This is a genomic window from Listeria rocourtiae subsp. hofi (assembly GCF_963575615.1).
Lineage (GTDB): Bacteria > Bacillota > Bacilli > Lactobacillales > Listeriaceae > Listeria_A > Listeria_A hofi.
This window is the reverse complement of record NZ_CAUYTL010000013.1, coordinates 1-57,671: the sequence shown is the minus strand read 5'-3', so window position 1 is coordinate 57,671 and position 57,671 is coordinate 1. Positions and strand designations below refer to the sequence as shown.

General features: G+C 40.5%; 55 protein-coding genes, 1 CRISPR repeat array and 1 riboswitch (1 of these 57 running past the window's edge). Of the genes, 46 read left to right on the top strand and 9 right to left on the bottom strand.

The annotated features are described in order from the left end of the window. Together R8925_RS07745 and R8925_RS07740 are read left to right on the top strand one after the other, a co-directional pair. Positions 1-688 carry the 3' portion of an iron ABC transporter ATP-binding protein gene (locus tag R8925_RS07745; RefSeq protein ID WP_430535315.1) on the top strand. 71 nt of this gene lie to the left of the window's left edge, so 688 of the gene's 759 nt are visible here — the last part of the coding sequence; its start codon lies beyond the left edge, outside the window; it ends in the stop codon at positions 686-688. A gap of 78 nt (positions 689-766) precedes the next feature. Next, on the top strand, positions 767-1,708 hold the full coding sequence (locus tag R8925_RS07740; protein ID WP_430535314.1) for a siderophore ABC transporter substrate-binding protein: 942 nt from the start codon (positions 767-769) through the stop codon (positions 1,706-1,708). 292 nt (positions 1,709-2,000) lie between these two features. On the opposite strand, the gene R8925_RS07735 is transcribed toward R8925_RS07740, so the two are convergent. After that, positions 2,001-2,555, bottom strand: coding sequence for a GNAT family N-acetyltransferase (locus R8925_RS07735; protein WP_430535313.1), 555 nt, complete (start codon positions 2,553-2,555; stop codon positions 2,001-2,003). A gap of 125 nt (positions 2,556-2,680) precedes the next feature. Here R8925_RS07735 and R8925_RS07730 point away from each other — a divergent pair, with 125 nt between their 5' ends. From R8925_RS07730 to R8925_RS07610, 25 genes are all read left to right on the top strand, one after another. Next, positions 2,681-3,484, top strand: a complete 804-nt coding sequence (locus tag R8925_RS07730; RefSeq protein ID WP_430535312.1) for a YwqG family protein — start codon at positions 2,681-2,683, stop codon at positions 3,482-3,484. Positions 3,485-3,614: 130 nt separating this feature from the next. Next, entirely contained in the window at positions 3,615-4,205 is a 591-nt protein-coding gene (locus R8925_RS07725) for a VanZ family protein (RefSeq protein WP_430535311.1), read from the top strand. Positions 4,206-4,215: 10 nt separating this feature from the next. Next, entirely contained in the window at positions 4,216-4,785 is a 570-nt protein-coding gene (locus R8925_RS07720; RefSeq protein ID WP_430535310.1) for a YdcF family protein, read from the top strand. A 76-nt stretch (positions 4,786-4,861) separates the two neighbouring features. Continuing rightward, positions 4,862-5,620, top strand: a complete 759-nt coding sequence (locus tag R8925_RS07715) for a MerR family transcriptional regulator (RefSeq protein ID WP_430535309.1) — start codon at positions 4,862-4,864, stop codon at positions 5,618-5,620. A gap of 65 nt (positions 5,621-5,685) precedes the next feature. Next, positions 5,686-6,183 carry a GNAT family N-acetyltransferase gene (locus R8925_RS07710; RefSeq protein WP_430535308.1) on the top strand — a complete coding sequence of 166 codons (498 nt, stop codon included), beginning with the start codon at positions 5,686-5,688 and terminating at the stop codon, positions 6,181-6,183. Positions 6,184-6,249: 66 nt separating this feature from the next. Continuing rightward, positions 6,250-7,230 carry an ABC transporter substrate-binding protein gene (locus R8925_RS07705; protein ID WP_430535307.1) on the top strand — a complete coding sequence of 327 codons (981 nt, stop codon included), beginning with the start codon at positions 6,250-6,252 and terminating at the stop codon, positions 7,228-7,230. Further along, entirely contained in the window at positions 7,230-8,225 is a 996-nt protein-coding gene (locus R8925_RS07700; RefSeq protein WP_430535306.1) for a FecCD family ABC transporter permease, read from the top strand. Before R8925_RS07705 ends, R8925_RS07700 begins: the two co-directional genes overlap by 1 nt. Then, positions 8,222-9,019 carry an ABC transporter ATP-binding protein gene (locus R8925_RS07695; RefSeq protein WP_430535305.1) on the top strand — a complete coding sequence of 266 codons (798 nt, stop codon included), beginning with the start codon at positions 8,222-8,224 and terminating at the stop codon, positions 9,017-9,019. The genes R8925_RS07700 and R8925_RS07695 overlap by 4 nt, the downstream gene beginning before the upstream one ends. A 173-nt stretch (positions 9,020-9,192) precedes the next feature. Continuing rightward, positions 9,193-10,350 carry an FtsW/RodA/SpoVE family cell cycle protein gene (locus tag R8925_RS07690; protein ID WP_430535304.1) on the top strand — a complete coding sequence of 386 codons (1,158 nt, stop codon included), beginning with the start codon at positions 9,193-9,195 and terminating at the stop codon, positions 10,348-10,350. Between the two features lie 77 nt (positions 10,351-10,427). Continuing rightward, entirely contained in the window at positions 10,428-11,603 is a 1,176-nt protein-coding gene (rodA, locus tag R8925_RS07685; RefSeq protein ID WP_430535303.1) for a rod shape-determining protein RodA, read from the top strand. A 177-nt stretch (positions 11,604-11,780) separates the two neighbouring features. Beyond that, positions 11,781-12,134, top strand: a complete 354-nt coding sequence (locus tag R8925_RS07680; RefSeq protein WP_430535302.1) for an arsenate reductase family protein — start codon at positions 11,781-11,783, stop codon at positions 12,132-12,134. Between the two features lie 28 nt (positions 12,135-12,162). Further along, the gene (gene gcvH / locus R8925_RS07675) at positions 12,163-12,540 is read left to right on the top strand and encodes a glycine cleavage system protein GcvH (protein ID WP_036069427.1); all 378 of its coding nucleotides are present in this window, start codon (positions 12,163-12,165) and stop codon (positions 12,538-12,540) included. Between the two features lie 67 nt (positions 12,541-12,607). Next, positions 12,608-12,913: a thioredoxin family protein gene (locus R8925_RS07670; RefSeq protein ID WP_430535301.1), complete on the top strand. Its 306-nt coding sequence runs from the start codon at positions 12,608-12,610 to the stop codon at positions 12,911-12,913. A 188-nt stretch (positions 12,914-13,101) separates the two neighbouring features. Further along, positions 13,102-13,974 (top strand): cation diffusion facilitator family transporter, encoded by an 873-nt coding sequence (locus R8925_RS07665; protein WP_430535300.1) that lies wholly within the window; start codon positions 13,102-13,104, stop codon positions 13,972-13,974. Positions 13,975-14,030: 56 nt separating this feature from the next. Beyond that, complete coding sequence (locus tag R8925_RS07660; protein ID WP_430535299.1) at positions 14,031-14,729, top strand: response regulator transcription factor; 699 nt, start codon at positions 14,031-14,033, stop codon at positions 14,727-14,729. After that, the gene (locus R8925_RS07655) at positions 14,713-15,861 is read left to right on the top strand and encodes a sensor histidine kinase (RefSeq protein WP_430539425.1); all 1,149 of its coding nucleotides are present in this window, start codon (positions 14,713-14,715) and stop codon (positions 15,859-15,861) included. The genes R8925_RS07660 and R8925_RS07655 overlap by 17 nt, the downstream gene beginning before the upstream one ends. A 139-nt stretch (positions 15,862-16,000) precedes the next feature. After that, positions 16,001-16,837 (top strand): D-alanyl-D-alanine carboxypeptidase family protein, encoded by an 837-nt coding sequence (locus tag R8925_RS07650; protein ID WP_430535298.1) that lies wholly within the window; start codon positions 16,001-16,003, stop codon positions 16,835-16,837. Between the two features lie 87 nt (positions 16,838-16,924). Continuing rightward, a riboswitch (SAM riboswitch) is annotated at positions 16,925-17,043 on the top strand. Positions 17,044-17,139: 96 nt separating this feature from the next. Then, positions 17,140-18,162 carry a methionine ABC transporter ATP-binding protein gene (locus R8925_RS07645; RefSeq protein WP_430535297.1) on the top strand — a complete coding sequence of 341 codons (1,023 nt, stop codon included), beginning with the start codon at positions 17,140-17,142 and terminating at the stop codon, positions 18,160-18,162. Then, positions 18,159-18,833, top strand: coding sequence for a methionine ABC transporter permease (locus R8925_RS07640; RefSeq protein ID WP_430535296.1), 675 nt, complete (start codon positions 18,159-18,161; stop codon positions 18,831-18,833). Before R8925_RS07645 ends, R8925_RS07640 begins: the two co-directional genes overlap by 4 nt. 17 nt (positions 18,834-18,850) lie before the next feature. After that, a complete protein-coding gene (locus tag R8925_RS07635) occupies positions 18,851-19,681 on the top strand; it encodes a MetQ/NlpA family ABC transporter substrate-binding protein (RefSeq protein ID WP_430535295.1) in 831 nt (276 codons plus the stop codon). 115 nt (positions 19,682-19,796) lie between these two features. Then, positions 19,797-20,438, top strand: coding sequence for a response regulator (locus tag R8925_RS07630; RefSeq protein ID WP_430535294.1), 642 nt, complete (start codon positions 19,797-19,799; stop codon positions 20,436-20,438). Further along, on the top strand, positions 20,435-21,550 hold the full coding sequence (locus R8925_RS07625; RefSeq protein ID WP_430535293.1) for a sensor histidine kinase: 1,116 nt from the start codon (positions 20,435-20,437) through the stop codon (positions 21,548-21,550). The genes R8925_RS07630 and R8925_RS07625 overlap by 4 nt, the downstream gene beginning before the upstream one ends. A gap of 104 nt (positions 21,551-21,654) precedes the next feature. Further along, positions 21,655-22,593, top strand: coding sequence for an ABC transporter ATP-binding protein (locus R8925_RS07620; protein WP_430535292.1), 939 nt, complete (start codon positions 21,655-21,657; stop codon positions 22,591-22,593). Between the two features lie 19 nt (positions 22,594-22,612). Then, a complete protein-coding gene (locus R8925_RS07615) occupies positions 22,613-23,719 on the top strand; it encodes an ABC transporter permease (RefSeq protein ID WP_430535291.1) in 1,107 nt (368 codons plus the stop codon). 1 nt (position 23,720) lies between these two features. Further along, entirely contained in the window at positions 23,721-24,869 is a 1,149-nt protein-coding gene (locus R8925_RS07610) for an ABC transporter permease (protein WP_430535290.1), read from the top strand. A gap of 18 nt (positions 24,870-24,887) precedes the next feature. On the opposite strand, the gene R8925_RS07605 is transcribed toward R8925_RS07610, so the two are convergent. The 4 genes from R8925_RS07605 to R8925_RS07590 form a co-directional block, all read right to left on the bottom strand. After that, on the bottom strand, positions 24,888-25,289 hold the full coding sequence (locus tag R8925_RS07605; RefSeq protein WP_430535289.1) for a type II toxin-antitoxin system death-on-curing family toxin: 402 nt from the start codon (positions 25,287-25,289) through the stop codon (positions 24,888-24,890). After that, positions 25,286-25,534 carry an AbrB/MazE/SpoVT family DNA-binding domain-containing protein gene (locus tag R8925_RS07600; protein ID WP_430535288.1) on the bottom strand — a complete coding sequence of 83 codons (249 nt, stop codon included), beginning with the start codon at positions 25,532-25,534 and terminating at the stop codon, positions 25,286-25,288. The genes R8925_RS07605 and R8925_RS07600 overlap by 4 nt, the downstream gene beginning before the upstream one ends. A gap of 82 nt (positions 25,535-25,616) precedes the next feature. Further along, positions 25,617-26,069, bottom strand: a complete 453-nt coding sequence (locus R8925_RS07595; RefSeq protein WP_430535287.1) for a threonine/serine exporter family protein — start codon at positions 26,067-26,069, stop codon at positions 25,617-25,619. A gap of 178 nt (positions 26,070-26,247) precedes the next feature. Continuing rightward, on the bottom strand, positions 26,248-27,000 hold the full coding sequence (locus tag R8925_RS07590; RefSeq protein ID WP_430535286.1) for a threonine/serine exporter family protein: 753 nt from the start codon (positions 26,998-27,000) through the stop codon (positions 26,248-26,250). 173 nt (positions 27,001-27,173) lie between these two features. Between R8925_RS07590 and R8925_RS07585 the strand changes: the two genes are divergently transcribed. Genes R8925_RS07585 through R8925_RS07575 form a run of 3 tightly spaced genes read left to right on the top strand, consistent with a single transcriptional unit; the run spans position 27,174 to position 29,010 of the window. Beyond that, positions 27,174-27,383 carry a YdbC family protein gene (locus R8925_RS07585; protein ID WP_430535285.1) on the top strand — a complete coding sequence of 70 codons (210 nt, stop codon included), beginning with the start codon at positions 27,174-27,176 and terminating at the stop codon, positions 27,381-27,383. A 14-nt stretch (positions 27,384-27,397) separates the two neighbouring features. Then, the gene (locus R8925_RS07580; RefSeq protein WP_430535284.1) at positions 27,398-28,063 is read left to right on the top strand and encodes an alpha/beta hydrolase; all 666 of its coding nucleotides are present in this window, start codon (positions 27,398-27,400) and stop codon (positions 28,061-28,063) included. Between the two features lie 20 nt (positions 28,064-28,083). Next, the gene (locus R8925_RS07575; RefSeq protein WP_430535283.1) at positions 28,084-29,010 is read left to right on the top strand and encodes an NADP-dependent oxidoreductase; all 927 of its coding nucleotides are present in this window, start codon (positions 28,084-28,086) and stop codon (positions 29,008-29,010) included. Positions 29,011-29,119: 109 nt separating this feature from the next. Here R8925_RS07575 and R8925_RS07570 read toward each other — a convergent pair whose 3' ends face one another. Next, complete coding sequence (locus R8925_RS07570; protein WP_430535282.1) at positions 29,120-30,370, bottom strand: hypothetical protein; 1,251 nt, start codon at positions 30,368-30,370, stop codon at positions 29,120-29,122. 382 nt (positions 30,371-30,752) lie between these two features. Between R8925_RS07570 and cas6 the strand changes: the two genes are divergently transcribed. The 8 genes from cas6 to cas2 are packed head-to-tail and all read left to right on the top strand — an operon-like array spanning position 30,753 to position 38,751. Further along, complete coding sequence (gene cas6 / locus R8925_RS07565; protein ID WP_430535281.1) at positions 30,753-31,406, top strand: CRISPR-associated endoribonuclease Cas6; 654 nt, start codon at positions 30,753-30,755, stop codon at positions 31,404-31,406. An 11-nt stretch (positions 31,407-31,417) separates the two neighbouring features. Continuing rightward, the gene (cas8a1, locus tag R8925_RS07560; RefSeq protein ID WP_430535280.1) at positions 31,418-33,097 is read left to right on the top strand and encodes a type I-B CRISPR-associated protein Cas8b1/Cst1; all 1,680 of its coding nucleotides are present in this window, start codon (positions 31,418-31,420) and stop codon (positions 33,095-33,097) included. Beyond that, complete coding sequence (gene cas7i, locus R8925_RS07555; RefSeq protein WP_430535279.1) at positions 33,087-33,956, top strand: type I-B CRISPR-associated protein Cas7/Cst2/DevR; 870 nt, start codon at positions 33,087-33,089, stop codon at positions 33,954-33,956. Before cas8a1 ends, cas7i begins: the two co-directional genes overlap by 11 nt. Next, complete coding sequence (gene cas5b, locus R8925_RS07550) at positions 33,934-34,716, top strand: type I-B CRISPR-associated protein Cas5b (RefSeq protein WP_430535278.1); 783 nt, start codon at positions 33,934-33,936, stop codon at positions 34,714-34,716. The genes cas7i and cas5b overlap by 23 nt, the downstream gene beginning before the upstream one ends. Positions 34,717-34,757: 41 nt before the next feature. Beyond that, positions 34,758-36,965, top strand: coding sequence for a CRISPR-associated helicase Cas3' (gene cas3, locus R8925_RS07545; RefSeq protein WP_430535277.1), 2,208 nt, complete (start codon positions 34,758-34,760; stop codon positions 36,963-36,965). Between the two features lie 10 nt (positions 36,966-36,975). Beyond that, positions 36,976-37,464, top strand: a complete 489-nt coding sequence (gene cas4 / locus R8925_RS07540) for a CRISPR-associated protein Cas4 (protein WP_430535276.1) — start codon at positions 36,976-36,978, stop codon at positions 37,462-37,464. Between the two features lie 12 nt (positions 37,465-37,476). After that, on the top strand, positions 37,477-38,466 hold the full coding sequence (gene cas1b / locus R8925_RS07535; RefSeq protein ID WP_430535275.1) for a type I-B CRISPR-associated endonuclease Cas1b: 990 nt from the start codon (positions 37,477-37,479) through the stop codon (positions 38,464-38,466). A gap of 6 nt (positions 38,467-38,472) precedes the next feature. Then, positions 38,473-38,751 carry a CRISPR-associated endonuclease Cas2 gene (cas2, locus tag R8925_RS07530; protein ID WP_430535274.1) on the top strand — a complete coding sequence of 93 codons (279 nt, stop codon included), beginning with the start codon at positions 38,473-38,475 and terminating at the stop codon, positions 38,749-38,751. A gap of 200 nt (positions 38,752-38,951) precedes the next feature. Then, positions 38,952-40,034: a CRISPR direct-repeat array (repeat unit 30 nt; unit sequence GTTTTTATCTAAGTAATGTGAAATGTAAAT). A gap of 483 nt (positions 40,035-40,517) precedes the next feature. Here the strand turns inward: cas2 and R8925_RS07525 are convergent. Together R8925_RS07525 and R8925_RS16035 are read right to left on the bottom strand one after the other, a co-directional pair. Next, positions 40,518-41,708: a class I SAM-dependent rRNA methyltransferase gene (locus tag R8925_RS07525; RefSeq protein ID WP_430535325.1), complete on the bottom strand. Its 1,191-nt coding sequence runs from the start codon at positions 41,706-41,708 to the stop codon at positions 40,518-40,520. Between the two features lie 138 nt (positions 41,709-41,846). Next, positions 41,847-43,673, bottom strand: a complete 1,827-nt coding sequence (locus R8925_RS16035) for a LysM peptidoglycan-binding domain-containing protein (RefSeq protein WP_430535273.1) — start codon at positions 43,671-43,673, stop codon at positions 41,847-41,849. Positions 43,674-44,098: 425 nt separating this feature from the next. Here R8925_RS16035 and secA2 point away from each other — a divergent pair, with 425 nt between their 5' ends. Then, complete coding sequence (gene secA2 / locus R8925_RS07510; protein WP_430535272.1) at positions 44,099-46,417, top strand: accessory Sec system translocase SecA2; 2,319 nt, start codon at positions 44,099-44,101, stop codon at positions 46,415-46,417. A gap of 71 nt (positions 46,418-46,488) precedes the next feature. Next, the gene (locus R8925_RS07505) at positions 46,489-47,655 is read left to right on the top strand and encodes an AI-2E family transporter (protein WP_430535271.1); all 1,167 of its coding nucleotides are present in this window, start codon (positions 46,489-46,491) and stop codon (positions 47,653-47,655) included. Positions 47,656-47,788: 133 nt separating this feature from the next. Here R8925_RS07505 and R8925_RS07500 read toward each other — a convergent pair whose 3' ends face one another. Further along, a complete protein-coding gene (locus tag R8925_RS07500; protein ID WP_430535270.1) occupies positions 47,789-47,956 on the bottom strand; it encodes a hypothetical protein in 168 nt (55 codons plus the stop codon). Between the two features lie 471 nt (positions 47,957-48,427). Here R8925_RS07500 and R8925_RS07495 point away from each other — a divergent pair, with 471 nt between their 5' ends. The 6 genes from R8925_RS07495 to bcaP all read left to right on the top strand — a co-directional run bounded on the left by R8925_RS07495 (position 48,428) and on the right by bcaP (position 57,564). Next, positions 48,428-53,686, top strand: a complete 5,259-nt coding sequence (locus tag R8925_RS07495; RefSeq protein WP_430535269.1) for an FN3 associated domain-containing protein — start codon at positions 48,428-48,430, stop codon at positions 53,684-53,686. 70 nt (positions 53,687-53,756) lie between these two features. Further along, positions 53,757-54,011 (top strand): hypothetical protein, encoded by a 255-nt coding sequence (locus R8925_RS07490; RefSeq protein WP_430535268.1) that lies wholly within the window; start codon positions 53,757-53,759, stop codon positions 54,009-54,011. After that, positions 54,008-54,490: a DUF2716 domain-containing protein gene (locus R8925_RS07485; protein ID WP_430535267.1), complete on the top strand. Its 483-nt coding sequence runs from the start codon at positions 54,008-54,010 to the stop codon at positions 54,488-54,490. The genes R8925_RS07490 and R8925_RS07485 overlap by 4 nt, the downstream gene beginning before the upstream one ends. A gap of 137 nt (positions 54,491-54,627) precedes the next feature. Continuing rightward, entirely contained in the window at positions 54,628-55,032 is a 405-nt protein-coding gene (locus tag R8925_RS07480; protein ID WP_430535266.1) for an SMI1/KNR4 family protein, read from the top strand. A gap of 16 nt (positions 55,033-55,048) precedes the next feature. Then, positions 55,049-56,104, top strand: a complete 1,056-nt coding sequence (locus R8925_RS07475; protein ID WP_430535265.1) for a HEAT repeat domain-containing protein — start codon at positions 55,049-55,051, stop codon at positions 56,102-56,104. Positions 56,105-56,175: 71 nt separating this feature from the next. Next, entirely contained in the window at positions 56,176-57,564 is a 1,389-nt protein-coding gene (gene bcaP, locus R8925_RS07470) for a branched-chain amino acid transporter BcaP (protein ID WP_430535264.1), read from the top strand. Positions 57,565-57,671: the final 107 nt, after the last annotated feature.

Here is a 57,671-nt window from a genome sequence, read left to right as displayed (position 1 = left end):
TACTGGAAAACAGATTGTGTCATTTATTGGAGCAAATGGCGCGGGAAAAAGTACATTGCTTTCGATTATCGCGCGGTTAATGAAAGCGGATAATGGTGAGGTTTTGGTAGATGGCATGGCGCTTGATGATTGGAAGTCTGATGATTTGGCGAAACGGTTGTCGATTTTGAAGCAGAGCAATCATATGACGATGCGTTTGACGGTGCGGGACTTGGTTGCATTTGGGCGTTTTCCGCATTCAAAAGGAAGGTTACATAAAGAGGATGAGGCGTTTATTGAAATGGCGCTTAATTATATGGAGCTGCAGGATTTGGCATCGCGTTATTTGGATGAGCTTAGTGGTGGTCAGCAACAGCGGGCTTATATTGCGATGATTATTGCGCAGGATACGGATTATATTTTGCTGGATGAGCCGCTAAATAATTTAGATATGAAGCATTCGGTACAGATGATGCGGTTGTTGCGGCGCTTAGTGGACGAGTTGGATAAGACAGTATTGTTGGTGTTGCATGATATTAATTTTGCATCGTGTTATTCGGACTCGATTGTGGCATTGAAAAATGGGGCGATTGTAGCGAATGGGCGGACGGAGGATATAATTCAGGAGGATGTGTTGTCGCGTGTTTTTGATATGCCGATTCCGATTTCGCTAATTAATAATGATCGGATTGGCGTGTACTTTAAATGAAGGAGGTGAGGTGCGAAACAGTTGGCATGACACGGAATAATAGGTTCAAAAATAGATAAATAAGGGTGGTTGAAGTAGATGAAGAAATTATTAATGGTTGCAATGTTAATGTTGTTGGCAGTATTTGCGGTTGCTTGCGGGACGGACGAAAAAACGAGTGCGGATGAAGAAAAAACAGCGAAAGAACTGACGATTAAGCATGAACTTGGGGAAACGAAAGTGAAGCAAAATCCTGATAAGGTAGTTGTTTTTGATTTTGGAACGTTAGATACGTTGCAGGCACTTGATTTGTCTAAAAATGTTGTTGGTTTGCCGAAACAATCTTTGCCGAAGTATTTAGATGCTTTTGCAGGTAATAAATATGCGGATCTTGGCGGCTTAAAAGAACCTGATTTTGAGAAAATAAACGAGGCGGCGCCGGATTTGAATATTATTTCTGGTCGCCAATCCGATTCTTATGATAAATTTTCTGATATTGCACCAACGATTTATCAAGGTGTGGATACGGCGGATTATATGAAGTCGTTTCATGCGAATGTGAACACGATAGCGAGTATTTTTGGGAAAGAGGATGAGGCTAAAAAGCAATTGGAGGCAATTGATAAGCAAGTTGCAGATGTGAAAGCAAGCGTGCCGGCGGGGAAAACAGGGCTGATAATTCTAGCCAACGATGGCAAAATGAGTGCATATGGACCTGGCTCACGTTTTGGGTTGATTCATGATGTACTAGGCGTGACACCAGCTGATCCAAAAATTGAAGCATCAACACATGGTCAGAGTATTTCATCGGAGTATATCGCAGAAAAAAATCCTGATTATCTGTATGTGATTGATCGTGGTGCAGCGATTGGTGGGGAGTCATCGGCGAAATCGGTAGTAGAAAATGACCTTGTGAAGAAGACAAATGCTTATAAGAATGGGCACGTTGTTTACTTGAACCCAGAGTATTGGTACCTTTCTGGCGGCGGATTGGAGTCTGTTTCGGAGATGGTGAAAGAAGTTGGAGATAGTTTTAATTGATAAAAAAGAGGTCTTTTTTAGGCCTCTCAGACTGTAGAAAAACTGCTTCACATGATTTCCCACTAAACTTCAGCGTGTCGACAAATGCTTAGTTTCTAGGCAAAAGGGAGTACCAGCGCGGAGCGTACTAGAGTACGTGAGCACTGGAACGGAGTTTTTAACGACGAAAATGAGCGTTTGTCGACACGCTGAGAGGTCTTTTTTAGGGCTTCATTAGACATTAGAAAAAATTCTACTATTTTTTCCAGTTTAGACAGTTTTTTCATATCACAGTCTCATATCCAGCACATGTTTATTTAGCTAGGTATTCTTCTCTTAAAATGCTGTAATAAGCATCGTCTACGAATTCATCTTTCACGTGGCGGCTTTTTCGAAGGGTGCCCTCATAGGTCATTCCTAAGCGCTCCATTACTTTTCCAGAGGCGGGGTTGCGTACGTCATGCATCGCGAAAACACGCTCTAGTTGTAGCGTTTGAAAGGCTAAATCGAGAATGGCGAGTCCTGCTTCGGTCATATAGCCGTTCCCCCAATAGTCTTTATTTAAGGCATAACCGAGACAGCCGCTACGATTCATTGAATCAATTCGAATATCGATTGTCCCGATAAATTTGCCAGTTTCGACGATTTCGATGCCATATTTTCCAATAGGGGCCGCAACGAAGAATTCAGCTATTTTTTGGCGTGTAATGTCAATTGTCGGATGTGTATCAAAAACAAAACGGGTGTTTTCATCAGCGGAGGCGTATTCAAACATATCTTTTGCATCAGCGAGTGTAATTGGTCTCAGAACTAGCCGTTTGGTTTGAATGATTTGATGTTCCACTAATAGGTAATTAAAGCTTTCCATTTTCAATCACTCCTTTTGGTATTGTTGCTTATTTTAGCACATATATGTGAAGGTTTGAACCCTTATTGAAAGTTTTTTATTATATGTTAAGATGTAGCTATCCTATAAAAAAGAGGTGCTCAAATATGTTAAGAGAAGAACTAGAGAAATTGGTAACACGGGAAATTGCAAACGGTATCTTAGCAACGGAAAAAGAACGTATATCATTGTCTTGCGAGCCAGCAGATAGTCTTGGATTGCTTGTTAGTAAGGCGGGAGGGCGTGGCTATCTTCCTAAGACAATGGCGTATCCAAAAAATAAAAATGGTAATCCTTTGACTCTTTTAGCACAAATTAATTTTTCGGAAATGCCACATTTGGAAGGGTTTCCAGAAGCAGGTTTATTAGCGTTTTATATTGATTATTTGGATGATTTAACTGGACTTGATTTTGATGATCAGACGAAGCAAAATGGTTTTCGTGTTTTGTATTTTGAAAAGTTCGATGATCCTAGTTATTCTCTTGAAGAGCAGGATGCGCTATTTGACTCTGTAGATGCAGAACTTTTTCCGGTTGTGGACGGTGAATTTTGTTTACAAGGAGTGCTTGCAAAACAGATAGTGTTGAAAGAAAGTTATGATTTTGAGAAAGCTTACGGTGCTAGTTTTTATGAGTTGCTAGATAAATGGACTGATGAAGATGAGGATAAAATAGACAGGTTATATGAATTAGATAGTAGCAGTAGTCAGTTGGGTGGCTATCCCTTCTTCACACAAGAGGACCCGCGATTAGGTGAGGAAAAAGAGTATCACGACACGTTGCTGTTTCAGTTGGATTCAGATGATAAAATTATGTGGGGCGATATGGGAGTTGGGAACTTTTTTATTAATTTGGAGGATTTGAAACGAAAAGACTTTTCAAATGTATTGTATAATTGGGATTGTTATTAATACTAAAGGAGCTGGTTTCGCGCTAGCTTCTTTTTATTTCAAAACCTTAACATTTCTTTAAAAAATTTTTAGTAAGCCTTGATTGTTAGGTGGTATGCTAGGAACTATAGAAATGTGAGGAGGAGATAGGATGAAAAAGTTAACAATATGGACGGTTCTACCGGTGCTATCCCTTTGTGCGGCAGTCGTGATGTATTATCTTTGGTTTCAAGGATGGTTGCAATTTTATTTAAGAGATGTGATGGATACAGTGGATCACATGGGTTATATAACGGTTGGAGTGACGGCGCTGATGCTTTATTTTAGCGCGGTGCAGCTAGTTAATTGGAAAATTAATAAGACGTTGCTCGTGTTGACATATATGATTTATTTTGCAATTATGATGGGGCTTCTTTTTGGGAAAGCGTCTGGTGCGCAAGGATTTTCGATGGATACATTTGGTTTTGTGGATACTTTTCTTGCTGGGAATTTACGAGTGATTACAATTGGAAATGTGCTTGCTTTTGTACCAATTGGTTTCTTGATGAAGAAATTATCACCCCTGATGACACTGTTTTCAGCGGGAATCTTGATTTTTATCGTGGAAGGATTGCAATATGCGTTACATGTAGGATATTTTGATACAGGAGATCTCTTTTTGAATGTATCTGGGATTATGTTTGGATACGTGATAATTCGAATTTTTGCAAGTTCGCATAAACAGATGATCGAACAGGAATGAGTGAGCAGGCATGCAAATATGGAAAAAAATGATTTTGGCTTTGTTGGCAGTAAGTATTGTTTACATTGCTGTCGTACTGAGTTTCATATATATTGGGGCACGGGCTATGCCAGCGTCAAACCTAGATACAATTGTGATTTTGGGATCAAAAGTCATCGATGATCCGGCGCGACCGATGCCTGTTTTGAAGGAAAGGTTAGATGCGGCGATTCCGCTTATTGAAGAACATGAGTCGGCAAAAGTGATTGTTTCTGGCGGGCAAGGTGAGGATGAAACGGCATCAGAGGCTAGCGTGATGAAGGATTATTTAGTAGCACACGGCATTGAGGTATCACGAATCGAGATTGAGGACAAGTCGATGCGTACCGAGGAGAATTTGGCGAATAGCAAAGCGATGTTTGATCTTGGAAAAACGGTCATTGTGACGAGCGATTATCATTTGTATCGCGCGTTGATGCTAGCTGATTGGAAAAATATTGATGCAACAGGGCTTCCTGCGAAAACGCGATTCGGTGCGCTTGTAAAAGGTGTACCACGCGAGGTTTTATCGATTACGTACGCTTGGCTTTTCGATTGGTAAAAATTTTTGAAAAAAGTCATTGACATTCACGTTACGTCAAGGTGTAAAGTAGAGTTATCAAGGAGGCGAGAGACGGATGGAATACACAGTTCAGAAGCTAGGGCAGCTTGCAGGAGTTAGTACGCGGACGTTGCGTTATTATGATGAGATTGGAATTTTGAAGCCGGCGCGAATTAATTCATCGGGGTACCGAATTTACGGACAGACCGAGGTCGATAAGTTGCAACAAATTCTATTTTATCGCGAAATGAATGTGAGCTTGGAGAAAATCAAGGCAATTCTAGAACAACCTGATTTTGACGAGGCAGAAGCACTTAAAAAACATCGCGTTGACCTGCTTGATAAACGAAAACAATTGGACGAACTGATTCGCAATGTTGAGAAATCGATTGCGTATTCGGAAAGGAGAATTACAATGACGGATCAAGAAAAATTTGCAGGTTTTAAGCAAAAAATGATAGATGATAACGAAGAAAAGTACGGTGAGGAAATTCGCGAAAAGTATGGCGATGAGGAAATTAATAAGTCGAATGCTAAACTTAAAGGTATGAGCGAGGCTGAGATGGAGCGGATTAATCAGCTTGCGGCAGATATTTTGACGAATTTACAGATTGCCTACGAGACTGGCGATGCTGCGGGTGAAAAGGCTCAAGCGGTTGCAGTGATGCATAAAGAATGGTTATCAGCATACTGGGATACTTACAGCAAAGAAGCGCACGCGGGACTTGCCCAGATGTACGTGGATGATGAGCGCTTTACGGCTTATTATGATAAACAGCAACCTGGTTCTGCGGCATTTTTACGCGATGCGATTGTCATTTTCACTAGTAAGTAATATAATTAAGAGGAGCTTCCGAGCATATTGATGCGGAGGCTCTTTTTGATTTTGGAGGGATTTTGATGATTGAGACTGAACGACTTATTTTTCGCGAATTAGATCAACTGGATTTTGCGGATTTGTGTGAGATATTGCAAGACGATATAACGATGATAGCTTACGAGGGTGCTTTTACGGAAGAAGAAGTGCAACGCTGGCTTACAAAGCAACTGGATAATTATGAGCGTTGGGGATTTGGACTTTGGGCAGTAATCAAGAAAGATAGCGGTGAATTTATCGGGCAAGTAGGTTTGACGATGCAATGCGTGGAGGAAGAAGAAGTGCTTGAGATTGGCTACTTGTTGAAACGGAAATTTTGGCATCAAGGTTTTGCAACAGAGGCGGCACTTGGCTGTAAGAAATATGCGAAGGAAACGCTCGGTGCAGAGCTCGTGACATGCACGATTCGAGACACGAATTTGGCTTCTCAGAAAGTTGCAGAACGTATCGGTATGACAAAGCATAAACAATACGTGAAATATTATAAAGGCGTCCAGATGCCGCATTATTTGTACTACTAAAAGAAGAGCGAGACATTACTCTCGATTTTTAGTACAATAGAAGAGAGTGCGAAGAAGGAGGAAAGCATGAAAAAAATACTATGTATGAGTCTCATTTCATTACTTCTCGTTTTAATGGCGGCATGCGGTCCTAAAGATGTTAATTCTTCTGGAGATACTAGTGAAAAAACCAGCAAACAAAAAGTATCTGGGGAAGCTGCTGTTTTAACGATTACTGATATGGCAGGAAGAACCGTCAATTTCTCGAAAAAACCAGAACGAATTATCACGCTGACTAATTCTGACATGGGGATTGTTTATGCACTTGGTGGCTCGGTTGTTGGTCGCCAAACGATGGATGCTAGCGGTGTGGAGCCAAGTGTTGCATTAAAAGCTACCGAAGTCGGTAATACACATGACTTAAACTTGGAAAAAATCGCATCCTTGACGCCCGACGTTATTGTCGCGAGTTCCGAGCAGAATTTGAAAGATGTGCCAGCACTAGAAGGCATTGGTGCAAAAGTCGTTTTGACAGGTGCTAATTCAATTGCAGATATTAAAAAACAAGAAGCAATTTTGGCCCAATTATTAGGTGAAAATGCGACCAATTTACAAAAAGAGATTGACCAAAAAGTCGCTGAAATAAAGCAAGCACAAACAGGAAAGGCAGTTCGCGCGTTGCTAATACTTGGCGCGCCGGGTAGTAATTATGCAGCATTGCCGAATTCGCTAAGCGGGGATATCCTCGAGGCAGCAGGCGGCATAAATGTAGCAAAGGATTTTAAAGGGGTCGAGAATTTCCCACAATATGCATCGCTTAATATCGAAAAAATCGTCGAATCAGATCCAGAGGTTATTTTCTTAATGATTCACGGTGGCGATGAAAAGGAAACTGAAATCGCATTCCAAAAAGAAATGAAGCAAAATGATGCGTGGAATTCCACAACAGCTGTGAAAAACAACAATATCGTCGTGCTTCCTGCTGATCTTTTTGGCACAAACCCTGGTATCCGTATTACAAAAGCGCTTGACTACATGGCAAACGAACTGAATCAGGTTAGCAAATAATGCATGATCCACGTAAAAAAAGAAGAATCATCACATTTATTATCACGATTTTGCTACTCGTTGTCGTTTTCTTTTATGGCTTGACGACTGGCTCGGTGAAGGTGAGCTACTCCGAAGTTTGGCAAACGTTGATGGGACACGGCGATGACCTTTCTACTCAGCTGGTTTGGAATCTACGCTTACCGCGGATGTTCTTAGCATTCCTTGTCGGATCTGCACTCGCGATTGCTGGCTGTTTATTACAGGGCGTGATGCGAAATCCACTTGCTGATCCAGGCGTGATTGGCGTCTCAGCCGGCGGTGGACTTGTGGCAATTGTCCTGACGATTGTATTACCAACTTTAAGCCAATTCGTCCCACTAGGCGCGTTTCTAGGAGCATTCGGTACCGCATTACTTATTTATGCTGTTGCATGGGATAAAGGAGTTGCGCCATTGCGCGTTATTTTATCAGGCGTTGCTATCAATGCTTTCATTGGCGCGATGACATCTGGAATTATGGTTCTTTACAGTAACCGCGTTCAAAGCATCATTTCTTGGATGACAGGAACGCTTTCCGGAAAAAGTTGGTACCATCTCAATCTCATTTTGCCATACATGTTTGTTGGGTTCGTGCTTAGCATCTTCGCGATTCGTTCATCAAACGTCCTGCTGCTCGGTGACGATGCGGCAAAACTACTCGGATATTCCGTCGAGAAACACCGCTTTTTCATCATCATGTTAGCAGCCTTCTTAAGTGGCGTAGCAGTGAGCGTTGCCGGTCTTATCGGTTTTGTAGGACTTGTTGTCCCGCACATTTTCCGATTAATTATTGGAAATGACTATCGTTACCTACTTCCAATGTCGGCAATCGGTGGTGCCTTGCTCGTCGGATTTGCAGACACGGCTGCCCGCAGTTGGTTTGGCTCAATTGAGTTACCAGTCGGTATTCTGCTAGCCATGATTGGCGCACCATTCTTCCTATTCCTACTACAAAGAGGGAGGGTTGCATCATGACCGCCATCACAACATTACAAAACGTCACTTTCACGCGCCGGCGTTCCTTTGGGATGACAAACCTTGAACTTGAAATTCCAGAAGGTAAAATAACTACGATTATTGGTCCAAATGGCTCCGGAAAATCAACCATTTTGCGTCTCATTATGCGCTTGCTCGCACCAAATGAAGGCAAGATAATGCTTCACGGCACAGATATCAACACTATTAGCGCCAAAAAATTAGCGCGCGAAATGACGATGCTATCGCAATCACCAGACGGCTTAATCGATGTCGTTGTTCGCGATCTCGTTAGTTATGGCCGGATGCCTTACAAATCATGGCTTAGCACGATGGAAAAAGACGACGAATTAGCTGTTGATTGGGCGATGAATGTTTGTAACTTAGAAGAGCTAGCGTATCGCCCACTACACACGCTCTCAGGCGGAGAAAAACAACGTGCTTGGCTCGCAATGGCTTTAGCGCAAAAAACACCAATCTTGCTACTCGACGAACCGACAACCTATCTTGATATTTCGCATCAACTCGAATTACTCGATCTCTTAAAACAACTCAATCAAGATTTTGGCATGTCGATTATTCTTGTATTGCACGATTTAAATCAAGCAGCAGGATACAGCGATCACGTCATTGTTTGTGAAGAAGGAACCATCCAGAAAGCAGGTACACCAGAAGAAGTGTTCACCAAACCGTTGTTACGCGATATTTTCAAAATTGAAGCAGAGATTCATCCAACCGAGCGCGGTTTGCGAGTTCTCCCGATTGCATCAACGAAATTTCACACCAAAAGGTAAAGATAATTTAAAGATTTAAAAAGCCTGGTTCTAGGAAACGAGACAGTAGCCTGTTTTGTTCTCTAGAGCCATTTTTTGATCCATTAGAATTCAATGAAAAAGCTTCCTATCTTGCTTGAAATTTTATATAATAGATGGGTTGGCATAGTATAGAATAAACGGAGGATAAGCACATGAAACAGAGTCGAGAAAATAGCACCAAGTTAGATTATTCCATCATTTTAATCGTAATGTGTCTGTGCCTTATCGGGATTGCAGCCATCTATATCGCGAGTTTGACGAATAATCAATACGCAACCGACTTCCTCATTAGGCAGCTTGTTTGGCTTGTCGTGGGAACCGTTATTATCATAATTATCGTAAAATATTTCGATTATGACAGACTGCAACAAACCGCGTACTACTTATACGGTTTCGGTCTTTTTTTATTGCTACTCGTTTTCGCACCAGTTATCGGCATTGAACGAAAAGGCGCACAAAGTTGGGTTGGGACAGAAGCAATCAACATCCAGCCCTCTGAGTTAATGAAAAGCTTCCTCATTGTCGCACTTGCCAAACTCATCTGGGACCACACGAAAAAGACACAAACGCGAACAATCAAAACCGACTTCCATCTTTTCATAAAAATCAGTCTCATGACCTTGGCTCCGATTGCACTCATTATGCTACAATCGGATTTGGGCACTTCGCTTGTCCTCATTTCTATCATGGTAGGAATGATGTTCCTATCCGGAATTACGTGGCGCTTACTGCTACCAATCTTTGGCGGTATCGTGGCAATTGGCACAACGCTAATCATACTCGTGATAAAAAGTCCGGCCACACTGACAGCGCTTGGATTTGAAAAATATCAATTCAACCGTATCACCTCTTGGCTAAAACCAGAACAAGATCCATTAGGAACAGGAATGCAACTTTTGAAGTCGATTCGTGCGATTGGTTCTGGAGAAATACATGGAAGTGGCATCGGATATGAGGCTATCGAAATTCCAGAGAATCATAACGATTTTATCTTCACAATTATTGGTGGGGACTTCGGCTTTGTTGGTGCATGTGTCCTAATTGTGTTATACTTCTTATTAGTTTACCAAATTATTCGTGTCGCCTTGGATATTGGAATTCCTTTTTATTCCTATATTTGTACAGGCGTGGTGGCGATGATTTTCTTCCATGTATTACAAAATGTTGGTATGACGATCGGTATGTTGCCGATTACGGGTATTCCACTGTTATTTATTAGCTACGGTGGCAGCGCGATGCTCGGTAGCTTAATGGCGATAGGCCTTGTGTTATCTGCACGCTACAATGCCCCAAAAGCAATGGATCTATAAATTTTTTTAAACTGTATGGAAAAGAGTAACAGAGGTTTGGAAAAATAACTTATTCCATCCAGTAAGGAGCGCTAAGAATGAATTCGCAAAACAAAATGTCTGCGAGAATTGATTACGGTCTCGTGTTGTCCCTGATGTTATTATGTGTGATTAGTATGGTTTCGATTTACAGTGCACAGTTAACAAATGAGCAATACAATGCCAATTTTGTCATGAAGCAAGCTGTTTGGTTTGTTGTCAGTGGCTTTGCAATTTTCGTTATTATGCAATTAGATTATGAACGATTGACCAAATGGGCTTACTATTTTTACGGCTTAGGTTTATTAATGTTGGTTTTCGTATTATTTTTCGGAAAAGAAGTAAACGGTGCGAAAAGCTGGATTATTATTCCGTTTCTAGGAAGCCTCCAACCATCTGAGGTTGTGAAAGTTATCCTTATCATTGTTCTTGCAAAAGTGATTTGGGACCACAATCGGAAGTACAAAATGCATACTGTTAAATTGGATTTTCTGCTACTAGTTAAAATGGGAATCATTACAATTATTCCGATTGGTTTAATCATGTTACAGCCCGATTTAGGGACTGGCCTTGTTTTCATCGCGATTATGTCTGGTATGATTTTAGTATCAGGAATTACTTGGAAACTTATTGTACCTATTTATGGCTCGATTGTTGCTATTGGGGGAACGTTACTATACTTAGTACTCTATCATGAAAGCTGGCTTGTAAAATTAGGTTTTAAATCGTACCAATTTGAGCGTATTCATACGTGGATCAATCCTGAATCAGATCCTCAAGGTGGTGGTTATCAAGTGTTGCGTGCCATGACAGCAATCGGTTCGGGTCAAATTGGCGGAAATGGTGCTGGTTACAATGCCATCGCAATCCCCGAAAATCACAATGACTTTATCTTCACAGTTATTGGTGGCGATTTTGGATTTGTCGGTGCGAGTATTTTGCTGGCGATTTATTTCTTGTTGATTTACCAAATTATTCGTGTGGCACTTGATATCGGGATTCCGTTTTATTCGTATATTTGCACTGGTGTTGTCATGATGATTATGTTCCACGTTTTTGAGAATGTTGGCATGAATATTGGCTTACTACCAATTACGGGTATTCCATTGCCATTTATCAGTTACGGAGGTAGTGCACTCCTCGGAAATATGATGGCGATAGGACTTGTGCTTGGAATCAGGTACAACTACCAGAAATCGATGTTTACGGTTAAGGAAGAGAAGCTCGCTGAATAAGTAGAAGTTATCTTACTCAGATAAACGACGACATGGAGCATTTGTCGGCACAATGACCTTATCTAAAATGATGGATAAGGTCATTTTTTATGCATTTTTCAGGGAACTATTTGTTATTGTCACCAAAATCCATTATGATAGAGTTAGCATTATAATTTTGGGAGGGAAATAACTAATATGATAACTTTTTACTGGTATCCGAAATGTTCGACGTGTAAGAAAGCAAAACAGTGGCTAGATGAGAACAAAGTGGCTTATAATCAAATAGACATGATTGAAACACCGCCGAAAAAAGAGGAATTGCAAAAATGGTTTGCAGCTAGTGATTTAGGAATTCGCCGTTTCTTCAATACAAGTGGCATTTTGTATCGCGAAATGGGCTTAAAAGATAAAGTAGACCAAATGACAGAGGATGAAGCGTTTACATTACTCGCTACAGATGGTAAACTAATTAAGAGGCCAATCGTTACAGATGGCAAAAAAGTGACTCTTGGTTTCAAGGAAAGCGAATTTGTAGAAAACTGGAAGTAAATACTGACTTGAAGGGGGATTTATTAAGATGAGTTTACCAAAGGATTTACGTTATTCAGAAGAACACGAATGGGTGAAAGATGACTCGGGAAATTTTGTTATCGGAATTACAGATTTTGCGCAAGATCAATTGGGTGATATTGTTTTCGTGGAGTTGCCAGAAGTTGGTGATACGATTACACAAGGTGATTCTATTGGAAGTATTGAATCTGTTAAGACGGTATCCGATTTTTATGCTCCAATTACTGGTAAAGTAGTTGCTGTGAACGAGGAATTGGAAGATGCTCCAGAATTACTTAACTCGGCACCATATGATGCGGGTTGGTTATTGAAAGTGGAAGATGCGGACGAGGCTCAAGTTGCAGCATTGCTTTCAGCGGAAGATTACGAAAAAACGTTAGATTAATAAGGATACATAGAAGACCCTGCTTGCATGGATGCGACGGGGTTTTCTTCATTTGGAGGGGCTTGAATTGGCAGATTTGTGGAATAAGCAACAGTTGATGGCACGGATTGACGATAATGAGGATTTTGCAGTTTATTTTTATACGCCAATGTGTCTTGGCTGTCAGCAGGCGATGAAGTTGGTGGATATGGCGGATGATGCTATGCCTGAACTTACAATCGGGAAAATGGATTTGAATTATGTTCCGGAATTGGCCGAGCGTTGGGCAATCACGAATGTGCCTGTTTTCCTTATTTTTAAGCAAGGAGAGTTGGCCGCAACGAGCTATCGGACTGGGAATATGATGGAGGTTTATGATTTTTTGAAAAGATGAGATAACTCTCTGTTTTTATTTTGATTTTCGGATCGGATTGGATATAAAAGGGTTATATTTTTAGTTAGACCAACAAAATTTCGTATCCGATATAGAAATGCGCTACCTAAACAAGATTGCTATAGACCCACATGAAAGGGTTATGGTACTATGTTTTAGGTAGTTATTTATGTTGACGGGGGTAAGAAATGAGCAATTCTAATTTGACTATTCTATCGGTAATAAGTAATTTTGTTATCGTTGTTTTGAAATTTATTGTGGGGTTTTTGACGGGGTCAGTGGCAGTTATTTCGGAGGCTGTGCACTCATCAATGGATTTGTTTGCGTCGGTGATTACGTTCTTCTCGATTCGGATTTCTAGCAGGCCGGCGGATGATGACCATCCTTATGGGCATGGCAAGGCGGAGAATATTGCGGGGACGATTGAGACATTCCTTATTTTTGTGGCTGGGATTTGGATTATTTATGAGTCGATGAATAAGTTTTTCAATCCGCATGAGATTCGGTTTCCAGCGCTCGGTATTGCGGTGATGTTGTTTGGAGCTGCTGTGAATATTGTTGTTTCGCGGATTATTAAAAGGGCAGCGGATAGAGAGAATTCGGTAGCGATGAAGTCGAATGCGTTACATTTGTATACGGATGTGTTCACATCGCTTGGGATTGCATTTAGTTTGTTGCTCGTTCATTTGACGGGATGGCTATGGCTTGATCCATTGATTGCGATTTTGACGGCGTTTTATATCATGTATGAGGCTTGGAAATTGTTGAAGGAGTCGTTCCCGCCGTTGATGGATAAGCGTTTGTCACCGAGCGAGGAAGCAGAGATTAAGCGGATTATTATGACGCATCAGGCCGATTTTATTGAGTTTCATGATTTCCGCTCGCGCCGTGCTGGTGCGCAGGAATATATTGATTTTCATTTAGTAGTCGCGAATAACCAAACGATTGAGCAGGCGCATTCGTTGTGTGATGTGATTGAAAAGGAAATTTACGATTTTTATGCGAAGGCGCAAGTGTTGATTCATTTGGAGCCGGAAGAGGAAAAAGTTTTGACGAAATGATAGGCGCCTTATGTTACAATACTTGTAAGCGAGATAAAAAGTGAGGTGGCGATAGAATGACATCAATTTTAATTGCGGATGATGATAAAGAAATTGTGGATTTAGTGAAATTATATCTTCAAAATGAGGGTTATACGATTTTTGATGCGTATGACGGCGCCCAAGTATGGGATGTAGTACAAAAAGAGCAGCTGGATTTGGTTGTTTTAGATATTATGATGCCGAAAATGGATGGCCTAGAAGTTTGCCGTTTGATGCGTCAAGAGGGGATTACGACACCAATTTTGATGTTGAGTGCGAAGGCGGAGGATAACGATAAAATTATGGGTCTCTTGACTGGGGCGGATGATTATATGGTAAAACCGTTTAATCCGTTAGAGCTGTCGGTTCGCGTGAAGGCCATTTTGCGACGGGTGCAGTTGATGAGGCAAGGACATTTGGGAAGTACACCGCTTAATCAGCTGATTTTAGGGCCAATTGTGATTGATCGGGAATTGCACACGGTGATGGTACATGAGAAGGACTTACATTTGACGACCTCGGAATTTGATATTTTATTTTTGCTTGCGAATGAGCCTGGTCGTGTTTTTAGTTCAGAGTTGATTTTTGAGCGAATTTGGCAAGAGAAGGCGCTTGGTGCGAGCAAGACGGTTATGGTGCATATCAGTAATCTACGCGATAAATTGAGAGACGCGATGGATGGAGAGAATGTGATTAAAACTATCTGGGGAGTAGGTTATAAAATTGAAGTTTAAGCAGTTCATTTGGCGTATCTGGCAGCAAATGTCCTTACTGCAAATTATTGTTTTAGCATTTTTGTCTTGGTGGGCGAGTGTTATTACATTGCGGACGATTGGCTTATGGCTGGTTTCTGTGACGAGTGATTCGATAGTGTTGACTGGAACTACAACGCGGTTTATTGATTTATTTGGCTATGGTCGTTATGATAGATTGCTTAATTCACCATGGCTCATCACGGTTAAATATCTTGGTATTTTAGCTGTTGCGTTCATCTTTTTCAATTTTTTCTATTGGCTTTTTAAGCAGAATTTACTCAGAAAACAGTTGCGACAAATTAATATAGCCATTCTTCAAGATCAGCCTATGGAGCAGGATAGTTTGATTCCAGAGATTATACAGTTGGAGGAAAGCATCGAGAAAATGAGAGAACATCAGGCAAAACTGATTGAGCAAGAGCAAGAGGCGCAACAAGCTAAAAATGACTTAATCACAAATGTGTCGCATGATTTACGTACGCCGTTAACATCGATCTTGGGTTATTTAAGTTACATTCACGAGGATAGATACCGGGATGAGGTGGAGTTACGTCATTATACGGAACTTGTATACGGCAAGGCGCAAAGGTTGCATAAATTGATTGATGACTTGTTTGATTATACACGACTTGAAAGCACAGAATTTCATATTAAGGAAGACATGTTGGATATGGTGGAACTACTGCGCCAATTGGTTTCTGAGTATGAACGCTCTGCTGCGGAGAAAGAAGTGCGCATCGTTGAGATGTATGCTGTGGATAATCTGAAAGTCAAGGGTGATGGGATGCAGATTATGCGCTTGTTCGAGAATTTGTTTTCCAATGCGCTTCGATATGGTGCTTCTGGGAAGAAAATCGATATTAGTGCGAAAAAAGAAGCTGGAATGGCAATTATCGAGGTTTCGAATTATGGGACAGAGATACCGGCCAGTGACTTGCCACAATTGTTCGAGCGTTTTTATAAAGTAGACAAGAATCGGACAACGGTAGGAACTGGACTTGGTCTAGCGATTGCGAAGTCGATTGTTGAGCGCCATGGTGGATATGTTTTTGCAACGAGTAGAAAAGGAAAAACAACTTTTACGGTGAAATTGCCGATTAGTGAGCGTTAGTTTTGAGATTCAGCATATAAAATAATTTGTTTTCTTACAAAACTGTTATTTTAGGCGCTGAATCTTTACTTTTTCTTTCTAATTTCTTACCTTCCATTTTATTATTTTCAGGTAAGATGTATTAGGAGGAGGGGAAAAGATGAAAAAACAGACGCTTGTTCTAGTGTTAGCTTGCTTGACGATAGTTGCTATTTTAGTTTTTATATTTTTTATGAAGGATACACGTGCTAAGCCATTATTTGAGGCAACGAGTGCGCTTGTTGTTGATGCGAAAGAGGATAAAACGCTTTTGTCACAAAACGAGAATAAAGCTGTCCCAATTGCTAGTTTGACCAAATTAATGACGACTTATTTGATTTTAGAGGCGGTACATACAAAAAAACTCGCTTGGGATGAGATGCTATCCTTACGTTATTTGGATGATCCCCAGGCGGTGAGTCTTTACGCTAAAACGGGAGTAAAATACTACACGGCACAGGATTTATTTGCAGCGATGTTAATTATGTCGGCAAATGATGCTGCAGAAGCGCTCGCAAGTCAGGTTGATGAGAAGAACTTTGTAGACAAAATGAATGCAAAAGCGCACGAGTTCGGAATGTCAGATAAGACGCATTTTAGTAGTGCAAGTGGGCTAAATGAGGCTGGAGATATATCCGTATCAACGGCGGCTGATTTAATGATTTTGACGAAGCGATTACTAAAAGATTACCCAGAGGTGCTGGAAACGACATCGCGCTCGGAATATGTGATGCAAAAAGGGGATTCTATCCAGACGACAAATAAAGTGCTGGCAGATGGCCTTGTGCAAGGTATGGACGGCTTAAAGACAGGATATACAGATCAAGCCGGCTATTGCCTTATTGCAACGGCAGTTCAGAATGGTAAACGAATTATTTCGATTTCATTGGGTAGTAAAAATGAAAAAGAACGAATGAGCGATGCCCAAACATTGATCGATTTTGGTTTTTCAAAATAAATTCGCAATTGAATCTTGACAAATCCGACTAAAAACATGTAATATTAATAAACACAAGGCGCGCGAAATATGGACGCCTGAAAAATAATCTTATCAAGAGTGGTGGAGGGACATGCCCGAAGAAACCCAGCAACCTAAGTGGATGTTCGATGCATTCATTGCAAGGTGCTAATTCATACAGAGCGTTATGTTCTGAGAGATGAGAGAAAAGCGTAAATTATGTATGTAATTACACCTTTCTTCGCTCCAAGTAGCAAGAGAGGTTTTTTGTTTTTAGAAAAAGATTGAGGGTGGAGTTTACTTTGATAAGGCTTAAAAATGTTGCAAAGGATTACAAGGTTCGGAAAAATAATGTCAGAGCTGTAAACGATGTAAGTCTAGATATCGAGAAGGGTGAAATTTTCGGAGTTGTCGGATATTCGGGCGCTGGTAAAAGTACACTGATTCGAATGTTTAATGGTTTAGAGTTGCCAACAGAAGGCACAGTGGAAGTGGACGATTTATTTATTTCCAAAATTAGAGGGAGTAAACTGCGCAGGGCACGTCAGCAAATTGGAATGATTTTTCAACATTTTAATTTACTCTGGTCACGCACGGTATACGATAATATCGCTTTTCCTTTGGAGATTGCAGGAGTGCGTGGTGAGCAAAGACGTTTTCGAGTGAATGAGTTGATTCGGCTTGTCGGCTTGGAAGGAAAAGAAAATGCGTATCCGTCAGAATTAAGTGGTGGACAGAAGCAGCGTGTTGGGATTGCACGCGCGCTTGCAAATAACCCGAAAGTCTTGCTTTGTGACGAGGCAACATCAGCACTTGACCCTCAAACAACTGACGAAGTACTGGAACTATTGCTAGATATTAATCGTCGTCTGAATTTAACGATTATCGTGATTACACATGAAATGCACGTCATCCGCAAAATTTGCAATCGTGTAGCGGTCATGGAAGCTGGGCGCGTGGTTGAGCTTGGCGATGTGATTGAAGTTTTCCAACATCCGAAAGAGTCTGTGACGAAGCGTTTTGTACGTCAAGTAACGGAGTCAGATGAAACGGAAGAATTGATTCATCTGTTGCTGGAAAACTATTCAGAAGGTAAGCTTGTGAAGTTGCTTTTTGTTGGCGGGACAGCGACACAACCAATTATTTCGCAAGTGGCGCAAGATAATAAAGTGTTACTCAATATTTTACATGGGAACTTGACGCAAACACAAAATGGTGCGTATGGGACTTTATATATTCAAATTCAAGGTGAAGCGTCGCAAGTAGATGCCACAATCACTCGGTTACGCGAGCTTGAGATAGAAACGGAAGTGATTGAAGGATGAACGATTCTACAGGATATTTCGCAAATGTCGATTGGGACATGATGAAAACGGCCACAGAAGAGACGCTTTATATGACGCTAGTTTCTCTGGTAGCGGTCTTTATTTTAGGATTGGCTTTGGGGCTTGTTTTATTCTTGACGAACCGAAAAAAGGATGCGGGATCAAGGACGGCGTATTGGATAACAGCCATTTTGGTCAACGTGTTCCGCTCGATTCCATTTATTATTTTAATTGTGTTATTACTTCCGATGACAAAAACGCTTGTCGGTACGATTATTGGACCAAAGGCGGCACTACCAGCCTTGATTATTTCGGCGGCTCCATTTTATGCGCGCATGGTTGAAATTGCGTTTCGCGAGGTGGATAAGGGCGTTATCGAGGCAGCAAAAGCAATGGGTGCCAATTTATTCACAATCATTGGTAAGGTTTTGATTCCTGAAGCTTTGCCGGCGATTATTTCAGGTATTACGGTGACGGCGATTTCACTGGTTGGTTTCACGGCTATGGCAGGTGTTATCGGTGCAGGAGGGCTTGGGAATGCGGCTTATTTAGAAGGCTTCCAACGAGCGCAGCCGGCAGTCACATTAGTTGCGACTATTATTATTTTAATTATAGTATTTGTTTTCCAATTCATTGGGGACATCTTGACCAAATGGGTCGATAAACGATAGAAAAGGGGAGTTAATAGATGAAAAAAGTTTTATTAGGATTATTTACACTGACATTGGTATTAGTTTTAGCGGCTTGTGGCGGAGGTTCGAAAGATGACGCGAGTAGCGATAAAGGAACAACACTCGTTATCGGTGCTTCTAACTCACCACATGCTGTTATTTTAGAAAAAGCGAAACCTATCTTAGCAAAAAAAGGTATTAATCTAGATATTAAAAAATACACGGATTACGTTATGCCTAATGTGGCATTAGATGAAGGCGACTTGGATGCGAACTATTTCCAAACGATTCCTTACATGGAGCTTGAAATGAAGGAAAAAGGTTATAAATTCGTAAACATGGGTGGCATTCATATTGAGCCAATGGGCCTTTATTCTAAGAAAATTGATTCACTAGAAGATTTGCCGAAAAATGCCCAAGTGATTATGTCTAACAGTAAATCGGATTGGCCACGTGTGCTAGGAATTTTGGCTGATAATGGCGTGATTAAATTGAAAGATGGTGTGAAGCGCCAAGACGTGACGTTTGATGATATCGTAGAAAATCCGAAAAACATTAAGTTCAAGTATGATGTGGATGCTGGCTACTTGATGACAGCATATAACAACGAAGAAGGCGATATTGTTGCGATTAACTCGAATTTTGTTGTAGATCAAGGTATGAATCCGAAAGAAGACGCAATTGCGATTGAGAAAACAGATTCTCCTTACGTGAATATCGTTGCAGCAAAAGAGAAGAATAAGGACAACAAAGATATTAAAGAATTAGTGAAAGTATTACAATCAAAAGAAATTCAAGATTTCATTACAAAAGAGTGGAAAGGTGCAGTCGTGCCGGTTTCTAACTAAAAGCTCCAAAAAATCGTTCTGCCTAATGAAATAGGTGGGGCGATTTTTTTGATGAATGGAGAAATAGTTAGAAATATGCTATGTTGGATTTATGAAATGGATGGTGGCGGCGAATATGATTAAAATTTTAGTAGTAGATGATAATTCTTTTATTACCGGTGGGTTAGAAATTATTTTGGGGACAATGGACGGGATTGAGGTTTTAGGTGCTGCGGAAAATGGTGCGGAGGCAGTGGCTTTTTGTCAGATGCATGAGGTGGATGTGGTACTGATGGATGTGCGGATGCCGGTAATGGACGGGGTTGAGGCAACGAAGCAGATTACGGAAACGACGCAGACGAAAGTAATTATTTTGACGACATTTGATGATGATGCTTTTATTTTGAAAGCTATTGAAAACGGGGCGAAGGGTTACTTACTTAAAAACAATGATCCGCAGATGATTCGTCATGCGATTACGAGCGTGATGCAAAATCAGAGTATTTTACAGGACGAAATTTGGGATAAAGTGAAATCATCACTCGTTAGTGAGGCAAAACCGGATTTGAGTAACTTACATTTGACGGCGCGTGAACTGGACGTGATGAAGGCTATTGCGAGTGGGCTGTCAAACAAGGAAATTGCTAAAAATTTATTTATTTCGGAAGGTACTGTCGCCAATAATATTTCGGCTTTGCTCGGTAAATTAGGATTGGATCACCGGACGCAACTGGCGATTCTTTATTTGACGGGGCGTGTTGGAGGCGGCGAGGCATGACGAAGTGGAAGGTAATGCTCGATGTGGCTGTCTGCGTGTTGCTGATTGCCTATTTGTTTGAGGTGAATGCGAAAGGAGCTCTTATAGCACTTTATTTACTGCATTTTTTATTGTATTTGTCAGTGACATTGTTATCTTTTATTTTAGTGCGTTATAGAGTAGAAATTCGTATTTTATTAATTGTTCTTGTAGGCATTTCAGGGTTGTGGTATTTGCCGTTACTGATATTGTTATTACCATTTTGTACGTTTGCGCTTTGGTTACAGGGGCGAAAAATAAATATAGGCTGGATCTGGGGGCCTTTGCTTTTGACCTGCATTATGTTTTTTTTCAGCGGATTACCATTGATGTATGTAGGAATTAGTGTGTTTGTAGGGGTGTTTTATTGGCATTTGAACCGGATGGCTTATTTATTAGAAGAATTAACACTTGAAAATGAAGATATGCGAGTGAAGTTGGATGGCTTTGTTGCAAGGCTTGAGGCTGCAGAAACGAATGGGCTTAGGCAGGCATATTTGGCAAAATTAGAGGAGCGGAATACGTTATCACATGAAATTCACGATCAATTGGGACATTCGTTGACGGGTGGTTTGATGCAGTTAGAGGCTGCTAAAGCGCTACTTCCAATTGACCTTGAAAAGGCTACAGAATTGCTGAATAATGCGATTGCGATTAATCAATCGGGTATTGAAGAAATTCGAAAAACGTTGAAAATGACAAAGCCGGCGCAGGAAAGTTTGGGTGTTAATAGATTGAAGGCGCAGCTGGAGGCTTTTGAGATGCAGTATGGGATTCGAACAATTTTTCAGATGCAAGGTGTTGTTGGAAAAATATCGCAAGGAATGTGGTATGTGTTGATTCAAAATATGACGGAAGGGCTTACGAATGTGTTGAAATATAGCCAAGCAACAAAGGTCGAGGTATCGCTAGCTGTTTTGAATAGATTCGTGCGTTTAGAGTTTCGTGATAATGGGATTGGTGCTACTTCATTAAACAAAAGTTTAGGTTTGACGGGAATGGAGGAGCGAACGGCGAAACTGGGAGGTAAGTTAATTATTGATGCGGCGAATGGTTTTGTGATTGTGACGTTATTGCCAATTCCAGCTGAATAAATTCGTGGGATTCTCACGGGAAGAAAATGAGTAATTGCACTATTGTGATGCTCCTTTTTTTTCTATACTAGTAAGTAAGATGATAATGGAAGTGAGGAGAAGTTATGAAAATCGTTGAAATTGAGCAGTTGACGAAGAAGTTTGAAAAAAATATTGCCGTGGATAATTTGGATTTGACGATCGAGGAGGGGCAGATTTTTGGTTTGCTTGGTCCTAACGGTGCAGGGAAAAGTACGACGATTAGTGTTTTATGCGGGCTTTTGAAGAAGAATAGCGGACAGATTCGCTTATTTGGAGAGGAGCAGGAACAGCATAGTTTACAGATTAAGCAACGAATTGGTTTAGTGCCACAGGAAATTGCGCTGTATACGGATTTGTCGGCTTTTGAGAATGTGCGTTTTTTTGCGGGACTTTACGGGTTGCGTGGAAAGGAATTGGATGCAGCAGCGGTAACGGCTTTGGAGTTTGTTGGTTTGGCAGATAAGGCAAAGGATAAGCCGGGGACTTTTTCAGGTGGGATGAAGCGGCGGTTGAATATTGCGTGTGCGATTGCGCATAAACCGGAGCTGATTATTATGGATGAGCCGACGGTTGGGATTGATCCGCAGTCTAGGAATTATATTTTGAAGTCGATTAAGAAGTTGAATGAATCGGGATGCACGATTATTTACACGAGTCATTATATGGAAGAAGTGGAGGAATTGTGTGACTATATTTCAATTATTGACCACGGAAAAGTGATTGCAGAGGGCACGAAGGAGCAATTGGTGAGCCTTGTTTCGGACATCAAAGAAATGCGTTTAGTTGTGGACGATGTGGCAAAAATAAATTTAGATGTATTGCGGGCGATTTCAGGTATTCAAGCGGTGGAAGTAATAGAAGGCAATACGCTTAAGATTACATCCAGCAGTGAAGTAAATAATTTGAATACAGTATTAGGTGCGCTAATTAGCCAGTCAGTTGAAGTGATTGAGATGAACCAGCAAACGCTGAATTTGGAAACGGTCTTTTTGAATTTAACGGGCCGGAAATTACGAGATTAGAGAGGGAGTTGAGCTTGTGATGATGATTTTTCATATTATGTTGAAGGCAATCAAGCTAACGCTACGTGACAAGGGCTTTTTCCTCTATATGATGATTTTCCCATTAGCGTTGATTTTGGTGCTGGGAAGTGTGTTGCAAAATGCTTTTAGTAGTGATGTAGAGCTGGATAAAATGACGGTGGAATACACGGTACAAAAGGATAATCCGCTAGGTAAGGCGTTTGGTTCGTTTGCAATGAAGGCTAGTGGAAAGCAGGTGACGTTTAAAAAGGCGGATAGTGCGAAGTCTGGCAAAGAAGCGGTTGATAACGGTGACGCTGTGGGCTACGTGGACGTGAAAGATGATTTGACGGTGACAACGAATTCACCAAGTCAGATTGAGAAAAGTGTGCTCGATGGCTATTTGAATGGCTTTACATCGCAATATCGGTTGGCGAGCACGATTATAAAAGTGGATCCAACACAGGCTACTGTTTTGCAAAGTCCTCCGAAAGCATCTGATACTGCGATTCAAGTGGAAGAATTAGCATCAGGCAATGATATTAGTGCTTTCGAATATTATGCGATTGCGATGATTGCTATGGTCATGATGTTTGGGATTAATAGCGGCATCAACGTATTTCGTGAGGAAAAAGTGCGACATACCGATGTACGCTTATTCATTGCACCGATCAAGAAGTCGACTGCGATTATTGGAAATTTTCTCGGTGCGATTTTTATGCAGACGGTCTCACTCATTTTGCTGATGGTCATTTCCGATTTGTTTTTCGGCGTTAATTGGGGCGAGTATAGCCTTGTTATTTTTGTCATTTATTTTAGTTTATTATTCTTATCGGTGGCACTTGGAATGGCGGTCGATGTGTTCAGCAATGGTAATCCCGCGGCGAATGGAGCTGCGTCAATTATGATACAAGTATTTGCTTTTCTGGGAGGCGCGTATTTCCCAACTGGTGACGGGCTAATGTCAAAATTATCGCCAATTGGTTGGGTTCGTGTCGGTGTCAAGGATGTATTGTATAATCATGATTTAGCTGCAGCAACGTTTCCAATTCTGACAAACTTATTGATAACCGGAGTTCTTGTCGTTGGGATGAGCTTGTGGATTAGACGAAAGGAAGTGTATTAAAATGCAACAAATTGGTTGGATTTTCAGGCATAATTTGAAAAGCCTCACACAAAATAAGGCAAAGCTGCTCGTGATTATAGGTTTGCCGATTTTAAGTATTTTAATCTACTTTCTTTCATATGGGGCTCAATCTGAGACGACTGCATTGAAAGTTGGTTTGGTGAATGAGGATCCAGGTGTTTATACGACACAAATGGTGACTTGGATGAAGCAAGATAACGATAGTATTCAGTCTGTTTCGAAGGCTTCTGGAGATAAGAAATTAACTGGTGGACAATTAGATGCGCTCATTATTTTTGAAAAAGGCTCGGAGGATAGTATTGCGGCGCTTAATCCACAACATATTAAAGTAAAATCGATGCAAGGTGATGCGGTTAATAACACAGTGAAAAGAACAGTGGATGCCTCGCTTAGCAATATTATGACGATGATTCAGGCGAGTGAAAAAGGCGGACAAGACTTTTCAAAATATGCAACGACGTTTGATCAATCTAAAGTAAATGTGATACAAAAAACAACGAGTAATCAGCAAGATATCGTATTAATGATGTCGACGCAAATTCTTGGTTTTCTATGTATGATGCTGCTTTATGCGGCTGGTAATCTGGGCGAGCTGATTTTGCAAGAAAAAGAAGATGGCACATTTTACCGTTTGATGTCAACACCGCTTAGCAGTAAAGCCTATTTATTTGGAAATGCTCTATTTGCGCTAGCGGTCGTTGTGACGGAGATTACGATTTGTCTAACGGCGATGCGATTTGCATTCAAAATTGACCCAGGCGTATCCTATTTCGCACTATTTGGCGTGTTATTTGTCTTTGCAATTATGGCAGTCTTGCTGTCATTAGCACTCGGATTCACGGCGACAAGTAGAAAGAGCGTCAGCGGATTACAAATGATTTTATTTACACTTACAAGCTTGCTATCAGGCGCGCTTATTCCAGTTCAAATCATGCCAGCATTCATGCAAAAAATTGCGGAATTCCTGCCACAATATTGGGTAATGAACGCGATAACGACTTTACAAGACAATGGCAATTTGGCATCAATTAGCTTGAATATCGCGATTATACTAGGATATGCCTTACTATTCTTCTGCATTGCGAGCTATAAATTTACAAAAAATAATCGAGTGAGTTCTTTCATATAAAAAATTCGGCGATGCCTGTTAGCGAGGCATCACCGAATTTTTTTGAATCCAAGTAGAAATGGCTTCGAGTTGCATAGTACTATTTAATGCAATACTAACTGTAAAATCTTCTGCATCTTGATTGGAGGCCATTAATTGCGAACCATTATATTTTAAAAATAAAGCTAGAGAAGCAAGAGCTGTCCGCTTATTTGCATTTGCGAAACAATGTTTGATGACTAAATTTTTGTAAAGAATCCCAGCTTTATCATGTAATGTTGGATAAAGTTCACGCTCGAAAACGATTTGTTTCGGCTGTTCTATGAACATATTCAGCGCACCAGGCTCGATAATACCAATGGGTTCCATCGGACTAAATTTCTTAATCAACAAACCGTTTAGCATAATGACCTCGGGTTCCGTGAGATAACGAAGCGTCATCGATCGACTAAACCGCGGAAGGCTTGATCGTATTCATCTAGCACTTCTTCGGCCATTTTCAGAAAATCTTGGGAGACAGCTTCTTTTTTCTCAGCGGCTTTTCTTAGTTCTACGACATTATCCTTAATTACAAATTCCACATTATCGCCAGAAACGAGCTCTAGTTTAGACATGATATCCGGCGGCAATGTTGTAATAACACTATGACCAGATTTTCTAGTGGATCTTTTCAATGCATACATCATTGTAATCACCTTTTCTATAATAGTATACATGTATATACGTATCGATTCAAGAGGCGTATTTCCTATCTATAAAGAAAGAGACTCAAATATTCTCCTTATGTTCTCGAAAACGACGGATACTATGGTTTAAAATCTCCGAAAGAACGAGGCCAGCAGCAATCGCACCAGCAACTAAGGCGACACGTACAGAAAACGAAATAGCTTCAAGATAATCGCCGAGCACAAAATTCCGAACGGCTTGGTATGCGAGTCCGCCAGGTACAAGCGGAACAATGCCAGGAACATTGAAAATCGTGACTGGCAACCTTTTTGATTTTGCAAAAAAGAAACTGGCGATAGCGACAATAAAAGCACCAGCAAGCGTACTTATCGTTGTCCCAGCGTCAAATTGCATTAAAACCCAATAAGTCATCCAGCCAAATGTTCCTGTCAGACCACACTCAATAAGCGAGCGACGAGGAACATTGGTGATAATTGCAAATGCGAGCGTGGCTAAAAAACTAAAAGCGAGTTGCATGAGAATAGTCCAAAACATGTTATTACCTCCTTACATGTGTGTGTTGCGATTGGAATCATTGCTTGGTTCTTTTCAGATTAGGCTTCAATGGCTAGCTCCTCGGAAATTTCGTGGCCTCCAAAAAAGTCAAAAGAGGAGTTTTTCTGCGCCCCCTAACAATTTCTGTCGGAGCTGAACGAGCCATTTTAGCACTTCATTAGCCAAAAAACCGAAAAACCACAGCAATTCCAATTCCAATCGTCCCAGCCGTAATCAATGCCTCTGTACCGCGTGCCATTCCAGATAACAAGTGTCCAGCCAGCAAATCGCGCACCGCATTCGTGATCGGCACGCCAGGAACGAGTGGCATCACGCCTCCAATAATCATCTTATCCAGACTCACTCCCCAGTCGATAGAAATCGCCAAAACGGCCAGCAAACCAACCGAAAAAGCCGCTAAAAACTCCGCTAAAAATTTCACTTTAAAGAATTCCGTCCCGTAATAAAAAATCACAAATCCAATCGCACCGATAATACAAGTCGTCAATAAGTCTTTCCAAACCCCACCAAAAATCATCATCAGTGTCCCACTCACGACCGCCGCCGCGACAATCTGCAACCAGACGGGGAAAAATTTCACTTCCTTATCAAGCGCCCGCAATCTCGTATAAAGTTGCCCCAATGTAATTTGCTTCATGGTAAACTCACGCGATAAATCATTAACCAAAGAAACCTTTTCCAAGTTAATCGTTCGCGCCGGAATCTGCTCCATTTTCACGGTTGAACCACCATGCAAAGCCATAAAAATCCCGGTCGGTGTCACGAAGCTAATACCCTTCCTCTCAGAGGCTGCCTCTGCAATCCGACTCATTGTATCTTCCACACGGTACATCTCTGCACCGCTTTCCATCATAATTTTTCCTGCTAATAAACACGTATCTAATAAAAAATCTTGAGGAGTCTCTTCCACTATTACGGCCTCCGTTCCATCTAGTCTCTAATCCCATCCTAACGCAACCACAGCGATTTTTCTAGTCAAAATAAAAAGATTTTTTTGAAATACGATTCTGCGAGGCGATTTGAGGGTAAATATCTGTTAGTATGAACTATGTGGAACATTACTTAAAAAAGGAGTTTTGGCAGATGAGCAATATTGAATATGAAATTGTAGAACATATTGGTGTTTTGTCGGAGAATGCAAAGGGTTGGCGCAAAGAGGTTAATCTCATCAGTTGGAACGGGCGTGCGCCAAAATACGATATTCGTGACTGGTCACCGGGCAATGAAAAAATGGGCAAAGGTTTGACACTCACGGAGGAAGAGTTTAAAAAAATTGCTGAATTAGCGAAGTAACGGGGGAATTGTTTATGTTTGCATATGATATTTATGAGCCAATTAATCGGAAAGTAGAAGATACATTTCCGACTATTTTTGCACTTCACGGTATTGGAGCAGATGAATTAGATATGCCAGGCACGCTGGAATCACTCATGGATCGCTTTGTAATTGTTAGCATCCGCGGTAACGTACAGCAAGGGCCAGGTTATTCCTATTATAAACCGGTATTAGACGGTGAACCGAGTGAAAAAACGGTTTCATATGCAGCAAGCAACGTTCACGACTTTATTGAAATGATTTTGAAGCAATACCAATCAATTGACCGGGAAAAATTATATCTATTTGGATTTGACCAAGGTGGAATTGTTGCTATGACTGAGTTTTTGAAAAATGGTGGGATGTATTGTGGCGGCGTTTTTCTAAGCGCGAAGTTACCTACTTTTTTAGAAAATGGACCAAAAAACTTATTATTGAAGTCCAAACGTGTTTTTATAGGTCATGGCACAAAAGATCCGGTTTTTCCGATTACAGAAGGCGAGCGAGCAGCAAAATATTTTGAAAGCTTGAGTAATGATGTGACATTCCAAACTTTTGATGTGGTGCATAATGTTAGTGAAGAAGAAGCAGAAGCCATGTTAGAGTGGTTTACGAAAGTCGAAATAGATAATCAAGACACAAAAACGGAAAATAGTTAAACAAACATGGAGGTTACAGGATGAAAGCATTAGGTTTTAAAGAGTACGGCGAACCAGAAGTATTTGAAGAATTAGAATTACCGAAACCAAAAGCAAGTGAAAAAGGCCTAGTTATCAAGGTTTTAGCGGCAGGTGTTAACCCTTATGATGGCTTATTACGATCAGGTGCCATGCAAAAAATGCGCCCGCTTGAGTTCCCGATTGTTCCAGGGAGCGATATTGTCGGTGAGATAACCGAAGTCGGCTCAAAAGTGAAGAATTACGCAGTTGGTGACATTGTAATTGGCCATCCAGCAATTGGTGGCTACAGCGAATATGTTGCGACACCGAGCTATAACGTTGTGAAAAAACCAAAAGAAATGAGTTTGGAGGAAGCAGCAGGACTTGCGTCAGTCGGAATTACGGCTTATTATGCCCTGCAACTTGCTAAACTGAAAAAAGGTGAAAAAATCATCATTCTAGGCGCTTCTGGAGCAGTCGGTTCGATTGCCGTCCAAATCGCGAAAGAGCAAGGATACAAAGTGATTGGCGTCGCGAGCAGTAAAAATGCGGATTACGTCAGTGCACTAGGTGCTGATCGCGTGTTCTCATACGATAAGGATGATTTATCGCAAGTATTGCATAATAAAGTGAATGTTGTTTTAGATACCAGTTTTGGGGGAAAGGCATCGGCAGAAGGATTGCAGTACGTGAAGAAAGGCGGACGTTATGTATCGCTTACCAGCTTACCAGAGAACGCGGATGAGAAGAAAGTGAAAGCAATCCGGATGAAGCGCTCGAAAGATATGAAGGATAAAGAAGCGTTAGGATATTTGGCCGATTTATACCGTGCACATAAATTACAACTGAAAACTGCGGAAGTGCTGACGTTTGATTTACGAGGTGTGATTGGTGCGCACCAGCTGATTGATAAGAAGCAAGTGGCTGGGAAATTGATATTGAAGTAAGGAAAACTCATTTTTACATAAAAAAGCAAGATTCACGTCCTCTCGGGAAAAGGGAAGCGTGCCATCTTGCTTTTTTTGCGCAAAAATAAGTGGTGCGGATGGTGTCTTTTTAATTGAGAACCTCACCCAAATATAAACCACTGCAAGCCGCGTGTGAAAGGGAATACGTTACACCAGAGCAATCCCCGATAAAATAAAGACCAGGAACATCAGATTCAAAACGAATATTGGTGTGTATTTCCGGTCCGAAATATTTCGTGTCATAGCAGTATAATAAGGTGTTTCCGTCTATTTTAGACTGCATACTCTGCTCTAAGCAGTGAAGAAAATCTATTGTATCTGTCAACAAATCATCTAAAAGGATGTTCGCTGTAAAATCCGATTCATAGGCTAATGTACTCTGAACTTTTTTGATAGATTCAAATTCTGAGGAAAGAGAGTGAAGAGGATAGCCAATGATTCGGTCGCTATTTTGATTGATTTTATCAAATAGGGAGTCGAGATAAGCGTTCATCTGTGCTTCAGTGTCAAAATAGTACGGGCGAAAAAGTGTGAAGTTTAGATTTTTGCTTGGTGTTTCTTCTCTACTATTTTGGCCCTCGGGTGTGACTCGACCGTGTAGGTTTCTCTTAATCACCCGGCCATTTTTATTCATACAGTAACTATACATATTGGCCTTTTTCATCTTTACTTCTAAATCATTTTGTAGTAGCGAATCGAATGTTTCACTCAAAGTTTCGATACGAAAGCCAATATCAACTCGATTATTTTGGTATACAAGCCCTAGATTGGCAAAACTTTTATTGAGAGCAGCATTCTTTTTTGAGCCAGTGGCAACAATGACTTTTTTTGCATGAAAAACATGATTTTCTGAGGTTGTAATACGAAAGTTTCCATCTTGTTTTTCTATATTAGTCACTGCATTATTGAATAGAAAATCTACTTTATCAGATAAGTAGGTAAAGATATTATGGTAGACCTCTTTGGAAAGCACTGTGCCTAAATGTTTTGTGTGACATGCTAGGAATTTTATAGAAGAGTCGCTTTGGTTAGTTGCGTGAGATTGATATGTCAGTGCAGCTTTCGCGCCAAATGTATTGAGTATGGATTCGACTTCTGCCAAGTATTTACGCACTAACGCCTCTCCAATTTTACTACTTAAATGGCTACCCAAATCAGGAGAGAAGTTATATTTTCCTTCTGATAAACCTAGACCGGCAAAACCAGACGTGGAGGCTTTTACAAGGCGGGTAGCTATGTCAGGGCCGGAATCGATAGTGAGGATTTTTTGATCAGTATGTAGGTTTAGCATGGCAAAAATACTGCTGACACCAGAGCCGATTATTATTGTATCGTACATGTTTTTGACTCCTTTCTATAATAATTATCGATGTTAACTTATTTAAAGTTTAGGTTAACATTTTTGGTGTGAAATTGCAATGGACTTTGACAAAGAGGTTTAGCGGTCAGATCTAGTAGTCCTTTTATTTGTAATGTACAGTTTTCAAATACATATGGCAGGGAAATAGGCGCATACATGTCATTTTTGTGAACAGATTGAAAAATTGTGGGAAAATCCCCTTGTTATTAGGTGCAAGCAGATATTAATCTATTATATGATAGATTTGTTAGGTATTTTATCTACATAATAAAAAAGTAAATGAGGTGATGATTTGAGATTGAAGGTTGTATGTGAACTAAGCGATGAGCGATTTCCGTTAAATTTTAGACGGAAAATTTTGATGGTTATTAAAACAGGAATGAAGCAATCACATCCAGATGTATTTGAAGAATTGTATGCTACTAATACACCAAAAGATTTTACATTCTCTGTCTACTTTAAAGATGGGGTATTTGGAAAAGAAGGTATCGTTGTAAAAGGGAAACAATTAATTATTAATTTTTCAACGGGAAATTCTGAGTTGGCCATTGTTTTTTATAATGCATTTGTCAGTTTAAGAAATAGTCCACTAAAAATTACAGAAAATTGTGAGTTAATAATTCGGCGCGTGGATATCGTTAAGGTTCCTCCGGTAGTAGAAGAATGTATGGTGTTTAAAACACTCTCACCGATTGTTTGCCGAGACCATGATAGAGAAACATTCAAAGATTGGTTTTTTAGTCATGAGGATGAGCAATTTGTACCACTATTAAAAAGGAATTTATTGATTAAGATGCGGGATAAGTATGGTGATTTTGTAGAAAAAGATATCGAGGCAATGAGAATTACTCCACTGAAAATGAAGAAAACAGTTGCTTTACATTATGATATTTATATTGCTTGCTCTATTGGGCTTATTGAGGTGGAGGCACCAAAATATTTGTTAGAAAATATGTTATCAGATGGAATTGGTTCGTTAGGCGGAACAGGGTTCGGAATGGTAATGCAGGCGTAGGAGGTGAAATAATGAAAGAAATAGAATATCGCGCGAACGACTGGCTTTTTAACGCAGGACTTGTGGGATTTATCAATATTGTGGGCAAAGAAAATGTCAGAATCAACGGGCAAAGTGTCTTTTTCGATACGGGGTTATTGGATGGATTTGAAGATAAATATTTTGAGTATTTTATTGGTGAATACGAGAAAACGCTGTCATGGTATAAAATTGTGTCGTTCAAAGAAAAAATGGCGCTACATCGCAAGGATGATTTCTCGAATTTTAATGAGGCCGCACTGGATGAGCTAAATGATTACATCGTGAATATCGCGAAATATTATTTAAAAAGTGCTAGTTATATAAGCGTTTATCCGATTATCGATGCTTCTGTTGATCCCGTTCAATGGGGAAAAGACCTCGCAAAAGTTGGGCAATTAAAGAAGAAGGAGACGTTTGAGGAGAAGCGTTCGGAGATCATTCAAGAAGTGAAGCAAGTTTATTCGAAATTAGACCAAATAATCGAGTTTTGTCAGAAGGGCAAGAAATACTTAGCTGCTAAAAATGTGATTTATACAGTGATTAAAAATGGTTGGAATGGCGTTTCTTTCCTTAATCCGCAGACGAAGGAGAAAGATGTGTATGTGGATTATCGAAATAGTTTTCTTGAGCCTGTGATGGAATATTTAGAAACGGACTTAGAAAAAGCAAAATTTACTTGTTTTACGTGTAATCAGCCAATTAAAAACTTGAAACTTGATCTTAGTTTTATGAATGAAACGGGTTTTGATACGGCTCGTAAAACCTCACATGTATGGGATTTTAACAATGATATTGCGGTGTGTCCAGTTTGCAAACTAATTTATTCATGCGTTCCAGCTGGGTTTACGTATGTTTACAATAATGGCATTTTCATCAATGATTCGGTGGATGTTGATACGCTATACGTGATTAATAAAAAAGTGAGAAATGAGATTTTGCATCATCACGGGGACACTTTGAATTCAATCAGCCCTTATCGCGCTTTAATTGAAGCTATCACGAATCAAGTGGAGGACAAGCGGCACTATGAATTAGCAGATATTCAGATTGTCCGATATGAAAATGATACTTACCGTTTTAATATTTTATCGAAACGAGCGCTGGACGTTTTTCACGAGTCTAAAAATGCGCTGAAGGCTATTCAAAGAAATGGCTTTAAAGAAGGAAACTTGAACGTTAATTTTTATCAGGAAACGGTTCGGCGGTTGATGAATAATGAGAATTTGTTTACATTTATCCACAAAGCGATGTATTTGAAAGTGACAAATGTGAGCAATACGTATTATCATATGGGGCATATTGGTAGCTTGCTCGAAATAAATACGAATTTTCTAAAGGAGATAGAGGCGATGACGGAGATTTCTAAAGGTCGAATTTGGCATATTAACAAGTGTGGATTAGAGTTTAAAAAAGCATATCCGGAGCATAAACGTGGCGGTTTTAATTATAAAGTACTGAATGCGTTAAAAACCAATAATCGGGATGCGTTTATGGACATTATTTTAAACAGTTATTCGTATTTAGGAAAAGTAGTTCCGGATTTTTTCTTGGAATCTTTTACAAGTGATGAGACGTTTAAAACGGTTGGCTATGCGTTTATGGTTGGTGTAAATGGTGCGGTGGAGCAAGATGACAAAGATAAAGATGGGGGAACGGATAATGAAAAGTAAGGGGCTAGCAATGACGATTGTTTTTCAGGCAGAAAGTGCGAACTACGGGGAAAGTTTAGGTAATATTTCAGCGCTAAAAAAAATATCTCGCAATAATGGCGACCAGTATACGTATATTTCTCGCCAGGCGATTCGTTATAATATGATGGAGCAGATTGGTGAGAAAGAAGCACCAGTAAAAGCGGAAGGTAGCGGCGATAAAAAAGTCATTCAATTTTTGAGTGAGGCAACGATTACGGATTTCCCAGAACTAGATTTCTTCGGTTACTTAAAAACAGAAAAGGGAACACAAGGACAAAAGCGTTCTGCAAAAGTTCGGCTGTCAAATGCGATTTCTTTGGAAACTTTTAAAGCTGATTTGGACTTTTTGACGAATAAAGGGCAGGCGGATAAAGTTGGGGAAAATATGAATATCGCGCAGGCGGAAATTCATCGTTCGTATTATCGCTATACGGTGACGATTGATTTGGATCAAATTGGGATTGATGGACAAGTCCAAGTGGATAACAAGGAAAAAAGTCGTCGTGTTCAGAAGCTAATGGATACGATTGCGTTCTTATATCGCGATATTCGTGGTCGTCGTGAGGATTTGAAACCATTATTTGTAATCGGTGGTGTATATGATGTGAAGAATCCTGTGTTCCAAAACGTTGTGGACATTAAAGATAATCAGATTCTTGTGGATAATATTTTGGGTGTTCTGGATTATTCGGGTATTAAAGAAAATACGAAATGTGGCGTAATAAGCGGTCAGTTCAATAATACTTCTGAGATTGAAAGTAAGCTTAGCGCCGAGTCAGTTCCAGCGTTTTTCAACGATCTTAAAGAAAAGATTGATGCATATTATGAAAGCAATTAGGATTAAATTGTGGCAGGATTTAGTGAATTATAAGAAACCAACGAGCTTTCAGTTGAAGGAAACATATCCATTACCGCCTTATTCAACGGTTATTGGATTAGTGCATACGATGTGCGGTTTTACGAGCTATCATCCAATGGAAATCAGTATTCAAGGGAAGTATTTCTCAAAGGTGAACGATTTGTATACGCGTTATGAATTCAAAAATGGAATGACATATGATGAGAAACGCCATCAGTTGAAAGTCGGGGATTATGGTGTTGGCCGGGGGGTTGCGACGGCGGAATTGCTCGTGGATGTGGAGTTACTTTTGCATGTGATTCCGGAAGATCAAGGCTTAGTGGAGCAGATTGCGGAGGCATTTCGGGAGCCTGTAGAATACCCGTCACTTGGTCGGCGCGAGGATATTGCGACGATTCAAGAGGTGAAGGTGGTTTGGGTTGAAAAGAAGGAAGCCGAAGAAGATTGGAAGCTGGATAACGGCTACGGTGCCTATGTTCCAATCTCAATTATTGAAAAGGATGACGTTTATTTTAGACCGCATGTGAAAAGTAGTGTTGGCAGGAATGATATGCTTGGAACGCGCTATTTATTGACGGATACTTATGAATTAGTCAATAGAGGAACGGCTAAAGCACCTAAAATGTATCGAAATTGGCTTAAAAAAGATGTTTTCTACACGACTTCACTTGTTATATCGGAAGAAGATTCTTTTTTTGTAGATGAAGACGGTAAATTGGTATTTTGGGATATAAAATAAGAATGAGAGGGTATCTCGGTGCCCTCTTTTTGGAGGTTTCAATGAATCAATATTTAGCGAAATCAAGACCTGTAGAAACGATACAAGAGCATACGAATAACTTGCTCAGAAATTATGATTTACTGAAAAAATATTATCCTGAAATTGAAGTGAACTGGCATTTTTTAAAGCTTGCGTGTATGATTCATGATCTCGGGAAGATGAATGTCCTTTTTCAAGAGAAAGTTTCTGGAGGCAAGCGTGACAAGCGGGAGATTCCGCATAATTATCTTTCGGTGGCATTTGTTCCATATAAAAAACTAAAAGAAGAGGGGTATACAAAAGAGGAAATTCAAGTGCTTTTTCAGGCGATTGCGCGACATCATGAGCGCGATATTCATTTTACGGAGGACGAGTGGGCAGTAGAAATGAAGAAGTTAGAACAAGAATGGCAGGGGTTCACGTATGATAAATTAGGCGAATATCGCGCATATCGTAGTCATTTTCCAGCGAAATACTATCAAGTGACAGCGCATATATTTGAAGGGAAAACGAAGCAGAGTTTTGGCCAGTTCTTGGAGTATGTCATGCTTAAGGGTTTGCTAAACCGCATTGATTTCGCGGCAAGTGGGAGCATCGATGTGGAAAAACCAAATGATTTTCTTGAAGGTGCGATGACGGAACAATTGGCGGGTTTTCGTGTAGCAAATCCTAATGCTGATTGGAAACCCTTACAAAAATACATGAAGGCACATCAGGATGAAAATGTGATTGTCGTTGCGGAGACTGGGATGGGGAAAACGGAAGCAGGTTTGTTGTGGCTCGGGAATCATAAGGGGTTCTTCACGCTGCCTTTACGAACGGCGATTAATGCGATTTATAGTCGGCTAATTGATCGAGAAACGGGGATTATCAAAGAATCGCAGACAGATCGCGTTGGCTTGTTGCATTCGGAGACGTATGGACAATATTTGACGCATGAGTCGCATCTGGAAATGGATATTGATGAGTATTACACAAAAACGCGTCAAATGTCGTTGCCAATAACAGTTTGTACATTGGATCAGCTGTTTGATTTTGTATTTCGCTATGCAGGGTTTGAGCCGAAACTCGCGACGCTTTCGTATTCAAAAGTGATTATTGACGAGGTGCAGATGTATTCGCCAGACTTATTAGCATACCTCATTGTCGGACTTTCCTATATTCAAAAAGTCGGTGGGAAATTCACTATTTTAACGGCGACGTTGCCAGGGATTATTCCTGACTTATTATCGGAAAATGGTGTTCATTTTACACGTGCAGAGGAAGATTTTATCTCAGACCGGGTTCGCCATAGCGTGGAGGTTATACACGAGTCGATAAATGGTGATTTTATTCAGGAGTTTTATGATAATAATCGGATTTTGGTAATCTGTAATACGGTGCGTGTGGCAAAAGCGCTGTATGAGGAATTGGCCGGTATTTATGATGATGACGAGGTGAGGCTACTTCATAGTCAGTTTATTAAGCGAGATCGTTCGGCGAAAGAGGATGCAATTTTGTTGGACGGCAATAAAGAAAGTGATAGACCTTGTATTTGGATTGCGACGCAGGTTGTTGAGGCATCTTTGGATATCGATTTTGATTTATTGTTTACGGAGTTGTCGGATTTGAATGGGCTTTTTCAGCGGATGGGGCGTTGTTATCGAAATCGTGCGTTAGATGTTACGACGAATGTGTACGTTTTTGATGAGGAATGTTCGGGTGTGGCGCCGCGTGGGTTTATTGATGCGCAGATTCACGAGCATTCGCAGGCTGTGTTGCAACATTGCAATGGGTCAATTTCAGAACGAGAGAAGCTTTTGATGATTGACCAAGTGTACTCGACGGAGGCTTTAAAGGGGAGTAAATATTATGCTGATGTGGTCGAAATGATTGACTACGTGAAGTCATTTGATACGTATGAATTACCAAAAAAAGAGGTGCAGCAACGATTCCGTAATATTAATTCTGTCGCTGCGATTCCAGAAAGTATTTACATGGAAAATGAGTCGGAAATCACTTACTATATCGAGACTATCCAAACGGCTCCAAGGCGTAAAGAAAAGATGATTGCTCGAACGAAGCTTTCGGCGTTTATGCTAGATGTGCCGGGTTACATTTTTGAAAAGGGAAGTCATCGGAAAATGGCGGTTAATAAGTATGAACAAGTAATTATTTTTGATTGTTATTATGATGCGGGTCTTGGTTTGACACCAAAAGACAAAGAAGAGGAAAATTTATTTTTCTAGAGGTGATGGCATGAAGATTAGTGGGACGCATGTGTATTATTATTTTGTTTGTAAGCGGAAGTTGTGGTGTTTTTCGAAAGCAATTCGAATGGAGCATTTAGACGAGAACGTGCAATTAGGCAAGTTGTTGGACGAATCAAGCTATAATCGTGATTCTGGCCAGGTAATGATTGATGAGACGGTGAATATAGATTTTATTCGTGATTGGAAAATACTTCATGAGGTGAAGAAAAGCCGCGCTATTGAAGAAGCTGGAATTTGGCAGTTGAAGTATTATATTTATTTTTTGCGCAAAAAAGGAATTGCGATTGAAAATGGCGTGATTGATTATCCAAAACTGCGGCGCCGTGAAGAGGTGGAGTTGACTGATGAGGATGAGCAAACGTTGGAGGCAGTTTTAAAGGATATTGAAGCGATTTGTGTGCAAGATAAGCCGCCAAAAGTAATTGAAAAGCCAATCTGCAAAAAGTGTGCGTACTTTGAGTATTGTTATATTTGAGAGGTGAGGGGAATGGAGAGTTATTATTTGTTTTCGAATGGAGAATTGAAACGCAAGGATAACGTCGTGCGGTTAACGGCGCCAGATGGGAATTTTAAAGATTTAAAAGTTGAAATGACGCGCGAAATTTTTCTGTTTGGTGAAGTGGATTTGAATACGAAATGTTTGAATTATATTGGACAATTAGGGATTCCTGTTCATATCTTTAATTATTATGGATTTTATAGTGGCAGTTATTATCCGCGTGAATCGACTGTTTCGGGGGAATTGCTAGTTGCTCAAGTATCCCATTATGCGGATGAAAAGCGACGTCATGATGTTGCCATACAGTTCGTGGAAAGTGCTTCGTTTAATATTTTGCGAAACTTAAGGTATTATCGGCAGCGCGGTAAAGATGTAGATACGGCGATGGATGAGATTAAAACGTTGCGAAGGGGGATTTTGAAAACGGATAATATCCAAGAGCTGATGGGGATTGAGGGCAATATTCGGAAAGTGTATTATCGTGCGTGGCAGGAGATTATTAATCAAGAAATTGACTTTGAGAAAAGAGTGAAGAGACCACCAGATAATATGATTAACACGCTAATCTCCTATGTGAATTCGCTGGTGTATTCCAGTTGCTTGACAGAGATTTATAAGACACAGTTGAATCCTGCTATTAGTTATTTGCATAGTGCAGGTGAACGTCGATTCTCATTATGCCTTGATATTTCAGAGGTTTTCAAGCCGTTGATTGCGGATCGATTAATCTTTAGCATGCTGAATAAGAATATTATTACGGAGAAAGATTTTGAGAAAGAGGCCAATTTCTGTTACATGAAAAAAGAAGCGAGGCAGAAAATTTTGCAGGCGTATGATATTCGGATGAAAGAAACGGTGAAGCATCGAGATTTGGGGAGGAATGTATCGTATCGGCATTTGATTCGACTGGAATGTTATAAATTAATCAAGCATTTGATGAATGATAAGCGTTACGAAGGATTTAAGATTTGGTGGTGAGTGGAGATGTATATTATCTTGATTTACGACATTGCTCAAGACAATGGCGGTGCAAAAGTGTCACGAAATATTTTTAAGATTTGTAAAAAATATTTGACGCACGTGCAAAAATCGGTTTTTGAGGGTGAAATAACGCCTGCATTATTGGCGAAATTACGGATGGAATTAGATAAGTATATTCGTGAAGAGGAGGATTCGGTTATCGTGTTTTCGAGTCGGCAGGAACGCTGGTTGGAGAAGGAGTTTTGGGGTGTTGCGGATGAGAAAACATCGAATTTTTTCTGATGTATAGAAAATCTGTCGACCACCGATAGTGTAAAAATTACGGGAGGTCGACAGATTTTGATAGATGATTGGGGGAGAATGGGTTTGGTGGATTGGAAGAGGACGGCGAACCAAAAATGAAGCAGAAGTAGTCCGTTTTGATGGAGGTCGACAGATTTGAGGTTATGAGGTATGATGGGAGTAGGGCTGAAAATGCACGGGTTTTTATCTAAGTAATGTGAAATGTAAATCCCTTTCGAAGCCGCTTCCTCAAGTGCACCCTTCAAGTTTTTATCTAAGTAATGTGAAATGTAAATTCGTTCATCATTTTTCCATTTGTTTTCTTTTTTTGTTTTTATCTAAGTAATGTGAAATGTAAATTAAACTATACCACATTCATCTGCATACGTCCCTGGTGTTTTTATCTAAGTAATGTGAAATGTAAATCCTGTCATACCAGAGGTAGACGCAGGTAAGGTTAGGTTTTTATCTAAGTAATGTGAAATGTAAATTGGACGATATCGCACGCGATTATAACGAAGCCTTTCGTTTTTATCTAAGTAATGTGAAATGTAAATCTCGTTGGAACGTGAAAGTCTATCCTGCTCGCTTTCCGTTTTTATCTAAGTAATGTGAAATGTAAATCGTGTCCGGTATGATTAAACGTTTCTTACCTAGCGTTTTTATCTAAGTAATGTGAAATGTAAATCCTGTTAGGCAGTCGAGAGTATTATTTTTTAATCACGTTTTTATCTAAGTAATGTGAAATGTAAATATACATAAAAACGCATAAAACATCACATTTTAGCATGTTTTTATCTAAGTAATGTGAAATGTAAATATGACATCTATTGTTCTATTAGGATTTGGCTTGTTGGTTTTTATCTAAGTAATGTGAAATGTAAATCATTTTCAAGCGGTATTTTCCTATTTCCTTTTGTGTTTTTATCTAAGTAATGTGAAATGTAAATCATATTGTTTTAAATAATCATTTGTTAAAGAGTCTAAGGTTTTTATCTAAGTAATGTGAAATGTAAATAATGGGCTGACTTACCAAGAGGCGGAGCGCTTAGACGTTTTTATCTAAGTAATGTGAAATGTAAATAGCACCATCTTGATATTGGAACTCAAACGTGCCATCGTTTTTATCTAAGTAATGTGAAATGTAAATTTCGTTCCGGACCAGGAACAAACTATAAAGCCGTTGGTTTTTATCTAAGTAATGTGAAATGTAAATTTGGTTGGCGTGCTAGTTAGCGCTATAATCCGGTAGGGTTTTTATCTAAGAAATGTGAAATCTCTTCATCAAATTGGTCTACATAAAAGAAAGTGGGATGAATATGTGGCTTTTATTTTGCTATATTGTAATAATAATTGTTATTCTATCAACTATTCCAATGGCTATTATTGGTATTCAGAAAATGAACAAAGGAGAGTTGGATAATTATTTTGTGCACCGAATAGTAAGTGGGCGAATTTGGCGCCATATTAAAGATGAAAATTTGGTTACTGTTTTGAGCTTTAAAGTGCGATGCTTCTTGGTTATATCCCATGTGTGCACTATGATTGCCCTTTTAACTCTGCTTATCTGGATGTTATGGAACAATTCTTGGACTTGGCATCTTTGGCCTAGCTTTATTTGCTTCACTTTTGCAGGCATATCTATTGTATTTCAAATTTTAGCAAATCGTGCATTCAAACTAGATTGTTCAAGTCAGCGAATCTCCGCATAAAGTAAAAGAACCTCCAATCCGAGCATTTCTACGTGCCACGATTGGAGGTTCTTACTATTTCACTTCCAAGAACAAAACTTTCAAATAATCGCCTTCTTTAAAGCTACTTTGTGTTACGAAATCGGCAGGTAGCGTAAACTGCTCAACAATTTTGTATTCGCGTCCTTGATTCTTAAACGCTTCTTGCACTACTTGCTTGAATTTATCCATTCCGTACCCAGCATAGTTGGTTGACGCGATGATAATGCCATTTGGATTTGTAATCGCGATGCTTTCTTCTAATAGTTTCCCGTAGTCTTTTGCAACGCTGAATGTTGTTTTTTTCGTACGAGCAAAACTTGGCGGGTCTAAAATCACCATATCAAATGCCAGTGCTTTTCGGTTCGCGTATTTGAAGTATTGAAAAACGTCTTCGGCCATAATAGTGTGCGCGGCTGGATCAAGTTCGTTTACAGTGAATTGTTCACGGGTTTTTGGGATGCTACGATTGGCCACGTCTACATTAGTTGTATGCGTGGCACCGCCGAATGCAGCGGCAACGGAAAAGGCTCCTGTGTAGGAGAATGTGTTCAATACGGTGCGTCCAGCGGCATACGTGTCACAAATCGTTTTGCGGACATCACGCTGATCAAGGAAAATACCAGTCATTGCACCGTCATTTAAGTAAACTGCATAATTGATGCCATTTTCCTTGACGATAAGTGGCTCGGGAGCAATATTACCTTCCAAAAAATCATTGCTTTCTAAGTATTGACCTTTCGCATCAAAGCGCCGTTTTTCATAGATACCGAGCGTGTTAATAGCCTTTTTGAGGGCTGCGAGTAAGACTGACTTCCATTTATAAATTCCTTGGCTATACCATTGCAAGACGATAAAACCATCGTAATAATCGATTGTCAAACCACCTAAACCATCACCTTCGCCATTAAAAATTCGGAATGTAGTCGTAGCGTCATCGTTGAAAAAGACTTGGCGCTTAGCAAAAGCTTCTTTAAACAGTCTTGTAAAAAAGGCTTCATCTAGCGGCTGTTTTTCATCGCATGTCAGAATCCATCCAATTCCCTTATTCTGGTTTCCATAATAGCCTTTTGCGAGGAAGCGATTGGACTCGTCGACTAAACGTAGTATCGTGCCTTCTTCCATGTCAGGGATAGTTACTAGTGCTTCTTTTGTAATTAGTGGGTAACCCTTTATGTAGCTTTGAGCAGATTTTTTCTTTATTTTAACGGTTAGTTCATTCACAATTTTCATCCTCATTTATAAAGTAGTAACTCTACTATATCATAAAATAATCCGTGGAGATATGGATACGTGACACAAAAAAACAGAATAACTATCCTAATCTCTGTGGGAGGTTTGGATGGTCATTCTGCTTTATTTTATTTAGAAATTAGCTACTTTACCGTAACCAACCAGGTATCTAGCCCAGTAACCAGATGACACGTTATCAATTTTTACGCCATCGTTTTGTGCATTAATCATTTTTCCGCCGCCGATATAAATACCGACATGGGCAATACCGCTACCATAATCAAAGAATACTAGGTCGCCAGGTTGTGCTTGGCTAGCGCTGATTTTTGTGGAAGCTGCGTATTGAGATCCGGATGTACGTGGAATCGAAATGCCTTGTTTTGCAAAGACATATTTCGTATAGCCAGAGCAATCGAATGATGATGGACCATTGCCACCCCATGAATAAGGTTTTCCAAGATGCTTCTGCGCTTCATTCATTAGCGCGCTGAAACTTGCAGTACCAGATGATGCGTTGTTGCTACCGCTATTGGAATTATTATTGGAGTTGCTACTGTTAGAGCTTGAATTCGAGTTGTTGCTATTTGTATTATTCGATGGTTTGTTAACGTTAGATGCTGTTCCTTTTACTTTCAAAACATCGCCAACTTGGAGGTTATCGCTTGTTGCGTTGTTTAGAGCTTTCAAGTTAGATACGGTCATGCCAAATTTTTGCGCGATTGTAAAGTAAGAGTCACCGCTTTGGACTGTGTAGTTAGATGTGTTGGAAGTATCAACAGCTGGTCTGCTTGGCTTGCTCGGTTTGTTGACGTTCGTTGTTGGTTTTGTGTCTGGCTTTGATACTTCTGGTGTCACGGCTGGTTTCTCTGTGTCTGGCTTGTCCACCGTTTCTTTCACGGGTGCAGAACCTTTCACTTTTAAAACGTCGCCAACAACAATATTGTCATCAGTTAGGCTGTTGATTGCTTGTAAGTTTGCTACGCTTGTGCCAAAAAGTGTTGCAATTTTAGAAAGCGAGTCGCCAGCTTGAACCGTGTATGTAGATGCATTTGTATCTACTTGAACGACCGGAGCCTCATCTTGTTCCTCTTTTGGAGGTGTAACGGGAGCTTTAGTATCTTCTTTAACTTCTGCTTCTGGCGCTGGTGGTGCAGTTTCTGTAACGGTTTCCGGTGCTTCATCTTTCACAACGGGAGCTGTTACTTCTTCTTTTTCAGTCTCTGGTGCAGGAGCTTGTGCTTTGCTTTGATCGACTGCAAGTGTTTGACCAACGTAGATCGAAGAGGAAGATAGATTATTCCATGCGATCAAGTTCTGAACGGATACGCCATATTTGGTTGATAATGCCCAAAGTGTGTCGCCGCTTTTTACTGTATGTGTTGTCGCGTTTGCTGTAACTTCTTGCTCGACAGCAGGTTGTGTTACTTCTGCCTCGGCTTTTGGCGCGACTGGTGCTTCTGTTTGTTGCTCGGTTACTTCTTCTTGAACTGGCGTGCTTGGTGTTGGCGCTTCTTGTTGTTCTACAACGGGAGCAGTAGCAGCGGCGTCAGACAAGTATTTACCATTGACATAGCCTGATTTTCCATCTGCGTAAGTGACTTTACTCCAGCCATTTTCTTCGGTTGTTTCAACAGTGACTTGTGTGCCACCTTTAATAGAAGTAATGATTCGATTATCAACGCTTGGACCTTGACGAACGTTAAGCCATGTTGCGTTGACAGATTTCTTTGTTTCCTCAGTAAGTTGCGATATCTCTAATTTTTGACCTGGGAAAATGGTATCCGAAGTTAGTTTGTTTGCCTTTTTAATAGAATCAACGTCTGTACCTGCTTTTTGAGCGATCCCCCAAAGTGTGTCGCCTGCTTGTACGATGACCGTGCTTGCTGATGCGATGGTTGGTGCTGCGAAGGCCGTAACTGCGATTCCAGCCGTTGCCGTTGCGATTGCCGCCTTTTTCATATTTTTAAAACTCCTCTCTTACTTTTCATTCTAGGTTTTTCTATATACATACTCATGTAATACCCATTCTACGTGGAATTAATTTAAATTACAAATACAAAAATAGGGTTTTGAGTGTATTTTATGAACACGCGGTTGTTTCTGTAACATGGCTGTAAAGAAGAGAAATCAGAACGTGTGTTTTATAAAATCAGAGAGCGCATGAACTTGGGAAGTAGCCGGCCAACTTTGTGCATAATAACTTTAGCAAACTTGCGCATGGCGAAACCTGTTGGTAATTTGCAATAGAAAAATTTAATCAAACTGTAATAATTGAATTCCAGTACTTCTTACTAAGCATCACATAGCGTGAAATTTATTCTATGAATTCCTTGGTTTTGCAATGCTTTCTAGGTTATAATAGGAGAGGATTAGGAGGCATAAAAATGGCACAATCATACGATGATCGAAAAATAGTGAAGGCATATCGGGATTTAGCTCGTGAGGTAGTAAAGCGGGAAGATTTATATAGATTAATGGATCAGTCAGCGCTTAGAGAGCAGACACAACATTGGTTGCAAAAGTTTCAGGAACGTGAGATTACAGAACGCGATCGGATTTATATTTTTACACTTGTGCGGGAAGCTGCACGGCGGGTCGTTGGGCTTGAGGCAGTGATGGTGCAGTTAATTGGTGCTTTCGTACTTGGGGATGGTAAAATCGCGGAGATGAAGACGGGAGAAGGTAAGACGCTCGTATCTTTATTTGTCATGTACATAGAAGTTTTACGAGGAAATAAGGTTCATCTTGTGACGGCTAACGAGTATCTTGCTAAGCGTGACCGCGAGGAAATTGGGCGTGTGCTAGAGTACTTAGGATTGTCTGTTGGTTTGAATGTTTCTGGACTTGAGAAGGAGCAGAAGCAGGCAATTTATAACGCGGATGTTATCTACGGGACGGCGTCGGAGTTCGGTTTTGACTATTTGCGGGATAATATGGTGCGTCAAATGGAGGATAAAGTGCAGACGGGGCTTGATTTTGTACTGATTGATGAGGCGGATTCGATTTTGATTGATGAGGCACGGACACCGCTCTTGATTTCGGATCGCAAGGAAGAGGATTTAACGCTGTATGAAATTGCGGATACGCTTGTTCGGACGATGTTGACGGACGATTATGAGGTTGAGGAGAAGAAGCGTTTCGTCTGGTTGCATGATGCGGGAATCGAGAAGGCAGAGCGTTTTTGGAAAATTAACTCGTTGTATGCCGAGGAAAATCAGCCATTGCACCGCATTACGACATTACTGTTACGAGCGCATTTTTTGATGCATAAAGATAAGGATTATGTTGTCCTGGATGGGGAAGTCCTTATCATTGATCCGCATACAGGGCGAGCTTTACCGGGGCGGAGATTTAATGATGGGTTACACCAAGCGATTGAGGCTAAGGAAGGCGTAGAAGTTCGCGAGGAATCACGGACGTTAGCGACGATTACGGTACAGAATTATTTTCGGATGTATAAGAAGCTATCAGGTATGACAGGGACGGGGAAAACAGAGGAAGAGGAATTCCGTCATATTTATAATATGGATGTTGTGGTAATCCCGACGCATTTACGAGTGAACCGGGTGGACAATAAGGATGAAGTTTTCTATACGCGGGAGCAAAAAGGTGAAGCTATTGTGTATGAAGTTTCGGGTCGGTATGAACGCGGGCAGCCGATTTTGATTGGAACGTCTTCGATTAAGAGCAATGAATGGGTCAGCGAGTTACTTACAAAAGCAGGGATTCCGCATCAAGTGTTGAACGCAAAAAATCATGAACAAGAGGCAGAAATTATTGCGCGTGCTGGAAAACGTGGCATGGTAACGCTGGCGACAAATATGGCCGGGCGCGGTACAGATATTAAGCTTGATAAAGGCGTCTATACGCTTGGAGGCTTAGCTGTGATTGGAACAGAGCGCCATGAAAGTCGCCGTATCGATCTACAGTTGATGGGACGTTCTGGACGGCGTGGTGATCCAGGTTTTAGTAAGTTTATTTTGTCGCTTGATGATGAATTAGTTGATCATTACGATAATAAACGTTGGGAAAGCTATATTCGCCGCACGAAGCAAAAATACAATTTTGATGATAAGCCTGTGCATTCACGAAAAGTACATCAGCTTGTGATTGAGGCGCAAAGACGTTTAGAAGGCTCGAACTACGATATGCGGAAGAACTTGCTTTCATACGATGAGGTCATTGATATTCAGCGCAAGAAGGTATATGAGGAGCGGGATCGTTTGCTAAGTATCGATAAATTAGGGGCTTTTTCAGAACGAATTTTACGAGAAGTGGCAGAAGATGTTTTTTCAGAGCGCGAATCGGATTTAGATGCTCGTTATGCCAAAATGGGCGAGTTACTAGGCGGGACAAAATTCCCATTCTCGTTCGATCAAGTTACATTGATGTCACAAGAAGAAGCTGCAGAAGCCTTGATATTTTGGCATCGAAAACAACGCATGAAATTCCCAGCGGGCACCATTAATCAAATCGAAAAAGAAGTATATTTGAATCTGCTTGATCAAATGTGGGTTGTGCACTTGGATCAAATGGTACAACTTCGCGAAGGCATTCATTTGCGCGCTTACGGTCAACAAGATCCGCTCGTGATGTATCAAAAAGAAGGAGCAGAACTATTTACCAAATTCCAAGATCGCTATCATTTCTATTTTGCACACGCATTGCTAGAACTTGATCCAGAAGGGCTCGTGGTTGGTTAAAATAGAAATACGTGATATTCCAAGGGATTACTTGTATAATAGTTTCCAAGATAATGAAGGAGGGGCGGAAAATGAAAGAATCGATTTCAAAATTCAAAAGTTTCATCACAGAAAACAAGTTTGTACTAGGCTTGCTAATTTTCTTATTAGTAGCACTGGACGTCTATGTATTAACGAAAATATCCTTTATTTTTCACCCAATTACGGTGATTATCTCCACGATTGCAGCACCGATTATTTTAGCGGGGATATCCTACTATTTATTCAACCCGCTAATCGACTGGTTAGAACGAAAAGGATGGAAACGCGGTTGGTCAATCGCTTTACTATACGTTATTATCGCTGGAATTATCGTGTTGATTTTCAGTTTTATCGTACCAGCCGTGAAAGAGCAAATTGTAAGCTTGGTGAAAACATTCCCATCATACTGGGATAAAGTAGTCGCGAAGTTCAATGAATTCGCTGAGTCACCGCTGTTTGATCAAGTAAAAGACAAGGTACAGAACAATTTAAGCGATATCACGAAAACAATTTCCGAAAAAGGTGGCACGGTTGTAAGCAGTGCAGTGGATAGCATTGGAAACGTTGTTGGAACGGTAACAGAGGTAGTGCTCGCCATCGTGACAACGCCTTTAGTTCTGTTTTACCTATTAAAAGATGGCAAGAAATTACCAGATTACCTATTAAAAATGTTACCAGTAAATTCACGTGCACATACACGCCAAGTGTTACACGAATCCAACGCCCAAATTAGTTCTTACATTCGCGGTCAGATTATCGTTAGTTTTTGCATCGGAATTTTACTATTCATCGGGTATCTCATTATTGGCTTGCCGTACGCGCTCACACTGGCAATCATTGCAGCATGTACAAGTATAGTTCCTTACTTAGGACCAGTTATTGCGATTACACCAGCGATTATCATTGCTATAGTGACTTCACCATGGTTACTGTTAAAACTGATTATCGTCTGGGTTGTGGTGCAACTATTAGAAGGGAAATTCATCTCTCCACAAGTCATGGGTAAAACGCTAAAAGTACACCCAATTACAATATTATTCGTGATTTTAGTAGCAGGAAAACTGTTTGGAATCCTAGGTGTTATTTTTGCAGTACCAGGTTATGCAGTACTCAAAGTTATCGTGACACATATGTTTACGTGGTTTAAGCGCGTATCAGGACTTTATGGTGAGCAACCAGAGAGTGAGTACGTAGAAGAAGATGAACAAACAAAATAAAATCAAATGAAAATCTCATAGAAAGTACAAGAGAACTTCATTGAACCCGTGTAATATAGAGAATGTAAACAAGGAAGACACAGTTAGTTCCCCCTTTTTCTAACTGCGAACCTTGAAACTCCTTTTTGACCAGCTACCCCTTGGCTGGTTTTTTTGTTGGAGCTGTCGGAACAAGGTGACTTAAAGCTCCAATATCAGGGTGAGCAAAGCGAACAGTTAGTCCACTAATTTTTTCCAAACTTAAATTGACCGGAATCCATACATCCATGTACTCATTCGTAATCTCCCATACCCGCTCCAAGCTAAACATCCTTAGTCTCGATATCCCCCCTATTAAACATACATAATACTATCCATTGTTGCATAAAAATTCATATATCGGAATAATAATAGGTTTTTAAGAGCGTGAAAAATGATGTCTAATATGTGAACATGGCTATATTAACCTAGAGAAATATGACATAATTTTGATGACACACTTCTTAAAATAAAGGTAAGGTATATATAGGGAATAGTAAGATTGATAATCAGATTCCTACTGGAAATAAAGTAGATAGGAGTGTGTTCAAATAACTAAGAAGCAGGCATATCCAGTGCTACAGTCGTCGTTCTTAAAAAAAGAATTTAAGAAAAAACTTTGGGAGAAAGCGTATCTTACGTTCTATAAAAAGCGACGTTGGTGCATAATAAAAAGTGAATTATTTCACAAATAAAAAGGAGGATATGACTATTTAGCGTGAAAATTCATGTATAAATAGTTATTAATTTAACCATGAAAAAGAGAAAAAAATTTGGTTTAAAAGTTTTATCGGTAGCAATGATTGTAGCTTTAATGGTACCGAGCTCAATTGGGAATATTCCAATATCCGCAGAAACAGAGGTATCAGTACAGACAGAGCAGGCGAGTGAGCAGACATTTAGTCATAAGGCGGAGTATTCCATCCAAAAGGGAGCAGATGATGCAGAAGTTACGGCTACAGCGGTCAACCTAACGAGTACTGGATTAGATTTACATGGACTTGTCGGAGCAACACAAACGACTTATTTACGATTCGCGGATGTCGTATTACCAGATGACGCTAAAATTTCGAACGCGTATCTTTCGTTTACAACTAGGGATGCGTCGAATGCGAATCAGTCTACAGCTATCAACATTACAGGAGAACTTGGCTCACAGGCTACATTTGCAAGCACGGTTGCTTCTTTTACAAGCCGTCAATTCACGAAAACAGCGGTGGAGATGAATACACCAGTTGTGGCGGTCAACACGATTTTTAATACGGACGATATTTCTGCTATTGTTAACGAAATGCGCGCGAATACAGCAGATATTAAAGATTACGTATTCAAGGTAATGGGAAGTGGAGCGGGTTCATTCGTCATGCGTTCTTATGAGTCCAATGCAGCGATGGCTCCAAAACTTATTGTTGAGTACACCTCGGCATCTGGCGAGTACAAAGCGAGCATTGCTAGCACAACAGATGATGCAGAAGAGTACAGTGATAACAAGACGATGGATTTAAATTCGGCGATGGAGATAGGTGGTTACTACTCGGCGACATTAACACCGACTTACAAAAATATCTCAGCTTTTCGTTTTGCGAGCGTTAATTTGCCGGAAAACGCGAAAATTGAAGATGCCTATTTAGAATTTACGACATATGGCACTGTTGCAAATCGTGTTTCCAACATATCAATCACATCAGAACTCGGTAATCCCGCGGTCTATACGAGTACGGCTGGAAATATTAGCAGTCGGAACTACACAGGATCTAGCGTAAAATATGAACAAGCCTCTTTCACAGCAGCGAGGCAAGTCATCAAAACGCCTAATCTTAAAAGTATCATCGACGAAACTCGTTTGATGGGATGGCAAAATGGCAATGCATTAGCATTTAAAATAGAAGGGGATAATTATATTGGCAGCATTTATCAAGGTGGCTCTGCTGCGCTATACCAACCAAAGCTAGTCATCCAATATACCTACAGCGAAAATGGCGTAGATATCCTTAAAGACCCAGCTAAACTACAAAATATTTTTATCAACGAAGTAGCCAGCATGGGAACAGATGCGCAAAAAGATGGGTGGATTGAGATTTATAATAACAATGATGTTCCCGTATTTTTTGAAAAGGATGTTTTCCTTTCAGATGAAGCGGCTAACTTAGGAAAATCGGAGTTGGCAAACCTTTATATACCAGCAAAAGGTTATCGAATTGTGAAGGCAGATGGAACGACAAACAATGCATCGGCTAACTTCACATTAGGAAACCGCGATATGACGCTTTATTTAACGACAAAATATGACGATGGCTTCCATCAATTAGATACATTTGACGTGAAAAAAATGGCATTTGGTGAGACGATGGGACGGTTCAACGATGCTGATTCGGATGTAGTTGCTTTCAAACCAGGTACGTATGAAAGTACAAACAACGACGCGAAACCGCTTGTGAAAATTGCTTTGAGTCAGAAGCCAGGCATGTACAAAACGGGCTTTGGGTTGACTCTTACATCGGATAGTATGAATACGATTAAATATACACTAGATGGAACCGCGCCAAGCGAAACAAACGGAATCACATATATCGGGCCAATTATGATTGATAAAACAATGACAGTAAGAGCGTACGCGTATAACGCAAAACAAAATAGTGGCGTCCAAACATATGTTTATTCTATTCGTGAAGATGCAGAGAATTTGCCACTTGCTAAAAAAGAATTTAGCGTGAAAACTGGTGCGGATGATGCAGAAGTAAGCGCAACAGCAGTTAATTTAACGAGTACGGGTCTTGACTTACACGGCTTAGTCGGCGCAGTACCACAATCTACTTTTGTGCGTTTCACGGATGTATCACTACCAGCCGATGCAGTTATAAGTAAAGCGTACATTACTTTCACGACGCGTGATGCTTCTAGCTCACCAACGAATTTGACGATTTCTGGAGAGGTTGGAAGTGGCGGTGCTTTCAGTTCGACAGTCGCGACTTTTATGAATCGCCAAATGACGAACAGTTCTGTAGAAACATCGACTCCTGCTAAAGTGGCGGTGAACGAGCTTGTAAACACCGAAGATTTGACCCCTGTGATCGAAGAAATGCGTGCAGGAAACCCAGATTTGAGTAATTTTGTATTTAAAATCGATGGCAATAAAATGGGATCATATCTTGCTCGTTCGTACGAATCAAACGCTACAATGGCCCCAAAACTAGTCGTAGAATATTACTCTGGTTATGGTGATTTTACAGGCAAGATAGCGACTTCTTCAGATGATGCAGAAGAATACGGCACAGCAAAAGCCATCGATTTAGGCTCGGTTTTGGAGATTGGAGGGTATTACGCAACGAATCTCATTCCAGCTTACAAAGAAACGGCAGGATTACGCTTCACGAATGTTACAATCCCAGAAACGGCAGAGATTGAAGATGCTTACATGGAATTCACGACTTATAACACGAATGCTGCAAAGGTGAGTTCAAACATGGAAATCCGTTCGGAACTTGGCAATCCAGAAACTTACAAAGCAGTTGCAGGAAACATCACCGCGCGTGAATATAGCAATTTGGCAGTGAAATATAGCCAACCAGCATTTACGGCGAGCAACCAAATTGTTCGAACAGCAAATTTAAAAGATATAGTTGACGAAAATCGTTTGGCAGGATGGAGAAACGGCCAGTCGATGGCATTCCGTATCGATGGGGATAATTATATTGGTAGTGTGTATCAAGGAGGTTATGCACAAGCGGCGAGGCTGATTGTGAAATATAAAAACAACGGCAAAGGACCTGGAATTGAAGGGGCGCTAACAACACCAGACCAAATTAAAAATGTCTATATCAATGAACTATCATCAGAAGGTACCGCGAGTTCGAAAGCAGCATGGATCGAACTTTACAACGACAACGATGTGCCGGTTATTTTAGATAAAGGCATGTACTTGAGCGACAAAACAAAGACACCTGACAAATTCGAGTTTTCCAACTTCCTTATTCCTGCAAAAGGATATCGCGTGCTATATTCCGATAAGGCGACCGAACTTGGAAATAATCATTTGAGCTTTGAAATTGGTGGAAGCGGTGACGTTATTTTATCCGCCAAAGTAGATTCGACAATGAAAACGATAGATTCCATCAAGTACACGAAGCAAGCGTACGATCAAACATTTGGACGCAAGCCGGATGCAAGTAAGAATTTGACGGTATTCAGCTCTGAAACATTCGCCAAAACAAACAATGAAGGACAGGAAAACTACACGATACAATTCAGCAAAGAGCGCGGCGTTTATGACACAGGTTTTGACTTAACTTTATCATCAAAGGAAGGAACAACGATTAAATATACAGTGGACGGTATTACAGATCCAAGCGCGACAAAAGGAACGATATATACTGGACCAATTACGATTGATAAAACCGCTGTAATCAAAGTATACGCATATGATACAAACGGAAATAGTGGCGTTATTTCAAGTACCTACGTTCTGCGTGACAACTATAAAAATGAAGTAACATCAGGCTATCAATGGCAATTTAAAAATACAATCACGAGTAATGAATATGCAGAAGCTATCGATGATTTCCCGATTGTATCAGAAACAGGCAATACTACGGCTTTGAATGCGACAACCTATGTACCAGGGACGTTCGAGTATTTAGACACACATATGAATAAAGGTGGTACAAACTATTTCAGCTATGCAGGTGCGAAAAAATTTGGACAAGTCAGTGCCGGTCAATTCAATTCCGGGGTAGCGGCTAAGTTTCACCGCGACTATGGTTCGAAAAAGGCAAAATACAATTTCTTTGAGGCAACACCCGGCGAAGCTTTTCCAGTCGTAAACAAATTTAGCAAGTTAGAGCTAAAAGAAGGGCAAGATGGTCCACAAAATGATATTTACAACTTGGGCTATAATCGCTACGACGAAAAAGTAACGAATACACTGGCACAACAAATGAACAAAATTTCTCTACACGCGCGCTACGTACATTATTTTTATAACGGAAAATACATGGGTGTGAAAACGATGCGTGAAGACTTTGGTCAGAATATGTTTGAAGAATATTTTGGTGGAAGTGATGATGAATACACCAAAATTCGCTTCCAAGATGGTTATTTTGTACCCGGTATTGTCGAGGTTGGCGATGGTGATACGGCTATTTTAGCAAAAGTAAAAGCAGTTGCGGCAGCAAAAAACTTCCAAGAATTCAAGAACTATGTCGATGTGGAAGACATGATTAAAATGCACATTCTATTCATGTTTGTGGATACGGAGCGTGAAGTCGATGCGGTTGTTTCGAATGATATTTTGAATGGAAATGGTGTGAAGATGAAATTCAATATCAATGACACGGACGGCGCTTTTTACAATAATGGTGGTACTGGAACGAGTTATTCAGCGCTTGCTGGTGGCGGTGGGACATATCGCTTCAAGTGGATTGATTCTATTTCAAGACGTGGCGCAGGGGACTTTTTCGGTAATTTTTCTGGAGATAGCCAAATTGCAACGGCTGGGAATCTAGAATTTAAAACGCTTGTAAAAGATCAAGTTTTAGCACAAATTGGTGCAGCGAGCGGTGATTTCACTGGTGCAGAAGGAGCGCCGTTATCAGTTGCAAACGTGAAACAATTGATTGCAAGTAATCAGCAGGAAATCGATGCTGCGTATAAATTGGATGCAGCCTATATGGGCGCGAGAAGTACGATGTATAAAGATTGGTTAAATGTGCAAGTCAAAGTACAAAACCAAATGAGCGATCGTGTACGATATTCGCTTGAGATGTGGGCAAAATACGGAATGGCGCACACATTGCAAGCTGTGAAAGTCGTGGCAAGTGATGGCGGAGTCGTGTTAGAAAACCCGAACGCTGGGACAGATATTTATTACACAACAGACGGTAGCGATCCAATGGGTGCAAATGGTGTTGTTTCAAATGCAGCTACGAAATACGAAGCAGGAGCAGTGCTTGATGCAAACACAAAAATTACTGTTCGAGCATTTACAACAAACAATTGGGGACCACTAACCAAATAATAGATTGGAAAAACCTTTTACCTCCTGTATACTGCGAGGTAAAAGGTCTTTTTATGTTGGGAGGATTAAGATGAGTGTTGGCAAAGTAATAGTTGGTTTGGTTGCTATGGTTTATTTGGTTATTTTACTTAACATTATCTTTTATATGGTGCAAATGGAGGCTGGGCTTGCGTTCCCGGTTTGGATTCAAGTCGTTCTTGGCATGTGCTTCTTAGCGATTTCGGTTTCTAATTTGAAAGCGAAACATTATATTTTTGGCAGTCTTTTTGCTAGCGCGGTGATTTTGATTGGAGCAAGCGTTGTTGTGACGTATGTGCTTGGATGATGAGATGGTATGAAATAGAGCACTATCGTGCGGTGGATGACAAATTCCACGCGAGATATAAGTTTAAACCATCCCCTTCAATTTTTGCAAAAGCGATTAAGCCTCGAGATAAAGCGGTTGTTTTTAAAGAATACAAGATTCTAAATATGCTACCCTATGAGGAAAATGGCGGACTTACACAGGCCTATTTTGATGATGAGAATTGGACAAAAGACTTGTTTTTGCGATTTTTCGGGGAGGAGATGTACGCGCTTGACTGGTATCATGTATATTATCGATTTCTCGTGGATTCAGAGTATTCGCGCGGAGAATTTGGAGAATGGTGTGTGCCGTTTTTGCCGGATGGAGACTATTATTTCTTTTTGAATATGGATATGAGTTTGGCTTGGCTAGGGCATCCATGGCGAAATACAGTGACAGTTGTTGGTGCGGAGTTAGTTGCGTATATTGAAGAGAACGGGTGCCCATTTTTAGAATGACCGCCTAATCGTGATGCAGAGTAGGCGGTCATTGTTGTTAGAAGAATCGGCGAATAATTGTTTTTAATGGTGGCATTTTGCTAAAACGAATGCTTTTATTGCTAAGTTGATTTGAGGTTTTATTGGAGGTATTAGTTATGGAACGCTATGTTTCAAAAAGCACGACGCAGAAAAATGGTGCACCGCTTGCCGAAGTGGTGAAATTAGAGCGGGAATTGGGTGCGCAGTTTAGCTCGCAGTATCGGGAACTCGTACAATTAGTGAATGCAACGGAATTTGGCGAATGGCTATTCTTTCCCGTGAAAGATTCGCAAAATTTGAGAAAAACATATGATGATGTAGCAAGGAATACGAAATTGGCAAGAGAAAATGGCCTCTCTGATCGGTTTGTGGCGATTGCAGATGATGGAACCGGGGATTTACTTTGTTTGCGTATAGGCGATTCAAAACAGATTTTGGAAGAAATTTATTTGTGGTCACATGAGTCAGGTAAATGCGAGCAAATGTATAGTAATTTAGTGGAGCTGATTATGGAGCAGTGAGTATTGGAGGGAAGATATGAAACATTGGCATGGTTGGGAGGAAATGCAAAAAGAGTTGCGGGGTTTCGATGGTGTTTATTTGGATACAATGTCGAAATTCTCGTATGAAGTACTGGAATTACCGCCGTATTATGATTTTAAGACATGTCTTACGGCAGTCTTTCTATATTCTGTGGATGGGAAAATGTATGATTTAACGTTGCGTTTTATAGGGATTAACAGTTTGAAAATGGATACGGATGTTGGAATTAGTGACATTCAGATCAGCCCAGAGCAGATAGAAGATATTCAGTTTTATGTGAAAGATTATGAGCAGGGCTCGGTGTCATTTTACTGCGAGGCTATTTCTTATTTGGGAGTCGAGGAGAATGCCGAAGAGAATTTGAAGCTGGCATTGCAGAAGTGGTGGAAGCTTGAGAAGATGGTGGAACCTGATCGTCAGGAGGCTGTGGAAACTTTAGATATGTTGGTAGATTTTGTGGATCGTCCGGTAGTTGCGGAGATTTTGCTGCGAAGTGTGGTGCACGAAAATAAGGATATTCGGGATATTGCATACGAGTATTTGTGGTATCTTGATGATTCACGGGCATTTGAGCTTGCGTGTGCAGGGCTAAAGAGTGAGGATGTATTACGGCGGATTAATTGTTTGGAGTATTTGGCAAAATGGGGCCATGCAGGAATTGTACCGCAGCTTTTAGATCGAGTGGAAAATGATGATGACGAGCTTGTTCGCTGTTACGCTGCGGAGGCGGTTGGGCATAATGCAGAAACGGAAGCTATACCAGTTTTGCAACGCCTACTGCTTCAGGAGCAAGATGATGTTGCCAAAATAGGGATGCTTTATGGCTTAGCACTTTTAGGATATCGGGATTTGGACAGCTTCTTTGAAAATTTGCAAAATGACTACTATATCGTCCGAATTCGCGCTGCCCTTTATTTGACAGAAATCGCACGTGACGATGCGACTGTATTGTCATCAATCGTGGCAAAATTAAAACTATGTCGGAAATTGGAAGAAACGGTTGCGGTTAAGGAAGCTCTTGATTACGCTTTGGGCGAATTAGCTAACTGATTTTTTCGCAATTGTCAGTTGAAATAGTCCGAAAATTATGCTAAAATTCGTATATAGAATGGAGGAGTTTGATGGAAAGTAACAGTTCATTTTTCAGAAAAAAGAAATTTCATTTAGAAACGAGCGGTGAACATCATCTTAATAAGACGCTCGGTGCTTTTGACTTAACAATGCTAGGTGTTGGGGCCGTAGTTGGGGCAGGTATTTTTATTTTGCCGGGACAAATTGCATCAGTCACAGCAGGACCAGGAATCATTATTTCATTTATTATTGCAGGTTTAGCTTGTTGTTTGGCGGCACTTTGTTATTCGGAGTTTGCTTCTAAATTGCCGATTGCCGGGAGTGCGTATACATATAGTTACCATGTGTTCGGTGAAGGAATTGCATGGATACTAGGATGGTCGTTACTTCTAGAGTATGGGCTCGCGGTTGCAGCTGTTGCAAGTGGCTGGGCGGCTTATGTGAAAAGCTTGCTGGCTGGGTTTAGCATCCATGTCCCAACAGCGATATCTGGTTCGTATAGTCCAAGTAATGGTACTTATTTCGATCTATTGGCATTCATAATTATTATTGTTATTGGTATTTTACTTAGTTTAGGGATTAAAGAATCTACACGCGTGAATAATATTATGGTACTTCTCAAAGTTGCCGTTGTTGTATTATTCATTGTTGTCGGTGTTTTCTATGTAAAACCTGATAATTGGACACCGTTTTTGCCATTTGGATTTAGTGGCGTTATCACTGGTGCGTCGATGGTATTCTTCGCTTATATTGGTTTTGACGCAGTTTCAACAGCATCAGAGGAAGTGAAAAATCCACAGCGCAACATGCCAATCGGGATTATTGCTTCACTCGGGATTTGTACGCTATTGTACATTTTGCTATCAGGCGTTTTGACTGGGATTGTACCGTACGCTGATTTGGAAGGGGTTAGTGCTCCTGTAGCATTTGCACTTCAAGCTATTGGACAAAATTGGTTCGCTGGTCTATTGTCACTTGGTGCGATTGTTGGGATGACAACTGTTATTCTTGTTATGTCTTATGGTGGAACACGCTTGCTGTTCGCAATGGGACGCGACGGATTGCTACCAGAAAGTTTCTCTAAATTAGGAAAACGTAATACACCGGTTCGTAATACACTTATTTTTGCACTTTCTATGGGACTTGTTTCAGGTGTAGTACCATTGGCGCAATTAGCCGAACTGATTAATATCGGAACATTGTTTGCTTTTTCTATGGTTTCACTGGGAATTTTCTTCTTGCGTAAAAATAAAGACCTACCGACAACTGGTTTCAAAACACCGTTATATCCTTTTGTACCAGCGTTATCATTCCTACTATGCGTATACTTGATTCTAAATCTATCCGCGATTACATGGATTTCATTTGCAATCTGGTTTGTCGTTGGATTAGCAGTGTACTTCGTGTATGGACGAAACCATTCAAAATTAAAGGCTTAGTAACAACAGGAATCCTTGAAAAAGGATTCCTTTTTGTGCGCCCAGCATGCGCAAATGCTAGGTGGTGAAAGTCCACTACAGGCTTGGCAGTAGGAACTGTTAGCTCA

Coding starts and splice junctions, on each gene's coding strand:
- R8925_RS07740 (WP_430535314.1), top strand. CDS start 767: ATGAAGAAATTATTAATGGTTGCAATGTTAATGTTGTTGGCAGTATTT.
- R8925_RS07735 (WP_430535313.1), bottom strand. CDS start 2,555: ATGGAAAGCTTTAATTACCTATTAGTGGAACATCAAATCATTCAAACC.
- R8925_RS07730 (WP_430535312.1), top strand. CDS start 2,681: ATGTTAAGAGAAGAACTAGAGAAATTGGTAACACGGGAAATTGCAAAC.
- R8925_RS07725 (WP_430535311.1), top strand. CDS start 3,615: ATGAAAAAGTTAACAATATGGACGGTTCTACCGGTGCTATCCCTTTGT.
- R8925_RS07720 (WP_430535310.1), top strand. CDS start 4,216: ATGCAAATATGGAAAAAAATGATTTTGGCTTTGTTGGCAGTAAGTATT.
- R8925_RS07715 (WP_430535309.1), top strand. CDS start 4,862: ATGGAATACACAGTTCAGAAGCTAGGGCAGCTTGCAGGAGTTAGTACG.
- R8925_RS07710 (WP_430535308.1), top strand. CDS start 5,686: ATGATTGAGACTGAACGACTTATTTTTCGCGAATTAGATCAACTGGAT.
- R8925_RS07705 (WP_430535307.1), top strand. CDS start 6,250: ATGAAAAAAATACTATGTATGAGTCTCATTTCATTACTTCTCGTTTTA.
- R8925_RS07700 (WP_430535306.1), top strand. CDS start 7,230: ATGCATGATCCACGTAAAAAAAGAAGAATCATCACATTTATTATCACG.
- R8925_RS07695 (WP_430535305.1), top strand. CDS start 8,222: ATGACCGCCATCACAACATTACAAAACGTCACTTTCACGCGCCGGCGT.
- R8925_RS07690 (WP_430535304.1), top strand. CDS start 9,193: ATGAAACAGAGTCGAGAAAATAGCACCAAGTTAGATTATTCCATCATT.
- rodA (WP_430535303.1), top strand. CDS start 10,428: ATGAATTCGCAAAACAAAATGTCTGCGAGAATTGATTACGGTCTCGTG.
- R8925_RS07680 (WP_430535302.1), top strand. CDS start 11,781: ATGATAACTTTTTACTGGTATCCGAAATGTTCGACGTGTAAGAAAGCA.
- gcvH (WP_036069427.1), top strand. CDS start 12,163: ATGAGTTTACCAAAGGATTTACGTTATTCAGAAGAACACGAATGGGTG.
- R8925_RS07665 (WP_430535300.1), top strand. CDS start 13,102: ATGAGCAATTCTAATTTGACTATTCTATCGGTAATAAGTAATTTTGTT.
- R8925_RS07660 (WP_430535299.1), top strand. CDS start 14,031: ATGACATCAATTTTAATTGCGGATGATGATAAAGAAATTGTGGATTTA.
- R8925_RS07650 (WP_430535298.1), top strand. CDS start 16,001: ATGAAAAAACAGACGCTTGTTCTAGTGTTAGCTTGCTTGACGATAGTT.
- R8925_RS07640 (WP_430535296.1), top strand. CDS start 18,159: ATGAACGATTCTACAGGATATTTCGCAAATGTCGATTGGGACATGATG.
- R8925_RS07635 (WP_430535295.1), top strand. CDS start 18,851: ATGAAAAAAGTTTTATTAGGATTATTTACACTGACATTGGTATTAGTT.
- R8925_RS07630 (WP_430535294.1), top strand. CDS start 19,797: ATGATTAAAATTTTAGTAGTAGATGATAATTCTTTTATTACCGGTGGG.
- R8925_RS07625 (WP_430535293.1), top strand. CDS start 20,435: ATGACGAAGTGGAAGGTAATGCTCGATGTGGCTGTCTGCGTGTTGCTG.
- R8925_RS07620 (WP_430535292.1), top strand. CDS start 21,655: ATGAAAATCGTTGAAATTGAGCAGTTGACGAAGAAGTTTGAAAAAAAT.
- R8925_RS07615 (WP_430535291.1), top strand. CDS start 22,613: ATGATGATTTTTCATATTATGTTGAAGGCAATCAAGCTAACGCTACGT.
- R8925_RS07610 (WP_430535290.1), top strand. CDS start 23,721: ATGCAACAAATTGGTTGGATTTTCAGGCATAATTTGAAAAGCCTCACA.
- R8925_RS07605 (WP_430535289.1), bottom strand. CDS start 25,289: ATGACGCTTCGTTATCTCACGGAACCCGAGGTCATTATGCTAAACGGT.
- R8925_RS07600 (WP_430535288.1), bottom strand. CDS start 25,534: ATGATGTATGCATTGAAAAGATCCACTAGAAAATCTGGTCATAGTGTT.
- R8925_RS07595 (WP_430535287.1), bottom strand. CDS start 26,069: ATGTTTTGGACTATTCTCATGCAACTCGCTTTTAGTTTTTTAGCCACG.
- R8925_RS07585 (WP_430535285.1), top strand. CDS start 27,174: ATGAGCAATATTGAATATGAAATTGTAGAACATATTGGTGTTTTGTCG.
- R8925_RS07580 (WP_430535284.1), top strand. CDS start 27,398: ATGTTTGCATATGATATTTATGAGCCAATTAATCGGAAAGTAGAAGAT.
- R8925_RS07575 (WP_430535283.1), top strand. CDS start 28,084: ATGAAAGCATTAGGTTTTAAAGAGTACGGCGAACCAGAAGTATTTGAA.
- R8925_RS07570 (WP_430535282.1), bottom strand. CDS start 30,370: ATGTACGATACAATAATAATCGGCTCTGGTGTCAGCAGTATTTTTGCC.
- cas6 (WP_430535281.1), top strand. CDS start 30,753: ATGGTTATTAAAACAGGAATGAAGCAATCACATCCAGATGTATTTGAA.
- cas8a1 (WP_430535280.1), top strand. CDS start 31,418: ATGAAAGAAATAGAATATCGCGCGAACGACTGGCTTTTTAACGCAGGA.
- cas7i (WP_430535279.1), top strand. CDS start 33,087: ATGAAAAGTAAGGGGCTAGCAATGACGATTGTTTTTCAGGCAGAAAGT.
- cas5b (WP_430535278.1), top strand. CDS start 33,934: ATGCATATTATGAAAGCAATTAGGATTAAATTGTGGCAGGATTTAGTG.
- cas3 (WP_430535277.1), top strand. CDS start 34,758: ATGAATCAATATTTAGCGAAATCAAGACCTGTAGAAACGATACAAGAG.
- cas4 (WP_430535276.1), top strand. CDS start 36,976: ATGAAGATTAGTGGGACGCATGTGTATTATTATTTTGTTTGTAAGCGG.
- cas1b (WP_430535275.1), top strand. CDS start 37,477: ATGGAGAGTTATTATTTGTTTTCGAATGGAGAATTGAAACGCAAGGAT.
- cas2 (WP_430535274.1), top strand. CDS start 38,473: ATGTATATTATCTTGATTTACGACATTGCTCAAGACAATGGCGGTGCA.
- R8925_RS16035 (WP_430535273.1), bottom strand. CDS start 43,673: ATGAAAAAGGCGGCAATCGCAACGGCAACGGCTGGAATCGCAGTTACG.
- secA2 (WP_430535272.1), top strand. CDS start 44,099: ATGGCACAATCATACGATGATCGAAAAATAGTGAAGGCATATCGGGAT.
- R8925_RS07505 (WP_430535271.1), top strand. CDS start 46,489: ATGAAAGAATCGATTTCAAAATTCAAAAGTTTCATCACAGAAAACAAG.
- R8925_RS07495 (WP_430535269.1), top strand. CDS start 48,428: ATGAAAAAGAGAAAAAAATTTGGTTTAAAAGTTTTATCGGTAGCAATG.
- R8925_RS07490 (WP_430535268.1), top strand. CDS start 53,757: ATGAGTGTTGGCAAAGTAATAGTTGGTTTGGTTGCTATGGTTTATTTG.
- R8925_RS07485 (WP_430535267.1), top strand. CDS start 54,008: ATGATGAGATGGTATGAAATAGAGCACTATCGTGCGGTGGATGACAAA.
- R8925_RS07480 (WP_430535266.1), top strand. CDS start 54,628: ATGGAACGCTATGTTTCAAAAAGCACGACGCAGAAAAATGGTGCACCG.
- R8925_RS07475 (WP_430535265.1), top strand. CDS start 55,049: ATGAAACATTGGCATGGTTGGGAGGAAATGCAAAAAGAGTTGCGGGGT.
- bcaP (WP_430535264.1), top strand. CDS start 56,176: ATGGAAAGTAACAGTTCATTTTTCAGAAAAAAGAAATTTCATTTAGAA.